General features: G+C 60.3%; 48 protein-coding genes (1 of these 48 running past the window's edge). 26 read left to right on the top strand and 22 right to left on the bottom strand.

Translation table 11 applies throughout. From position 1 onward, the window contains the following. Nucleotides 1-1331 (top strand): bifunctional 2-methylcitrate dehydratase/aconitate hydratase (locus ACMX25_RS15825; RefSeq protein ID WP_414950924.1); only part of this gene is annotated, 1331 nt, incomplete at its 5' end. An 82-nt stretch (nucleotides 1332-1413) separates the two neighbouring features. Here ACMX25_RS15825 and ACMX25_RS15820 read toward each other — a convergent pair. Continuing rightward, nucleotides 1414-2487, bottom strand: coding sequence for an AI-2E family transporter (locus tag ACMX25_RS15820; protein WP_414950923.1), 1074 nt, complete (start codon nucleotides 2485-2487; stop codon nucleotides 1414-1416). A gap of 262 nt (nucleotides 2488-2749) precedes the next feature. Here ACMX25_RS15820 and ACMX25_RS15815 point away from each other — a divergent pair, with 262 nt between their 5' ends. Beyond that, the gene (locus ACMX25_RS15815; protein ID WP_414950922.1) at nucleotides 2750-3265 is read left to right on the top strand and encodes an OmpA family protein; all 516 of its coding nucleotides are present in this window, start codon (nucleotides 2750-2752) and stop codon (nucleotides 3263-3265) included. 21 nt (nucleotides 3266-3286) lie between these two features. On the opposite strand, the gene ACMX25_RS15810 is transcribed toward ACMX25_RS15815, so the two are convergent. The 3 genes from ACMX25_RS15810 to ACMX25_RS15800 are packed head-to-tail and all read right to left on the bottom strand — an operon-like array spanning nucleotide 3287 to nucleotide 8136. After that, complete coding sequence (locus ACMX25_RS15810) at nucleotides 3287-5308, bottom strand: acetyl/propionyl/methylcrotonyl-CoA carboxylase subunit alpha (RefSeq protein ID WP_414950921.1); 2022 nt, start codon at nucleotides 5306-5308, stop codon at nucleotides 3287-3289. A 22-nt stretch (nucleotides 5309-5330) separates the two neighbouring features. Further along, the gene (locus ACMX25_RS15805) at nucleotides 5331-6938 is read right to left on the bottom strand and encodes a carboxyl transferase domain-containing protein (protein WP_414950919.1); all 1608 of its coding nucleotides are present in this window, start codon (nucleotides 6936-6938) and stop codon (nucleotides 5331-5333) included. A gap of 16 nt (nucleotides 6939-6954) precedes the next feature. After that, complete coding sequence (locus ACMX25_RS15800; RefSeq protein WP_414950918.1) at nucleotides 6955-8136, bottom strand: isovaleryl-CoA dehydrogenase; 1182 nt, start codon at nucleotides 8134-8136, stop codon at nucleotides 6955-6957. 184 nt (nucleotides 8137-8320) lie between these two features. On the opposite strand from ACMX25_RS15800, the gene ACMX25_RS15795 reads away from it, so the two are divergent. Then, nucleotides 8321-9046 carry a TetR/AcrR family transcriptional regulator gene (locus tag ACMX25_RS15795; RefSeq protein WP_414950917.1) on the top strand — a complete coding sequence of 242 codons (726 nt, stop codon included), beginning with the start codon at nucleotides 8321-8323 and terminating at the stop codon, nucleotides 9044-9046. Nucleotides 9047-9167: 121 nt separating this feature from the next. On the opposite strand, the gene ACMX25_RS15790 is transcribed toward ACMX25_RS15795, so the two are convergent. From ACMX25_RS15790 to ACMX25_RS15780, 3 genes are all read right to left on the bottom strand, one after another. Further along, entirely contained in the window at nucleotides 9168-10061 is an 894-nt protein-coding gene (locus tag ACMX25_RS15790) for a ferritin-like domain-containing protein (protein WP_414950916.1), read from the bottom strand. Nucleotides 10062-10180: 119 nt separating this feature from the next. After that, nucleotides 10181-11614, bottom strand: coding sequence for an MFS transporter (locus tag ACMX25_RS15785; RefSeq protein ID WP_414950915.1), 1434 nt, complete (start codon nucleotides 11612-11614; stop codon nucleotides 10181-10183). Between the two features lie 266 nt (nucleotides 11615-11880). Continuing rightward, nucleotides 11881-12579: a TetR/AcrR family transcriptional regulator gene (locus ACMX25_RS15780; RefSeq protein WP_414950914.1), complete on the bottom strand. Its 699-nt coding sequence runs from the start codon at nucleotides 12577-12579 to the stop codon at nucleotides 11881-11883. Nucleotides 12580-12652: 73 nt separating this feature from the next. On the opposite strand from ACMX25_RS15780, the gene ACMX25_RS15775 reads away from it, so the two are divergent. Continuing rightward, nucleotides 12653-14158 carry an MDR family MFS transporter gene (locus ACMX25_RS15775; protein ID WP_414950913.1) on the top strand — a complete coding sequence of 502 codons (1506 nt, stop codon included), beginning with the start codon at nucleotides 12653-12655 and terminating at the stop codon, nucleotides 14156-14158. Nucleotides 14159-14234: 76 nt separating this feature from the next. Beyond that, on the top strand, nucleotides 14235-14444 hold the full coding sequence (locus ACMX25_RS15770) for a hypothetical protein (protein WP_414950912.1): 210 nt from the start codon (nucleotides 14235-14237) through the stop codon (nucleotides 14442-14444). A gap of 56 nt (nucleotides 14445-14500) precedes the next feature. On the opposite strand, the gene ACMX25_RS15765 is transcribed toward ACMX25_RS15770, so the two are convergent. Beyond that, nucleotides 14501-15121 (bottom strand): LysE family translocator, encoded by a 621-nt coding sequence (locus tag ACMX25_RS15765; protein ID WP_414950911.1) that lies wholly within the window; start codon nucleotides 15119-15121, stop codon nucleotides 14501-14503. A 412-nt stretch (nucleotides 15122-15533) separates the two neighbouring features. On the opposite strand from ACMX25_RS15765, the gene ACMX25_RS15760 reads away from it, so the two are divergent. The 12 genes from ACMX25_RS15760 (at nucleotide 15534) to ACMX25_RS15705 (ending at nucleotide 26298) form a co-directional block, all read left to right on the top strand. Then, a complete protein-coding gene (locus ACMX25_RS15760) occupies nucleotides 15534-16538 on the top strand; it encodes a CobW family GTP-binding protein (protein WP_414950910.1) in 1005 nt (334 codons plus the stop codon). Nucleotides 16539-16562: 24 nt separating this feature from the next. Continuing rightward, nucleotides 16563-17066, top strand: a complete 504-nt coding sequence (locus ACMX25_RS15755) for a DUF1097 domain-containing protein (protein ID WP_414950909.1) — start codon at nucleotides 16563-16565, stop codon at nucleotides 17064-17066. A 31-nt stretch (nucleotides 17067-17097) separates the two neighbouring features. After that, complete coding sequence (gene nthB, locus ACMX25_RS15750; RefSeq protein WP_414950908.1) at nucleotides 17098-17841, top strand: nitrile hydratase subunit beta; 744 nt, start codon at nucleotides 17098-17100, stop codon at nucleotides 17839-17841. 21 nt (nucleotides 17842-17862) lie between these two features. Then, the gene (gene nthA / locus ACMX25_RS15745; RefSeq protein ID WP_414950906.1) at nucleotides 17863-18504 is read left to right on the top strand and encodes a nitrile hydratase subunit alpha; all 642 of its coding nucleotides are present in this window, start codon (nucleotides 17863-17865) and stop codon (nucleotides 18502-18504) included. Between the two features lie 2 nt (nucleotides 18505-18506). Then, nucleotides 18507-18851 (top strand): nitrile hydratase accessory protein, encoded by a 345-nt coding sequence (locus ACMX25_RS15740; protein ID WP_414950904.1) that lies wholly within the window; start codon nucleotides 18507-18509, stop codon nucleotides 18849-18851. A 51-nt stretch (nucleotides 18852-18902) separates the two neighbouring features. Then, nucleotides 18903-19112, top strand: a complete 210-nt coding sequence (locus ACMX25_RS15735) for a CbtB domain-containing protein (protein WP_414950903.1) — start codon at nucleotides 18903-18905, stop codon at nucleotides 19110-19112. Nucleotides 19113-19125: 13 nt separating this feature from the next. Further along, on the top strand, nucleotides 19126-19875 hold the full coding sequence (locus tag ACMX25_RS15730; RefSeq protein WP_414950901.1) for a CbtA family protein: 750 nt from the start codon (nucleotides 19126-19128) through the stop codon (nucleotides 19873-19875). A gap of 216 nt (nucleotides 19876-20091) precedes the next feature. Continuing rightward, nucleotides 20092-21111, top strand: a complete 1020-nt coding sequence (locus ACMX25_RS15725; protein WP_414950900.1) for a GlxA family transcriptional regulator — start codon at nucleotides 20092-20094, stop codon at nucleotides 21109-21111. Between the two features lie 125 nt (nucleotides 21112-21236). Then, nucleotides 21237-22166: a LysR family transcriptional regulator gene (locus ACMX25_RS15720; RefSeq protein WP_414950899.1), complete on the top strand. Its 930-nt coding sequence runs from the start codon at nucleotides 21237-21239 to the stop codon at nucleotides 22164-22166. Between the two features lie 436 nt (nucleotides 22167-22602). Further along, nucleotides 22603-23700 (top strand): TIGR03118 family protein, encoded by a 1098-nt coding sequence (locus ACMX25_RS15715; protein ID WP_414950898.1) that lies wholly within the window; start codon nucleotides 22603-22605, stop codon nucleotides 23698-23700. Nucleotides 23701-24058: 358 nt separating this feature from the next. After that, entirely contained in the window at nucleotides 24059-24850 is a 792-nt protein-coding gene (locus ACMX25_RS15710) for an ABC transporter substrate-binding protein (protein WP_414950897.1), read from the top strand. Between the two features lie 332 nt (nucleotides 24851-25182). Then, the gene (locus tag ACMX25_RS15705; RefSeq protein WP_414950896.1) at nucleotides 25183-26298 is read left to right on the top strand and encodes a succinylglutamate desuccinylase/aspartoacylase family protein; all 1116 of its coding nucleotides are present in this window, start codon (nucleotides 25183-25185) and stop codon (nucleotides 26296-26298) included. Between the two features lie 172 nt (nucleotides 26299-26470). Here the strand turns inward: ACMX25_RS15705 and flhC are convergent, their stop codons facing one another. The 3 genes from flhC to ACMX25_RS15690 all read right to left on the bottom strand — a co-directional run bounded on the left by flhC (nucleotide 26471) and on the right by ACMX25_RS15690 (nucleotide 29290). Beyond that, entirely contained in the window at nucleotides 26471-27130 is a 660-nt protein-coding gene (gene flhC, locus ACMX25_RS15700) for a flagellar transcriptional regulator FlhC (RefSeq protein ID WP_414950895.1), read from the bottom strand. A gap of 15 nt (nucleotides 27131-27145) precedes the next feature. After that, on the bottom strand, nucleotides 27146-27463 hold the full coding sequence (gene flhD / locus ACMX25_RS15695; protein WP_031357172.1) for a flagellar transcriptional regulator FlhD: 318 nt from the start codon (nucleotides 27461-27463) through the stop codon (nucleotides 27146-27148). A gap of 675 nt (nucleotides 27464-28138) precedes the next feature. Beyond that, nucleotides 28139-29290 carry a purine-nucleoside phosphorylase gene (locus ACMX25_RS15690; RefSeq protein WP_414950893.1) on the bottom strand — a complete coding sequence of 384 codons (1152 nt, stop codon included), beginning with the start codon at nucleotides 29288-29290 and terminating at the stop codon, nucleotides 28139-28141. A 262-nt stretch (nucleotides 29291-29552) separates the two neighbouring features. Between ACMX25_RS15690 and ACMX25_RS15685 the strand changes: the two genes are divergently transcribed. Next, entirely contained in the window at nucleotides 29553-29933 is a 381-nt protein-coding gene (locus tag ACMX25_RS15685; protein ID WP_414950891.1) for a hypothetical protein, read from the top strand. On the opposite strand, the gene ACMX25_RS15680 is transcribed toward ACMX25_RS15685, so the two are convergent. Beyond that, nucleotides 29858-32425 (bottom strand): mechanosensitive ion channel family protein, encoded by a 2568-nt coding sequence (locus tag ACMX25_RS15680; RefSeq protein WP_414950890.1) that lies wholly within the window; start codon nucleotides 32423-32425, stop codon nucleotides 29858-29860. The genes ACMX25_RS15685 and ACMX25_RS15680 overlap by 76 nt on opposite strands. A gap of 137 nt (nucleotides 32426-32562) precedes the next feature. Here ACMX25_RS15680 and ACMX25_RS15675 point away from each other — a divergent pair, with 137 nt between their 5' ends. Then, nucleotides 32563-32886 (top strand): hypothetical protein, encoded by a 324-nt coding sequence (locus tag ACMX25_RS15675; RefSeq protein ID WP_414950888.1) that lies wholly within the window; start codon nucleotides 32563-32565, stop codon nucleotides 32884-32886. Between the two features lie 75 nt (nucleotides 32887-32961). On the opposite strand, the gene ACMX25_RS15670 is transcribed toward ACMX25_RS15675, so the two are convergent. Beyond that, complete coding sequence (locus tag ACMX25_RS15670; RefSeq protein ID WP_414950887.1) at nucleotides 32962-33882, bottom strand: cation diffusion facilitator family transporter; 921 nt, start codon at nucleotides 33880-33882, stop codon at nucleotides 32962-32964. Between the two features lie 72 nt (nucleotides 33883-33954). Then, entirely contained in the window at nucleotides 33955-35019 is a 1065-nt protein-coding gene (gene selD, locus ACMX25_RS15665; protein WP_414950886.1) for a selenide, water dikinase SelD, read from the bottom strand. Nucleotides 35020-35235: 216 nt separating this feature from the next. Here selD and ACMX25_RS15660 point away from each other — a divergent pair, with 216 nt between their 5' ends. Together ACMX25_RS15660 and ACMX25_RS15655 are read left to right on the top strand one after the other, a co-directional pair. Further along, a complete protein-coding gene (locus ACMX25_RS15660; protein ID WP_414950885.1) occupies nucleotides 35236-35661 on the top strand; it encodes a BspC domain-containing protein in 426 nt (141 codons plus the stop codon). 315 nt (nucleotides 35662-35976) lie between these two features. After that, complete coding sequence (locus ACMX25_RS15655) at nucleotides 35977-36213, top strand: hypothetical protein (RefSeq protein WP_299706265.1); 237 nt, start codon at nucleotides 35977-35979, stop codon at nucleotides 36211-36213. A 106-nt stretch (nucleotides 36214-36319) separates the two neighbouring features. Here ACMX25_RS15655 and ACMX25_RS15650 read toward each other — a convergent pair whose 3' ends face one another. Together ACMX25_RS15650 and ACMX25_RS15645 are read right to left on the bottom strand one after the other, a co-directional pair. Next, on the bottom strand, nucleotides 36320-37315 hold the full coding sequence (locus ACMX25_RS15650; RefSeq protein ID WP_414950884.1) for an AraC family transcriptional regulator: 996 nt from the start codon (nucleotides 37313-37315) through the stop codon (nucleotides 36320-36322). 80 nt (nucleotides 37316-37395) lie between these two features. Further along, nucleotides 37396-37593 carry a hypothetical protein gene (locus ACMX25_RS15645; RefSeq protein WP_414950883.1) on the bottom strand — a complete coding sequence of 66 codons (198 nt, stop codon included), beginning with the start codon at nucleotides 37591-37593 and terminating at the stop codon, nucleotides 37396-37398. Nucleotides 37594-37699: 106 nt separating this feature from the next. Here ACMX25_RS15645 and ACMX25_RS15640 point away from each other — a divergent pair, with 106 nt between their 5' ends. Beyond that, on the top strand, nucleotides 37700-38746 hold the full coding sequence (locus ACMX25_RS15640; RefSeq protein WP_414950882.1) for an aldo/keto reductase: 1047 nt from the start codon (nucleotides 37700-37702) through the stop codon (nucleotides 38744-38746). Nucleotides 38747-38754: 8 nt separating this feature from the next. Here the strand turns inward: ACMX25_RS15640 and ACMX25_RS15635 are convergent, their stop codons facing one another. Continuing rightward, a complete protein-coding gene (locus ACMX25_RS15635) occupies nucleotides 38755-39285 on the bottom strand; it encodes a GNAT family N-acetyltransferase (RefSeq protein WP_414950881.1) in 531 nt (176 codons plus the stop codon). A gap of 102 nt (nucleotides 39286-39387) precedes the next feature. Continuing rightward, nucleotides 39388-40254, bottom strand: a complete 867-nt coding sequence (locus tag ACMX25_RS15630) for a glucose 1-dehydrogenase (protein ID WP_414950880.1) — start codon at nucleotides 40252-40254, stop codon at nucleotides 39388-39390. Between the two features lie 218 nt (nucleotides 40255-40472). Between ACMX25_RS15630 and ACMX25_RS15625 the strand changes: the two genes are divergently transcribed. Continuing rightward, nucleotides 40473-41657 carry a 4-hydroxybenzoate 3-monooxygenase gene (locus ACMX25_RS15625; RefSeq protein WP_414950879.1) on the top strand — a complete coding sequence of 395 codons (1185 nt, stop codon included), beginning with the start codon at nucleotides 40473-40475 and terminating at the stop codon, nucleotides 41655-41657. A 74-nt stretch (nucleotides 41658-41731) separates the two neighbouring features. Here ACMX25_RS15625 and ACMX25_RS15620 read toward each other — a convergent pair whose 3' ends face one another. Continuing rightward, nucleotides 41732-43981, bottom strand: coding sequence for an amylo-alpha-1,6-glucosidase (locus ACMX25_RS15620; RefSeq protein ID WP_414950935.1), 2250 nt, complete (start codon nucleotides 43979-43981; stop codon nucleotides 41732-41734). Between the two features lie 253 nt (nucleotides 43982-44234). Between ACMX25_RS15620 and ACMX25_RS15615 the strand changes: the two genes are divergently transcribed. After that, the gene (locus ACMX25_RS15615; RefSeq protein ID WP_414950878.1) at nucleotides 44235-45053 is read left to right on the top strand and encodes a sulfite exporter TauE/SafE family protein; all 819 of its coding nucleotides are present in this window, start codon (nucleotides 44235-44237) and stop codon (nucleotides 45051-45053) included. 419 nt (nucleotides 45054-45472) lie between these two features. Further along, nucleotides 45473-47161 carry an acid phosphatase gene (locus tag ACMX25_RS15610; RefSeq protein ID WP_414950877.1) on the top strand — a complete coding sequence of 563 codons (1689 nt, stop codon included), beginning with the start codon at nucleotides 45473-45475 and terminating at the stop codon, nucleotides 47159-47161. Nucleotides 47162-47357: 196 nt separating this feature from the next. Here the strand turns inward: ACMX25_RS15610 and ACMX25_RS15605 are convergent, their stop codons facing one another. From ACMX25_RS15605 to ACMX25_RS15595, 3 genes are all read right to left on the bottom strand, one after another. Next, nucleotides 47358-48812 (bottom strand): HdeD family acid-resistance protein, encoded by a 1455-nt coding sequence (locus tag ACMX25_RS15605; RefSeq protein WP_414950876.1) that lies wholly within the window; start codon nucleotides 48810-48812, stop codon nucleotides 47358-47360. Between the two features lie 120 nt (nucleotides 48813-48932). Beyond that, nucleotides 48933-49322, bottom strand: a complete 390-nt coding sequence (locus tag ACMX25_RS15600; protein ID WP_414950875.1) for a RidA family protein — start codon at nucleotides 49320-49322, stop codon at nucleotides 48933-48935. Nucleotides 49323-49373: 51 nt separating this feature from the next. Then, nucleotides 49374-50279, bottom strand: a complete 906-nt coding sequence (locus ACMX25_RS15595; protein WP_414950874.1) for a LysR family transcriptional regulator — start codon at nucleotides 50277-50279, stop codon at nucleotides 49374-49376. A gap of 120 nt (nucleotides 50280-50399) precedes the next feature. On the opposite strand from ACMX25_RS15595, the gene ACMX25_RS15590 reads away from it, so the two are divergent. Beyond that, nucleotides 50400-50589, top strand: partial view of an NAD-dependent epimerase/dehydratase family protein gene (locus tag ACMX25_RS15590; RefSeq protein WP_414950873.1) — the 5' end (the start) only. It continues 713 nt past the right edge of the window; only the first 190 of its 903 coding nucleotides appear in the window; its start codon is at nucleotides 50400-50402; its stop codon lies beyond the right edge, outside the window.

Here is a 50589-nt window from a genome sequence, read left to right as displayed (position 1 = left end):
TGATCGATACGCTCGGCTGCGGACTCGAAGCACTAACTTATCCCGCCTGCACCAAGCTGATGGGACCCATCGTGCCCGGCACGATAGTCCCCAACGGCGCCAAGGTGCCCGGCACCTCTTTCCAGCTCGACCCGGTTCAGGCTGCGTTCAACATTGGCGCGATGATCCGCTGGCTCGACTTCAACGACACGTGGCTGGCTGCCGAATGGGGCCATCCGTCGGACAATCTCGGTGGCATTCTCGCAACGGCCGACTGGCTTTCGCGTAACGCGGTGGCTACCGGCAAGAAGCCGCTATCGATGAAAGACGTCTTGATCGCGATGATCAAGGCGCACGAAATTCAAGGCTGTATCGCGCTGGAAAACTCGTTCAACAAGGTCGGGCTCGATCACGTTTTGCTCGTGAAGCTGGCTTCAACGGCAGTCGTCGGTCAGATGATCGGCCTCACGCGCGATGAGTTGATCAACGCTGTTTCGCTAGCCTTCGTCGATGGTCATTCGCTGCGCACGTATCGGCATGCGCCGAATACGGGCTCGCGCAAATCGTGGGCCGCAGGCGATGCAACTTCGCGCGCCGTGCGCCTTGCGCTGATCGCGAAGACCGGCGAGATGGGCTATCCATCGGTTCTGACCGCTAAAACATGGGGCTTCTACGACGTGCTCTTCAAGGGCAACGAGTTCAAGTTCCAGCGCCCGTACGGTTCGTACGTAATGGAAAACGTGCTGTTCAAGATTTCGTTCCCGGCCGAATTCCACTCGCAAACCGCCGTGGAAGCCGCGATGACCTTGCACGCGAAGCTCGCGGAAACGGGCAAGAAGGTTGAAGACATCAAGAAGATCACGATCCGCACGCACGAAGCAGCAATTCGGATCATCGATAAAAAAGGTCCGCTCGATAACCCCGCCGATCGCGATCACTGCATCCAGTACATGGTTGCCGTGCCGCTGATTCATGGCCGGCTGACCGCATCGGATTATGAAGATTCAGTGGCGAAGGATCAGCGTATCGATACGTTGCGCGCGAAGATGGAATGCGTGGAAGACCCGCAATTCACGAAGGATTATCACGATCCGGAGCAGCGTTCGATCGCCAATGCGCTGACCGTTGAGTTCAATGACGGCAGCAAGTTCGACGAGGTGGTCGTCGAATATCCGATTGGACACAAGCGTCGTCGCGAAGACGGCATCCCGCTTCTGGTTGAGAAGTTCAAGGTTAACCTCGCACGGCGTTTCCCAGCCAAGCAGCAAGAGGCGATCCTCGCGGTATCGCTGGATCAGGCAGCGCTCGAAGCCATGCCGGTCAATGAGTATGTTGACTTGTATGTGATTTGAGCAAGGCGAGACGCGTTAGCCCGTAATGTGAAAAGGCCGTTCCAACGCGAGTTGAAACGGCCCTCAATAAGCACAGCGTGGCTCAATGCACCCAGTCATTCCAAAGCACGACCAGAATCGTCATCAACGCCGGCCCAATGAACAGGCCCACCAGCCCGAACGTTTCCGCGCCGCCCAGAATCCCGAATAGCACCAGCAAAAACGGCAAGCGCGCCGCGCCGCCAATCAGCACCGGCCTGATAGCGTGCTCGGCCACGAACACAACCACAAATCCGAACACCGCGACGCACACCGCTGCCGCCATCGAGCCCTGAGCAAGCAGCCACAACGCCGCGCCTATGAACACAATCGGCGCGCAGAACGGCAGCATCGCGGCGATGGCGGTCAGCATGCCCAGCAACGTGGCATGCGGCACGCCGGTCACGGCATAAGCCACGCCAAGCAACGCGCCTTCACCCAGACCGACAACCACCAGCCCCGTCACCGTGCTGCGAACCGACTCGGCCATCCGTCGCGCAAGCGAGGCGCCATCCGAACCGAACCCGCGCCTCGACGCCTCAAGCAACTGTTCACCAAGCTTCGACCCCGCCTTGAACAGGAAAAACAGCGTAACGAGCATGAAGCCGAACACGACCAGACCGTGCGCGACCCGACCGCCGAAATGCCGGGTCATGGCGACAACCGTCGCGCTATGGAAATGCTTGGCCGCCGGCGAAGAACTCAGCGGTGTAGCAAGATTTTCCTGCCACCACGCCGATATCTGTGACGACCCGGTGGGCAGATGGTTGACAAGATCAGGCATGGGAATGCCCGAGCGCAGCGATTCTTGAAACCAGCGTATCAAGTCGCGGGCCTCGCTGCCCGCCTGCGCCACGACCAGGATAAACGGCACGACGAATACCAGCCCGATCACAACGGTCAAAACCACCGCGAGCCAGATGTGCCGATCCTTGAACACCGGCCGCTGCTCGAGCCAGGTCAGCAACGGCCACAACGCAATGGCGATGACCGCAGCCCACACGACAGCAGGAATGAAGTCGCGGATCATCCAGATCGCGACGGCGACGAGCACCGCGTACAGCAACCCCGACGCGGTTCGTTGCAGACGCCGCGTGCGGTCCTTTTCGTCCGCAGAGGTTTGATCGCGTGGATTCATATAAAACGCCCTTGTTATTTCTTCTTTAAGTGAAAGCCCCAAGCCTGCTTTAAATCAAGTCTTTCCGCGTCTTAGGTGAGAGTCTTAGTTCTGTGACGCACTGAGTACCAACCCTGCATTGTAAGTCGGGCCGCTATCGGCCAGAATCAAGGCGAAAGCACTTTCAACCGGCTTTCCGCATGTTGTTCTAATTTCACACTTCGCCAATTCCGTTTCCCTATAATCGAAACCCCCGCCCCGGCATCCGTTCAAGAGACATGCAGTGAAAGCTATCCAAACGATTGTCAACGCGTGCGCAACAACGGCCTTGCTCGCCGGCTGCGCGTCCGGCCTGAATCGGTCGAAGGAAGAAGCAATCAACCAGAAGGTCGGCATTGTCGTCCATCCGGTGCACGAGGGCGTGGAACTGCGGCTTCAGGAATCGGCGCTATTCGACTTCGACGAAGCCTCCATGCGTCCCGAAAGCATCGCCGTGCTCAATCGTGCAGCCGTCCTCCTCAAGCGCAGCACGCGCCCGATCATGGTCGAAGGGCACACGGACAACGTCGGTCCGTTCGACTACAACCAGGCACTGTCCACGGCGCGCGCGAATGCCGTGGGCGATGCGCTAGTCGCACGCGGCGTTCCTGCTGCGCGTATCAAGACAAAAGGGATCGCATTCTTGCAACCGATCGCGACCAACGACACGCCCGAAGGGCGTGCGTTGAACCGGCGCGTGGAGATTATTGTAAAGACGGAGACTGAAGAAACACTGCTGGGAAAATTGAAGACGAAATGATGCGCGGAACGATGTAAAGCGTCATTTCGCGTGCTGTACTTCCATCACCAATAGCTGGGCGCCATCGGTAACCTGGTCGCCGACGCTGAACAAGATTTCGGCCACCGTGCCGCCCGCCGGCGCAACAATGGTGTGCTCCATTTTCATGGCTTCCATCACCAGCAGCGGCGCGCCCTTCTCGACCACCGCGCCCACCTCCACCAGCACCGCGATCACCTTGCCCGGCATCGGCGCTGTCAGGCGGCCCTCGCCATGCTCGGCATCGGCGGCATGCGCCAGCAGGTTCTGCCATTCGAACGCCAGCGACGCGCCCGCGTAGAACACATGGAACACATCGCCGTCGATAAACACGCGCCCCTTGATCCGCTTATCGCCGATCAGCACGACGAATGCGTGTGGCTCGTCCCCGTGCGACCAGTCGAACGTGAGCGTTTCGCCAAGCAGTTCGAGCTGTTTGTTATCGGCGCGGCCTGATGTTGAATCCCGGGTAAAGACGGCCAGGATTTCGTCGTCCGAACCAACGAGGCGCCAGTTCAACGCCTGCGTGTAGCCGCCGCTCATGCGCCAATGAGACAACGCATCCCACGGCGATACACCGTGCGCCTCGCCGCCCTCACGCGTGAGCAATGCAGCGCAAGCCAACGCGAGCGCTTGCGTTTTTGGCACCGTCGATCGTGCAAACAACGTGTCGTGATGACGTTCAATCAGACCCGTATCAAGATCACCCGCAGAGAACGGAACGCTGACCACGATCCGATGCAGGAACTCGATATTCGTCGACGGCCCCACCACTTCGCATTGTTTCAACGCCAGCGCCATGCGCAACAATGCATGGTCACGATCATGACCATGCACGATCAGCTTGGCGATCATCGGATCGTAAAACGGGGTAATGGTGTCGCCTTCACGCACGCCGCTATCAATGCGTACATTTCCATTCAACTGAAATTCGACGGCTTCGGGCAGACTCAAATGCTTCAGCGTTCCCGTCGATGGCAAGAATCCGCGCGATGGATTCTCCGCGTAGATACGCGCTTCGATCGCGTGGCCGTTCACCTTCAACTGATCCTGCAACAACGGCAACGGTTCACCGCTCGCCACGCGCAGTTGCCACTCGACCAGGTCGAGGCCGGTCACCATTTCGGTCACCGGATGTTCAACCTGCAGCCGGGTGTTCATCTCCATGAAATAGAACTGGCCGTCGCCGGTCATGATGAACTCTACCGTGCCGGCGCCAACGTAGTTCACCGCGCGCGCGGCCGCGACCGCGGCTTCGCCCATGGCTTTACGCACCTCATCGGAGAGGCCGGGCGCGGGTGCTTCTTCCAATACTTTTTGATGGCGCCGCTGCACCGAGCAATCGCGATCGAAAAGATACACGGCGTTGCCATGCTGATCGGCGAATACCTGGACTTCCACATGCCTCGGACGCTGCAGATATTTTTCGATCAACACACGATCATTGCCGAAACTGCTCGCGGCTTCGCGTTTGCAAGACAACAACGCCGAGGCAAAGTCAGCGCTCTTCTCGACCACGCGCATGCCCTTGCCACCGCCGCCCGCGCTTGCTTTCAGCAGCACGGGGTAGCCAATGCCATCGGCTTCTTTTTGCAGCAACGCCGGGTCCTGGCTGTCGCCGTGATATCCCGGCACCAAGGGCACGGACGCCGACTGCATCAGCGCCTTGGCCGCGGCCTTCGATCCCATCGCGGAGATGGCCTCGACCGGTGGCCCGATGAACACCAGCCCGGCCTTCTCGCACGCCCGCGCAAAATCCTCGTTCTCCGACAAGAACCCGTAGCCCGGATGCACGGCTTGCGCGCCGGTTTCCGACGCGGCGTTAATGATCTTTTCGATCCGCAGATAACTCTCGGACGCAGCGGCGCCGCCGACGTGCACGGCTTCATCGCAGACGGCAACGTGCTTCGCCTGGGCATCGGCATCCGAATAGACCGCCACGCTGCCCACGCCTAATCGTTTGCAGGTCGCAGCCACACGGCACGCAATCTCGCCGCGATTCGCAATCAGTATTTTGTTGAACATGACGAAGCCTGGAAGAAGGAGATCACATGCGGAACACGCCGAAACGCGTGTCCTCGATAGGCGCATTCATGGAAGCGGCGAGACCAAGTCCCAGTACATCGCGGGTCTGCGCCGGATCGATCACGCCGTCGTCCCACAGGCGTGCGCTTGCATAATACGGATGCCCCTGTACTTCGTATTGCTCACGAATAGGTGACTTGAACGCTTCTTCTTCTTCCTTCGACCATGTACCGCCCTTGCCCTCAATGCCATCGCGGCGCACCGTCGCAAGGACGGATGCTGCCTGCTCGCCGCCCATCACGGAGATGCGCGCATTCGGCCACATCCAGAGGAAGCGCGGCGAATATGCCCGGCCACACATGCCGTAATTTCCCGCACCAAACGAGCCGCCGATAATCACCGTAAACTTCGGCACCTTCGCCGTAGCAACCGCCGTCACCATCTTCGCGCCATTACGCGCGATGCCTTCGTTTTCATACTTGCGGCCGACCATGAAACCCGTGATGTTCTGCAGGAACACGAGCGGAATCTTGCGCTGGCAGCATAGCTCAATGAAGTGCGCGCCCTTCAACGCAGACTCGGAAAACAAAATGCCGTTGTTCGCAATGATGCCGACCGGATGCCCCCAGATATGCGCAAAACCGCACACGAGCGTCGTGCCATAACGGGCTTTGAATTCATCGAAGGCGGAGTCGTCAACAATGCGTGCGATCACTTCGCGGATGTCGAACGGCTTGCGGGTGTCGGCCGGAATCACGCCATAGAGACTATGCGGATCGTGACGCGGCGGCAGCGGTTCTTTGAGCGCCACCGGCGAGACCTTCACTCGATTCAGGTTGCCAACAATGCTGCGCGCGATCCCTAACGCGTGGGCATCGTTTTGCGCGAGGTGATCGACCACGCCTGAGAGGCGTGTATGCACGTCACCGCCGCCCAGATCCTCCGCGCTGACCTCTTCACCCGTTGCCGCTTTTACCAGCGGCGGACCGCCCAGGAAGATCGTTCCCTGGTTCTTCACGATGATCGATTCATCGCTCATCGCCGGGACATAAGCGCCGCCCGCAGTGCACGAGCCCATCACCACGGCGATCTGCGAAATGCCCTTCGCCGACATGTTCGCCTGGTTATAAAAGATGCGGCCAAAGTGGTCGCGATCGGGGAATACATCGTCCTGATTCGGCAGGTTCGCGCCGCCGGAATCGACGAGATACACACACGGCAAGCGGTTCTCTTCCGCAATCTCCTGCGCCCGAAGATGCTTTTTAACCGTCACCGGATAGTACGTGCCGCCCTTGACGGTTGCGTCGTTGCAAACGATCACGCACTCCTGCCCCGCAATCCTGCCGATGCCCGTAATCACGCCGGCGCCCGGAGCGCCGTCGTTATACATGCCGTACGCGGCCAGTTGCGACAACTCCAGAAACGGCGTGCCCGGATCGAGCAATTGCGCGATGCGATCGCGTGGCAAGAGCTTGCCGCGTGACACGTGTTTATCGCGGGCCGCTTGTCCGCCGCCCAACGTGATCTTCGCGATCTTTTCCTTCAGATCCGCGACGAGCGCTTCGAGCGCCGCCGCGTTGGCGCGAAATTCATCGCTGCGTGGATTCAGTTTCGATTCGATGATCGGCATAAGTTTGTCCGCTCGCTCAAGCTGTTTCAGCGAAGAGTTCACGGCCGATCAGCATGCGGCGAATCTCGCTCGTGCCCGCGCCGATCTCATACAACTTTGCATCGCGCCACAAGCGGCCCACCGGGTACTCGTTGATATAACCATTGCCGCCAAGAATCTGGATCGCTTCACCGGCCATCCATGTCGCCTTTTCAGCCGTGTAGAGAATCACGCCCGCGCAATCCTTGCGGACCTGGCGGCCATGTCCTGCGCCGAGTGTATCGAGTTGACGTCCCACCGCGTAGAGATACGCGCGGCATGCCTGCAGGGTCGTATAAAGATCGGCTACCTTGCCTTGAATCAACTGGAACTCGCCGATCGCCTGACCGAACTGCTTGCGGTCGTGGATGTACGGCACAACCGCGTCCATGCACGCGACCATGATGCCCGTCGGGCCGCCCGCCAACACCGCACGTTCATAGTCGAGGCCGCTCATCAAAACCTTCACGCCGCCGTTCAATGTCCCAAGGATATTTTCCTTCGGCACTTCAACGTTCTCGAACACGAGTTCGCCGGTATGCGACCCGCGCATGCCGAGCTTGTCGAGTTTCTGCGCGACCGAAAACCCCTTCATGCCCTTCTCGACGATAAACGCCGTAATGCCCTTCGAGCCCGCTTCAATGTCGGTCTTCGCATACACCACGAGCGTGTCGCAATCCGGTCCGTTAGTGATCCACATCTTCGTGCCGTTGAGCACGTAGCGGTCGCTCTTTTCATCGGCGCGCAGCTTCATGCTGACCACGTCCGACCCTGCGTTCGGCTCGCTCATGGCCAGCGCGCCAATGTGCTCGCCCGAGACGAGCCCCGGCAGATATTTGCGCTTTTGCGCCTCAGTGCCGTTGCGATGAATCTGGTTCACGCACAGATTGGAATGCGCGCCATACGACAACCCCACCGACGCCGACGCCCGCGAAATCTCTTCCATCGCGACCATGTGCGCCGTATAGCCCATGTTCGCGCCGCCGTACTCTTCGGACACCGTCATGCCGAGCACGCCGAGATCGCCGAATTTCTTCCAGAGGTCCATGGGGAACTGGTCGGTTTTATCGATTTCAGCCGCGCGCGGCGCAATCTCCTTTGCAGCGAAATTGGCGAGCGAGTCGCGCAACATGTCGATGTCTTCGCCCAAGGCGAAATTCAGACCGGGTACGTCGTTCATGCGGATCTCCTTCTTCGGTGGTTCGGCTCGGGGTCGGCAGCGTGGTGGTTTTCTACTCAACTATGAGTCGCACTCACACGCAGTAATTTCCAATATGGACGGCAGTTTCACGCCGAATACTCCTTCCCGTCAATAGGGATTTGAGCTACGCTCACATCTGGTTCATCATCGTACATGCCTTCTTATGTCCTCTACCGCTGTCACCGGAAATCGCCGCACGCCCGCAGGCGTCAAGTCGCAACAGCGCGTGAAGGACATTCTTCAGGCCGGACGTGACGTCTTCGCCGAGAAAGGCTATGACGCCGCGACCAGCGCCGAAATCGCCCAGCGCGCCGGGATTTCGGAGGCCACCGTGTTCAGCTATTTCAGCGGCAAACGGGAGTTGTGCGCGCGGGTGATCGCGGATTGGTATGACGAGATCATCGATGCTTTCGAATCCGGCCTTCCACGCGACGGCAGCGTGCGCCAGCAGTTTGCGTTTATCGTGAGGACGCATTTGCGGCTGATGCTGGTGAACGGGACGGGCTTGTGCGCGCTGGTTTTATCGGAGGGACGGACGAAACATCATGATCTCAGCGACGCCCTCACCGACCTTCAACGCCGCTATACCGCGCCGCTGATGAACGTGCTCGCTCATGGCCAGACAGTCGGCCAGGTGCGGGCCGACTTGCCGCTGCGGCTGATGCGCTCGCTGGTCTTCGGGCCAATGGAACACGTGCTGTGGGACGCGACGCTCGCGAAACGGCATCTGAGTCAGGCTCAGATCGATACGACCGCCGATGAACTCATCGACGTCCTGTGGACCGCGCTGCAGCCCCCTGCTGCCAGCCTGAGCGCGCTTGCGCAGTTCAGACAGGACGTGGAAGAAGCGTCGAGGCGGTTTGACGAGGCGGCGAGCCGGGAGAAGTGAGTGTGTGGAAACTTGCGGACGCAAGTCGGTCCGACAGTTAGTTGCAAATCCTCGTCAACAAAGCAAAGCGTAATAACGCCCCGCCGCATTCGCGGCGCCCAAAACAAAGGACAGTTAGTTGCTATTTAATAAACCGCAGGGCAATCCGGGCGAGTCGCGGCACGGTCACCGGCCGCAATAGACGCGCGTCGTAACCGCCCATACGGCGCTCGTTTTCGGTCAGGCACAAATCCACCAGCGCCCTCGCCGATACCCCGCCGCCCACCGAATCGCCCACGTTCGCGGGGAAATTCATATCCTGCGCGGCGCCGCTGGTGTCGAAACCTCGTGCCAGCGATATTCGGTCGCATATCAGCGAGAACCACACGCTGGCGGTCTTCATGAGAAACCAGGGCCGCCGGTACCACGGCAAGCTGCGCCGGTACCACGCCACCCAGTTTGCAAAGAACAGAATATGGCGCGCCTCCTCCTGGATCACCGGCTCGAACGTTTCAACCAGTTCTTCAGGGAAATAACCCGATTGGCGCGCAGCTTCGAATAAGCCGAAGGCAAAGAAACTATCGATACATTCGCTGTAGCCCGTAAGCATCCATGCGCGCAGCGCGTCTTTTGGGGCGGGATAGGGCGGCTCGGGCGCAAGTTCGATGCCGTAGGCCTGGACGAGCCGCGACAGCACGACCTTGTGCCGCGCCTCTTCAGCGCCGTTCATGGTGACGGCTTCGCGCAGCACCGAATCCTCAATACTACGTGCATAGGTCGACACGCGAATCGACGCGCGGCCTTCGGTCTGCACCGCAATATCCCAGATAGGCAGCGACGTGACGCGCTTGAGCATGGCGGGCGCGAGCATGGGCCAGTCGATGACTGCGGGCTTATAGGGATTGTGAGTCGTCAGCAGCATCTCGCAGAACATGCGTTTATGTTGTGCGGAGCCAATCTTGATCTGGCCGGTGGATCGATACGTCCAGTGACGCATCGCGTAGTCGGCTTCGGCAGGCGTGAGCGTGTCGGACATAGCGTAACGGGAGAATTAATCGCGTTATGCAGATTTTGGCATAACGCGCGCGCTTCTGCCGCGATGGCTTGGTCAAGCGCACCAGGCCATATAGCGTCCTATTGCGACTATCGAAACGATCAATGCGAGATTTGCTCCAGCGCCAGATCGCGCGTCTTCGGTCCCATCAGCCCGATAGCCAGCATGACCACCACCATCGCGCCGGCGATAAACATGAACACCCCCGTCGTGCCGAACGCCTTCAACACGCCCGCGATGAAAAAAGACGTAAAGATGGCCGAAAAGCGGCTCCACGAGTACACGAAACCGACCGCACGCGCGCGGATGCTGGTGGGGAAAAGCTCGGTCTGATATGCGTGGAAGCTATACGACATGATGTTGCTGGCGAGCGTCAGGCCCACGCCCATGCAGACCAGCAGCGCTGCGCCCGAGACCTGGCTGAACACCAGTCCGCAGACCACGATCGCGCCCGCCATCACGACGATCACGCTCTTGCGCTCAAATTTATCGGCCATGAACAAGCCGATGATCGGCCCGACCGGGGCGGCCAGCGCGATGATCGTCGAGTACATCAGGCTGGTCGTGATCGTGATGCCCTGGTGGATCAGGAGCGTCGGCACCCAGTTGGCGAAGCCGTAGAAACCGACCGTCTGGAAGACGTTGAAGATGATCATCATGGTCGCGCGCTTGCCGTACGGCGCGACCCACATGTCGCGGAACGATCCGCGTGTGCTGACCGGCTCAGGCGCGGCAGGCGGCGGCAAGGGCCGGCCGTATTCTTTCTCGACCTTCGCTTCCAGCGCCGTCATCACCGCGTCCGCTTCGGCAAGCCGCCCTTTTTGCGCCAGCCAGCGCGGGCTCTCAGGCAACGCGCGCCGGATAAACCAGACGAACAACGCGCCGTGTGCGCCGATCAATACGACCCAGCGCCAGCCATCGAAACCGAAGGGTTTGTTCGGCACCAGCGCATAAGAAAGGAATGCGACGACCGGCACGGCCATGAAACCCACCGCTTGCTCGCAGGCGAAGGCGCGGCCTCGGATGTGTTTGGGGACCAGTTCGGAGATGTAGGTTCCGATCGTTACCAGCTCCACCCCAATGCCCAAACCCGCCATGAAGCGCCAGAAGTTGAGGCCGCCAGCGGTGTCCTGGAAAGCCATGATGACGTTCGCGGCCGTGTACCAAAGCAGCGAGTAAGTGAAGATGGCGCGTCGCCCGAAACGATCGGCGAGAAAACCGCATGCAATCGTGCCGATGAACAAGCCGAGGAACAACGACGCGATGAAACTCGCGACGCCCGTCATGCCGAACAAACCGACGGTGGTAGACGTGAGAATGCCGCTCTTGACCAGCCCCGGCGCAACGTACCCGGAGTAGAGCAGATCGTAGAGTTCGAAGAAAAATCCGAGGCTCAGCAAAACCACGAGGACCCACATCGAACGAGTCGCCGGCAGGCGATCGAGCCGTGCGGAGATCGTGCCTGCGCTTAGTGAATCCGAAGAACGAACGTGGTGATCAGTGCGGGATTCAGCGAGGTCCTGAGCGGTGGTCATCGATTTATGTCTCCTTGTCTTGGGCGCTTGTTGTGGCCGGGGCCTAGCTTGCGGCACGCCCTTTGATGCGCCCTTTTTGTCGCGCGCCGGCGCGCATTTTAACGGCGTATTTGCAGATTTGTTACAGGTTCCGGAACATTCTTGCCCGATCGTCATTGACGATGATTTTTTCGATCCAGCCCGCGCAACACCGCGTTACTTTCCACCCGGCGACCTGTCTCCGAGTGCGCGACGTAAAGCGGCCCGGCGCCCGCTGCCCGTGACGCTCAAACCGGTCCGACGCCGTGCATCAGCAGCGCCACCGCGTGTTTCGCGACCTGGTCGCGCCTGGGCGCACAACCGCCGCTCTCCTCAGCCCACTTATAAGTCACCGCCAGCGGCAGCACTGTCAATCCGAATACCGATACAAACAGCAGCGACGGCTCCAGGTGAGGGTTAAGCTTGCCTTCTTTCTGCCACTGCGAGATGCGTGCAATCGACGCTTTCTTGTTGGCATCGCCGAAACGCTCTGCAATACGCTGGCGCAGCAACCCGCCTTCGCTGATCACTTCGCGAACCCAGAGCGTCGCAAACCACGGATACCGCTCGCACACAGCAATGAGACCTTCGGCGAACCCGCGCAACGCTTCCGCCGGTTCCGCGTCCGAGTCGGCGAACGCGCGGCCGAGTTCGGCACGCAACGGCACGAATCGCTCATCGATCAATACGTCCAGCAGTTGATCGCGCGTCTTGAAGTAGTAATGGACCATGGCCGGCGTCACGCCCGCCTCGCGCGCAATCGCGCCGAGCGTGGTCTCCATGATTCCCTGGCGCGCGAATAAAACCAGGGCCACATCCAGCAACAGCGTCCGCGGCTCGCCGTGCTGCGCGCCACTAGGCCGCCCAGGTCGGCGACCGGCCTTTGGCTGCTCAATGGGGACAGAAGAAACAGCCTGCTGGGAAGGATCGGTTACATCTTTAGTCATGGTGGCAATTGACCCCGCGATTGGTGTGGCCTAATATTAACTCCAACATTAATTTAACTCATCGGGCAGCTGAATGGAAACCCTGCAACCCTCTGTCGCACTTCCCGCCATTGAAGAGCGGCCGCCAATCCGGCTGCTTTTCACGGCGCTGCTGCTCGTCATGCTGCTCGGCGCGCTCGACCAGACGATCGTCTCCACCGCGTTGCCCACCATTGTGGGCGAGCTGGGCGGCCTCGAAAGCCTCTCTTGGGTCGTGACGTCATACCTGTTGACGTCGACTATCGTAGTGCCGCTGTACGGCAAGTTCGGCGATCTGTTCGGTCGCAAAGTCGTCATCCAGGCGTCGATCCTCATTTTTCTTGCCGGTTCGATCCTGTGCGGCGTCGCGCAGGACATGACTCAGTTGATCGTGCTGCGCGCGTTGCAGGGGCTCGGCGGCGGCGGTCTGATGGTCGTGACCATGGCCGCCATTGCCGATGTCATTCCGCCCGCCGAATGCGGCCGCTACCAGGGCCTGTTCGGCGGCGTATTCGGACTCGCGACGGTCGTCGGACCGCTGCTGGGCGGGTTTATCGTCGAGCATCTTTCTTGGCGCTGGATCTTCTACATCAACGTGCCGCTGGGCGTGCTGGCGCTGATTGTGATCGGACTCGTGTTCAAACCGCACGTGGCGCACGTGAAGCATAAAATCGATTACATGGGCGCCGCGTTTCTGGCCACATCGCTTACTTGTATCATCCTTTTTACCAGTCAGGGCGGCACGCTGTTGCCGTGGAGTTCGCCGCAGCTTTGGTTCACGCTCGCACTTGGATTCATTACGCTGGGCGGTTTTATCTACGAAGAACGTTCCGCCGACGAACCGATCATGCCGCTCGAGCTTTTCAAGGAGCGCACGTTCGTGCTGAGCGGGCTGATTGGTTTCATCATCGGATTTTCGCTGTTCGGCGCGATCACGTTCCTGCCGCTGTATCTGCAAGTGGCGAAGGGTTCGACGCCTTCGCAAGCCGGCCTTCAAGTTTTGCCGATGATGGCGGGCATCTTGTCCACGTCCATCATAAGCGGCCGCGTGATTAGCCGGATTGGCAAATATCGATGGTTCCCGATCTGCGGGACCGCGATCGTGGCCTGCGGCATGTTCTTGCTGTCCACCCTGCAACTCGATACCCCGCTTCACACCATGTACCTGTTCATGCTGCTGCTGGGACTTGGACTCGGCATGGTGATGCAGGTGCTGGTGCTCGCCGTGCAGAATGCGGTGCCGTTCAAGAACATTGGCGTGGCAACGTCCGGCGCCACGCTGTTCCGGTCGATCGGCGGTTCGGTGGGAGTCGCCACGTTCGGCGCAATCTTTACGAACGGTCTGCATTCGCGACTGGCCGACGCCATGCCGCCGGGAACCGAGTTACCGCAATCGATGGGGCCAACCATGGTCCAGCATCTTCCCGCCGCTTTGCGCGAGACGTATCTCAACGCATTCTCGGGATCGATGCACGTGGTGTTTTTCGTGGCCGGTGCGGTCGTGTTACTCGCGTTCGCGTTGTCCTGGTTCATGCAGGACAAGCCGCTTCGCGGCAAGTAAGGCAAGGGATGGGACGGGATGCGTCAGCAACGCTTTGGTTTAAGCTGACGCACTTTAACCTCGGAGCGTCCGCTCAATGAAGCTTACAAAAATAGTCATCGCCTCGACCCTCAGCGCTTTTGCTTTTATCTCGACCGCCGCACTGGCGGAGACTTTTAATTTCGGCGAAGGCCAGTCGTCCATGTCCGGATCCGGCGGCGCTTCGCACCACACGCCGCCGTCCAAGCATAAGAAGACCAAGAAAACGCAACGTGCGGACGACAAGGGTGCGCATTCGCAGCCTTGAGCGAAGAGCGTTCGCAACGCCACTCGCCTCCGGTCTTCGTCACGGGCGTGTCAATTTCAGCGCGTCAATAACTGGCGAACGCCCAGCGCCACGATCAACCCGCCGCAGACGCGGTCGATCCATGCCCGATACCCACGGTAGCCCGACGCAATCCCCGCGTGCGACAGCACGAGTGCGACGAAGCCATACCACGTCGTGGCGACCAGAGCGACCATGGCAAGCATCGCCGCGAAGGTGACCGGCGACATATGCGCGGGCGTGGCGGAAGCGAAGATGGCGGCGAAAAACGCCACCGACTTCGGGTTCGTGATGTTCGTTGCGAATCCTTGCACGAAGGCCTTGCGCAATCCGCCGGACGCAGTCGCCGCGGCCATGCCCGCCCCGCCGGCTCGCGCCTTGAGGATAAGCCGCAAGCCGAACCACATCAGGTACGCCGCGCCGCAGATCTTCACGACCAACGCCATCCATGGGAATGCAGCGAACACAATCCCCACGCCGAGAATGGCGCAGGTCGCCCAGAACAAACTGACCAGGACGATTCCCGCTACCACCGCCAAGGCCTCGGAGCGTGTCGATGAAGCCGCCTTGTGCGCAACCGCCACGAAGTTCGGCCCCGGAATAACCACGCCTGCGATATAGACAGACAAAACCGTCAAGACTGCGGATGTATCGACCACGCCGTCGCTCCCTGGTAGATCGACGCGCGGGAAAGCAGCGTCGGTGAATGCATGATCGGCATTATTACCGATGACTGTTTATGTTGACGCTCACCCCTACGCGCGGAATGGTCGCCTCGTGCGAAGCGGTTGCAACGGAATGCCAGTCGATCTCCTCTCAACTCCACTCCGCTAACTAGCGCAAACCGCGCACTCGGCGTGGGCACGCTTGCCCGTCAATGCACCATTTCCTGCCCCGATCCTGAAGTGGGTCATCGCCGGATTTTGTCCGTTATCGCCTGTTCAACCCAATTCGGCCATCAGAGCGGGGCAATCGAGACAGAGCGCGCTCCACTCGGGCCGTCTGGCGAAATCAGGCCTGGTACTCGCTCTTTACAAGGCCAATTCCCCCAGGCCCTTGTTGAGATCTGCCATGCACCAACCTCAAGCCAATTCGCCGCGCAAGATTGCCGTCACCGTGATCTCAGGTTTTCTTGGCGCAGGCAAAACCACGCTGGTCAACCACCTGTTGCAGCACAACACGGCCGGGCGCATCGGCGTTGTCGTGAACGAATTCGGCGAGGTCGGCATCGACGGCCACTTGATCGTCGCCGAGGAAGAAGCGCTGATCGAAATCAACAACGGCTGCGTGTGCTGCACCGTGCGCGCCGACCTGGTGGCGAGCGTCAAGGAACTGCTGATGCGCACGCAAGGCGCCACGCACGCGAGACTTGATCGCCTGATCGTCGAGACATCAGGACTCGCCGATCCGGCGCCGGTCTTGCAAACCTTCCTTGCAGACCCGGATCTGCGCGAAGCGGTCGAACTCGAGGCGGTGGTCACCGTCGTCGATGCACATCATTTCGCTCAGCAGCTCCAGGATGAGATAGTGCGCGAGCAGGTAGCGTTCGCGGACATCATCGTTATCAACAAGGTGGATCTGATCGACGCTCACGCGCTGCATCTGCTCGAACAGCAGGTACGTGCACTGAACCCGACCGCGGTCATCACCACTGCAAACCATTCGCGAGTTCCAGCCGATTCACTGCTTGGCGTACGGCGTTTTTCCCTGCCCGCGCTACTTGAAATCGAGCCCGGTCTGCTCGATGAAAACGCCCATGACCACGAACACGATTCATCGATTCAATCGTGTTCGCTGATTGAGAGCGGCACCCTGGATCCGGATCGATTCAACCGCTGGATCAACCAGCTGGTTCAGCAATCCGGCGCGCAACTCATGCGGATGAAGGGCGTGCTGAACTTTCAGTCCGAGCCTCGGCAGTTCCATTTTCATAGCGTCCATATGCTGCTCGAAGGGCGTCCCGGACGCGTGTGGCGCGCCGATGAAACACGTGACAACAAGTTTGTATTCATCGGCCGCGGCCTCGACATGCCGCGCCTGAAAGACGCCTTTCTCGATTGCCTGCATCAGCCCTGAATCCCCACCCTCAAGGAGCCCGCAATGAAAAAGTCCGAAGCCTTTACGCTCAGCATTGGTGTGTTGGCCGTAGTCGATACCTACATCACCGCCACCGTGTTTCCGATCCCCGTCTGGGTGACATTCATCGCATGGGCCTCGTTCTTCGTGGTCGGCGGCGGGCCGGCCGGATTCGTGCAAAGCATCGCTTCGAACCTCACTGGCCTTGTCATTGCATCGCTGTCGTTGCTGGCCATTGCGAGCTCGACGCAGACCCCCGCCATCGCGGCGATTTGCGTGGGAGTCGGCAGCGCAGCCATGGTGCAGGCATCGAAGCTCAAGTTGCTGAGCGTGCTGCCCGCGGTCGTGTGGGGTTTTGCATCGACCGTAGGGACAACAGTCGCGACCGGCCGAGCCATTACCACGTCCGGCATTCATAACCCCGCCCTCGTTGCGGCGGCCGCGCTGATCACGGGCGCGATATTCGGGATCGTGTCCGAAGCCCTCGGCGACGCCCTGACCCGCAAACCCGAGCCGCAACTGAGCTAAACCTCCAACCACTTCCGTCCAGGAACATCGAATGAAACTACAGCACAACTTAGGCGGGCTGGAAAATCTGGGTCCGGTCAACGTGGACACGCAAGTGTTCGTCGAGCCGTGGGAAAAACGCATCTTCGGCATCCATACGGTGATGATGGCCGAGAGCACGCATCTCTCCGACGCATTGCCCCGTTATCCCATCGCCGACCTGCCCACGACTTTCAGGAATACCTGGACCTGGGCGTCGTTGCGCACGGGTGCCGAAGGCATGCAGCCGTTCGAGTATTTCAAGTTCCGCTATTACGAAAAATGGCTGATGGGCATCTCGCAGTTTTTTATCGATGAGGGATATGTGTCGGCTGACGAACTCGACGAAAAGACCCGCCATTACCGTGCCGATCCGCAAGCCGCGCTTCCCGCCAAGCCTAATCCCGCGATTGCAGCGCAGATCAATGCGTACCTGGTCAACGGCGATTCCGGTCTTCACGCCTTCGAACAAGCGCCACGCTTTTCGAAGGGCGCGCAGGTATGCGTGGCGGACCCCGATGCGGTCGACCACACGCGCTTGCCCGGCTATCTGCGTAACAAACGCGGCACGGTGGACTTTGTTTACCCGGGCGCATTTTCGTATTTCGTTTCGACCGGACCCGATGGCATCGGTCAGGCCATGCCGGTATATCGCGTGGCGTTCGATGCCGCCGACATCTGGGGCAAGGAGAAGAGCGAACCCAATACGACCATTTATGCCGATCTATTCGATGCCTATCTGCTCTCAGACAATTGATCCACATCAGGAACCAAGACCATGAGTGACCTATTCAAATACGACGATGAGCGCGAAGCAGCCAGCGCCGCGAAAGTGCGCGCGCTGGAAGCGCTGTTGATCGAAAAAGGCGTGCTGGGCAGCGACTCGGTGGACACCGTGCTCGGCCATTTCGAAACCGTGGCGGGGCCGTTCAACGGCGCGCGCATTGTCGCGCGTGCGTGGGTCGACCCTGCGTTCAAGCAGCTTTTGATCGAAAACACGCCCAAAGCCATCGCGTCGATGGACTTGCCGCAAGGCATGGACGGCGCGGAGGGTGAACACATGGCCGCGGTCGCGAACGGCGACGGCGTGCATAACCTGATCATCTGTACGCTGTGCTCGTGTTATCCCTGGCCGGTACTCGGCCTGCCGCCGTACTGGTACAAGGACCCTGTATTTCGCGCTCGCGGCGTGCGTGAACCGCGTGCGGTGCTGCGCGAATTCGGCGTGCCGGTTTCGGCCGACACCGAGGTCAAGGTGTGGGACAGCAGCGCGCAGATTCGCTGGTTCGTCGTTCCCGAACGTCCCGCGGGAACGGAGGGCATGAGCGAGGAAGCACTGGCCGCGCTCATCACGCCGGAAGCAATGATGGGCGTTGCGCTGGTGCCCTCGCCATCATCCCCGTCACTCGCTGCGGGCTGATCATGTTCACTCGCTTCGAGGAATACGCTGCATCAACCATGCTGGGTCACCCCGACTCGCCGCCGCGCAGCCAAGGCAAGTTTCTCTTCGACAAACCCTGGGAACGCGATGTGTTCGGCCTTGCGTTGTCGTTATCGAAGGCCGGCTACTTCGAGTGGGAAGCGTTCCGGCAGAACCTGATCGAATCGATCGCCCAATGGGAGGAAGGCTATTGCGCGGGCCAACCGCGCTGGGACTATTACGAACGTTTTTTCCTCGCACTCAAGAAAACCCTGGTGGAAGCGGGTGTGCTGTCGGCCGCGGAAATAGCCGCTATCGACGCTGCAGTCGTCACTGCTCACGCCTGAGCCGAGCCGAGCCGAGCCGAGCCGCATTTTTTAATGCTTTTGGAGATCCTTATGTCCGACGCTGTTATAGATTCAACTGTCATGCCATTACCGCTTCCCGCTCGCGAGCTGATGCCGTGGGCGATTTTCGGTGGCTTGCTGATGCTGCTCGCGATCTATTTCGTGGGCGCGGAAGAAGGTGCTACGTCGCTGATTCCGGGCATGTACGTGCATGAATTTGTACACGATAGCCGGCACCTGCTCGGCTTCCCTTGTCATTGAACTGGAGCATTCCATGGTCGGTAAATTATTGGTGCGCGGCATGCTCGCAGGCATTGCCGCCGGGCTGCTCACGTTTGGTTTCTCGAAAATAGCCGGCGAGCCTCAGGTTGATCAGGCCATCTCGTTCGAAGAGAAAACGGACGCGGCAAAAGGCGAAGCGCCTGAGCCGGAACTTGTCAGCCGACATACGCAAGCAGGCCTTGGCTTGCTCACGGGCGTCATGGCTTATAGCGCGGCTATCGGCGGCCTGTTCGCGCTGACCTTCACGGCCCTGGTCGGCCGGGCCGGTAAGCTCAACGCCAATGCTTTATCGGCGTGGCTGGCCATCGCGGGATTCATTACGCTGGTGGTCGTGCCAAATCTGAAGTACCCAGCCAATCCGCCTTCGGTCGGAGACCCGGCGACCATAGGCTATCGCACCGGCTTGTACTTTTTGCTGATTGTGATCTCGCTAGCCGCCATGGTGTTTTCGCTCAAGGTTCGCCGGGCAGCCATTGCTCGCCTGGGATCATGGAATGCGTCCATTGCCGGCGCGGCGGTGTTTGTCGTGATCATTGCCGCCGTGCAGATCGGCATGCCGGCGATCAACGAGGTACCCGCCGCCTTTCCCGCCGTGCTGCTCTGGAAATTCCGCGTTGCCGCCATCGGCATGCAAGCGATCATGTGGACGACGCTGGGTTTGCTCTTTGGCAACCTGGCACAGCGCAGCCTGCAGGCCAATTCCCGAAGCACGAATGTGCGTGCCTTTCATCAGACAGTCTGAGCACGCTGTTAAAACAGCACGGCGCATGCTGCATGCGCCGTCTCCGTGCCGATCAATTCGCATCACGTCCTGCTGGTCATCGAAATTTTGCCGCTTTAGACTATTTCCTCTTGGGCGTCGGCTGAAGCCAGCCGATGCGACGTGGTTTCATCGCATGAACGGCGCCGTCATGGCGCGAAGCTCGCCTGCCCTGCCCCGACTTCATCGGACTCGCATATGCGCAAGATCACCGTCGCCATGGTGCTGTTTCCAGGCTTCCAGTTGCTCGATATTGCCGGGCCGAAAGATGCGTTCGCCGAGGTCCGCATCCTGAGCCAGGGACAGTGTGAATACGAAATGCTGACCGTCGGCACGACACGCGGATCCGTGCTCTCGTCCAGTGGCTTGACGGTCGTGCCGGACCGGACGATCTTCGACCCCTGCCCGGAATTCGATACGGTGATCATCCCGGGTGGTCTCGGCATTTTTGAGGTCCTGGAGGACTCCACGCTCAGCGAATGGCTGCTGAAGCAACGTCGCATCAGCCGTCGCCTTGCCGCTATTTGCAACGGAGTATTCGCCTTCGGTTCAGCCGGCATGATCGATCACAAGACCGTGACGACGCACTGGATGGACGCGGCAAGACTCGCCGCCATGTTTCCAAAAGCGAAGGTCGAACCGAATCAGATCTATGTGAAAGACGGCGGTCTGTATACGACCGCCGGCGTGACGGCGGGCATCGACCTCGCACTTGTGATGATTGAGGAAGACTTCGGCAAGAAGATGGCGCTGGATGTAGCCAAGTACCTGATTGTGTATGTGCGGCGTTCGGGTGGGCAATCGCAATTCAGCCCGCTCCTGGAAACGCAGGCTGCCGCTGACTCACAGATCCAGCCGGTCCAGCAATACCTGCTCGATAATCTGCATCTGCCGCACACCATGGCGTCGCTTGCTGAGCGCCTGAACATGAGCGCACGCAACCTGTCCCGCGTCTTCAGCAAGGAGTGCGGCGTCAGCCTGATCGCCTTTCTCAACGATGCACGCATCGATGCCGCCCGGCGATATCTGGAAAGCACCGATCACCCCGTTTCAAACATCGCGCGCCGATGTGGATTTGAAAGCACCGACTCACTCAGGCGAACCTTCAGCAAGCGTCTTCATATCAGCCCAATGGAATACCGCCAGCGTTTCCGATCAAGCGATATGTCCAGCCCGGGAACCGCGCTTAAGCACACCAAGGTCACTGAAAGAGTGTGAATGCGGGCAAGCATGTAATGGGCATGACTACGCTGTACTCAGCGTTTGATCGCCTGTTTTTCCACTAATCCACTCATTTCACGCTAGCATGATCTCCGGCTGATTAATGACAGGAGAGCATGCTCATGAGCTTCGATGAACGGATGTTGAATGGCATGGGCGTATTAAGTGCAATCGTCGACACCGGCAGTTTTGCCGCGGCGAGCGAGGCGCTGGATATGTCGCAATCGGGCGTGAGCCGCTCGGTGGCACGACTCGAAGCCCGGTTGGGTATTCGCCTGTTCGACCGCACTACGCGCTCAGTCAAGCTGACCGACGAAGGGCGACGTTTCTACGAGCAGATCGTGCCGCTGCTAAGCGGACTTGAAGAAGCCGCCGCCTCCGCTTCACAAGGAGCTAGTGCAGTGCGCGGACGCTTGCGCGTGAATATCGATCCGTTCTTTTCGCGCCTGTTCCTTGGACCGCGACTAGGCGCGTTTGTCGAGAAGTACCCCGACTTGCAACTCGACCTGATCACACGCGATCAGCTTGGCGACATGGTCGCCGACGGTTTCGATCTTGCCGTTCGCTTTGGCCAGCCGCGTGAATCCACGCTGATTGCGCGCAAGCTTCTGGAGACACGCGTCATTACCGTGGCATCGCCTGCCTACATCAAGAAACACGGCCGCCCGTTCGCGCCCGCCGATCTCGAACGTGAACCGCACACATGTATCCAGTTCCGGGACCCCGAAACCGGGCGGCCCTTCCAGTGGGAATTTCATCGCGGCAAGAAGAAGATCCTTGTTGCCGCCCGGGGACGCCTGACTGCGAACGACGTGGGCACGATGCACGGCGTATGTCTCGCAGGACATGGGATCGCGCAGGTCCTCGCGCTCGGCACCGAGCAATTGCTAGCCAGTGGCCGCTTGATAGACCTCTTTCCCGATTGGCCCGACGAGACCTTTCCACTCTACGCGGCTTATCCGTCGCGCCATCATGTGCCGGCCAAAGTGCGGGCGTTCTTCGACTTCATCGTTTCATTGACGGGTACGCCGATAGAAAACCTGACTGCGTAGGATAGCTACCAGACCAGCCGGTTCTGAACACGGGCGCCTAAACGTTTTCAATGCCGTCCTTATTCCATACGGACGCAAAATTTCGCGCTAAGAACCGCAAAAAAATAGTTCGCAGAACTGGAATATCTTCAGCATGCCGGCTGTTCTGCGGTTCGCGCCCAGCTTGGGAGCTGATGAACCCTTTTATTCGTTGTCACATATTAATTAGGAATAGAAATCAAAATTAGATAAAAGCCTAATCCTTACCTGCATGGAATAAATGTTTTGTTGCACACGTTCAGACTGGGACGATCGAACGCTGCAAGGAGACGGGCAAGCCGCCGCGACAACCGGCATGTGCGCTCATCCAGCGAATCCATCTCGTCTATTGGCCGGGTGTCGCATACGGAGAGTCGACCTCGACGAACACCAATCGAACCGCAAGAGGAGAACACCCATGAAACTTCAGCAGAGGCTCACTTTGTCAGTGCTACTGGGCGCGGCAGTTGCAACGCTGGCGGCATGCGGCGGCAGTGATTCCAACTCGAACAATGCACCGAATGTCGGCGCGTTCAGATCTACCGTACTGGTCTCCGACGGCAGCACCGCGGCCCCTCACAGCGACGCCAACCTGCAAAACGGCTGGGGTATCGCGTTCAATCCAACCGGCGTAGTGTGGGTCTCCGATAACACCACGAGCAAATCGACGCTGTACGACGGCAACGGTGTCGTACAGTCGCTGGTGGTGACAATCCCGCCGGCGGCGGGCGGCCAGACCGGTGGCCCGACGGGCATCGTCTTCAACACCAGCACCGACTTCCAGGTCACCGCAAACGGCAGCACCAGCAACGCGCTGTTTATCTGGGCGACGGAAGCCGGGACGATTGCAGGCTGGTCGCCCAAGGTGCTGCCGACCTCGGCGGTCAAGGCTTACGACGACGGCGCAGGCGGCGCGGTGTACAAGGGCCTTGCCATTGGCAAGAACGGGACGGCCAACCTGTTGTATGCAACCGACTTCCATAACGGCAAGATCGATGTCTTCGACAAGTCCTTCAACAAGGTGCAACTCGATGGCCCGTTCCAGGACCCCACGCTTCCCGCAGGTTTCGCGCCTTTCGGCATCAGCGCGACGGGCAACACCGTCTTCGTCACCTACGCCAAAGTCGGTCAGGACGGGCGCACGCAGGTGAATGGCGCGGGCAATGGCGTGATCGACACCTTCGATACCGACGGTCACTTCGTCAAGCGCATCGCCACGAACGGGTCCCTGAATTCGCCTTGGGGCATCGCCATGGCGCCGGCGAATTTCGGCGGTGCGAGCAATGACCTGCTGATCGGCAATTTCGGCGACGGCACCATCGATGCGTTCAACCCGGCGACCGGCGCGTTCATCGGCGCGCTGACGCAAGCCGATGGCACGATGATCCAGCAAAAGGGCATCTGGGGTATCTCGTTCGGCAACAACGTCGATAACCAGCCGCTGAATACTCTCTTCTTCGCAGCGGGTCCGAGCCCGACAACCGGTATTTACGGCCGGATCGACGTCGCGCAATAACCCCGGTACGTGTTCCGCCTCGCCGCCGGATCGTAACGGCGGCGAGCGCACAGGTCCTCAGGACAAGACTCGCCCATCGGACTTATGAATCGGGCTTACGAATCCGACTTACAATCGCGGTGCGCAAAAATTGATTCATTTATCCGCACAGGCCGAAATGCCGCGCCGCACAACGGTTGCAAGATTAGCTATCGGGACTTTCACCAACTCTCTTATTTTTTTGGCTTGGTAACCTGCTGCGGTTCTATGCGGACACAATCTGCTGAATGTAAGTTGCCCGGCGCCGAGGGGCCTCGCGCCGGACGAACCCGGGTACTGACCTATCCGGGATGTACTGACCACCTTTGGAGTAAAAACAGTGAAAAAACTGCTCGCGGCTTTGACGATTTCCCTGCTCGCCGTCACATCGATCACCTCCGTCACCGCCAATGCGAAGGATTACTCGACCATCCGTTTCGGCGTTGACGCCTCTTATGCCCCGTTCGAATCGAAAGGTCCGGATGGCAAGCTGGTTGGCTTCGACATCGACCTCGGCAATGAAATCTGCGCACGCCTGCATGCGAAGTGCGTATGGGTGGAAAACGATTTCGACGGCATGATCCCGGCCTTGAAGGCGAAGAAATTCGACGGCGTGCTGTCGTCGATGTCCATGACGCCGCAACGCGCAGAACAAATTGCTTTCTCGAGCAAGCTGTTCAACACGCCGACGCGCCTGATCGCCAAGAAGGGCAGCGGCATCCTGCCGACCGCCGATGGCCTGAAGGGCAAGACGGTGGGCGTGGAACAAGGCACGATCCAGGAAACCTACGCCAAGACGTATTGGGCGCCGAAGGGTGTGACTGTTACGCCGTACCAGAACCAGGACGGCGTCTACGCCGACTTGCAAGCTGGACGCCTGGACGCAGCGCTGCAAGATGCAGTGCAAGCTGAAGTGGGCTTCCTGAAGACGCCGCGCGGTACGGGTTATGAGTTCGTGGGCAAGGATCTGGTCGATCCGGCGATCCTCGGCAACGGCGCGGGTATCGGCCTGCGCAAGGAAGACACCGACCTGAAGGCTCAGATCGACAAGGCAATTGCCTCGATCATCAAGGACGGTACGTACAAGAAGCTTGAAAAGAAGTACTTCGACTTCGACGTGTACGGCAGCTAAGCAGTCCCTAAGCCTTAAGTCCGGAACGCGTTCCGGGCACAGCTTGAGCGCTTGAAAAAACGGGCTCCGCGATAAAACGCGGAGCCCGTTTTGTTTTTGGGTTCTTATGGCGCCTCTGGACGTCTTTTATGCCCGGCGCGGCAAAACCGCCGTTTTCGGCTAAGATCGAACGTCTGGGATCGGAGGCAACAGAGGTAATTGCCAAGTGCTACCTGATGCGGCAGGTGCGCAGCAAGCCGGCGCCCCGTCGCGAACGCTCCGCCCAACTCTCCTGAACACGCCGACACTTTTCCCAAGCGCGACGCGTATCCGAGCGCCGTGCATCGACAATCATGCAAACCAAAACGCACACCCTGATTTCGCCGTCGATTGGCACCACCCGCAATATCCTGAGTTTTCACTACGGCCCGGGCGGCGGCGAAAAGATCTATATCCAGTCCTCGCTGCATGCTGACGAACTCCCCGGCATGCTGGTCGCCTGGCGTCTGCGGCGTCAGCTGGCCGAATTCGAAGCAGCAGGCAAGCTGCGCGGCGAAGTGGTGATCGTGCCGGTATCGAATCCTATTGGGTTGAACCAGAACATGCATGGCACGCTACTAGGGCGTTTCGAGCTGAATAGCGGCCACAACTTCAACCGCAATTTCCACGATCTCGCCGCGCTGATCGCGCCACGCATTGAAGGCCGGCTGTCCGGGGATATCGAATCGAACAAGCTTGCCGTGCGCCGCGCAATGCGTGAGGCGCTGGACGAGCAAAGACCGCACACCGAGCTTGAGTCGCAACGCCTGGCGTTACAGAAGCTCTCTTATGACGCCGATGTCGTGCTCGACCTGCATTGCGACCTCGACGCGGCGCTGCACATCTACACCAACCCGGATATCTGGGACGAAGTCGAGCCGCTGGCGCGATACCTGGATTCGAAGGCGTCGCTGCTGGCGTTGAATTCGGTGGGCAACCCGTTCGACGAGATTCACAGCTTCTGCTGGTCGGATCTGCGCGCCAAGTTCGGCGCGCGTTTCCCAGTGCCGAACGGCGGCATTTCGGTGACGGTGGAGCTGCGCAGCCAGCACGACGTATCGTATGAATTCGCCGATGCCGACGCGCAGGGCATCATCAATTACCTGATCCATCGCGGCGTGATCGATGCAACCGCGCCCGCCATGCCTGAGCTTGTCTATCCGGCAACGCCGCTGGCCGGCGCCGAGCCTATTGTTGCTCCCGTGAGCGGCGTGCTGGTGTTTCGCGCGAAGGTCGGGACGGTGGTCAAAGCCGGCGATGCCATCGCCGATGTCGTCGATCCGCTGACGGATACGGTTACGCCGTTGAATTGCACGACCACCGGCATGTTGTACGCCCGGCAGATTGCACGGTTTGCGACTGCGGGAATGGAGGTGGCCCGGGTCGCGAGCGCTACTGCGTACAGGACGGGGTCGTTGTTATCGGCGTAGAAAGTTGAAGGGGCAAAACTAAAAATCCAAAACCAAAAGTCTAAAAGCAAAAGGGCTACCAAAAGCGGTAGCCCCAAAATTCCAACACCCCTTTAAAACTTAAAATAACAGCTACGGGTCCTGCGGCCACCCCATCGAGCGATGGTCCTCGGGGCCGCCGGTCCGTTTCCGCCTATGCAGCCTGTGCAATCAGGCTTTCTGTTCGCGGCTGTAACATCGCCACGTGTTCGAGCACCGTCGGTTCCGGCACTTCGTTAGTCGATACAACACTCAACTCCAACAGCGCGGTCTCGAGGCTCGCCTGACGGGCAGCCGCCGCTTTCTTGGTCTTCCCCGCGCGTGACGGCGGCTGACAAGCCCCGCACACCACGTTTTCTTGCAAATCATGTTTGTGCGCAATGAACTTTCCAGTGCAGCGGCAGCATTTGGTGAGCTGCAGCATGCCTGCATCGAAGAAGCGCACAAGGGTCCAGGCCCGCGTCAAATCAAGTACTGCCTCGACATCGCTATTCCTGCAATGTTCGAGATACAACCGATATCCCTTCGTCAGGGCATCGAGGTGCGAACAGCCTGCTTCTTTCTTCAGGAACATGTACGTGTTGTAGAAGAGCGAAGCGTGAATATTCGCCAGCCACGTCATATACCAGTCAGCCGAGAAAGGCAGCATGCCCTTCGGCGGCGATACGCCCTTCACCTCGCGATACAACCGGATCATCCGGTCACGCGACAGCGTCAGTTCACTTTCGAGCACCTGCATCCGCGCCCCGAGTTCGATCAATGCGATCGCGCGGAAAACTTCTTGTGCATCTTCTGTGAGGCTCTTCTTAAGCATGGCGCGCTCTCGTGCTTAGAGGAACTGTTCTGCTGGCTGGCCGGCCAGCAAGATGGCTGCGTGCGTCGGCGCGATATCCGCATGCTTCGCGGGCGACGTCAGAGCGGCCAGCATGGTGTGATCGTTGAAGCGGAAAAAACACAGCAACTGGTCGGAAGCCGCCAGCTTGACAACCTGCGCGAGCGTCAGCCCGGACAGAAGGTCGGCGAGTTCCTTAGACAAACCCAGTCGAAACATCCCGATGGCACGGTCATCTCTCAGCATGCGCTGCGCGAGCATGATGTACGACAAGTTGATTTCTCGAATCGAGTCCAGCGTTTCGCGACCGTTCATGATTTTCCCGCGTTCGATATAAACCCCGAGTACCCTGCCAGCATTTTTTGCCAGCTATCTTTTTGCCTAGCCAAACGTTTGTTTTGTTCGGCTACGTTTAAACTTTGTTTCAGTGAGTTACATCTTGTAACAACACTGTGAAACGGATTGTAAGTACGACGCAGCGGGAAATCAAGAACATCTCAATAATAAATTTCCATAAAACAACAAACAAAATTGGTAACTTTTTCTTGAAACTGTAACAAGCAAGTGTGACCGATTTTTGGCCGCTATTTTGAGGCGAAACGGACCGGCTCAATTGACAGAGGGTTCGCTTGTCGATTGATTTCGTGGGGAAAAAACGGATGGGGCGGAGAGACGGTTGACAAGCTCGACGAATTAATCGGATTGTGAAGAACCGTCAAGTTGTTACAACTATCCAGTCAGCCTTGGGGAATGGCGGCTAAGGAAAACCCGGGCATATAAACTGTCATCTCGCTTTCATTTTTGACGCGGAAATTTAACCATTGGGACGTCGAGCGAACACCGGAAGGAATATGTTGCCCCGAGTTGTAACAGGGTCTGCGGAAACTATGAAGCCGGCGGGTCGATAGATAACCCGTCTTCCGCGCGGCGCCACTTCCGCATGTAGAGCGCTTAAAGAAAGACGTGCGCGACGCCGCCGGTTTTGCACCGCTAGTGCTGTGGCACGCCTTCACGCCATTCAGCCCAATGCGTTGCAATCTCCTGTACCAGCGGATTGCCCGCCCGATACAAATTGTCGATAGCCGGCGTGAAACCGCCCTGAGATGCGTAATTGAGGAGATTGTCGGAGGCGGATTGCCCGTCGTAAGGCCGGTCGAAATCCGAACCCGCACGCACGGCCGCCACCCGGTTCAAATCCACGCGATGCACACTCGCCGCCCGCGACAACGCCTCGTACGTTGCGTTGTCCTCCTGCTGCGTCGTGCAATACACGCCGTGACCGTCGGTCACGAGCTTCGTCCAGTCGCGCGCCCTCTCGCCGATGTACTTCCCCGACCACCATGTATCGCCTGCCAGCGTGTCGCACTGGATCACCTTGGGCGGCTGGTTCGCCGGCGCGTAGCTGAACTTGGCGCGCGCGGTCTGCGCTTCGGGGCTATCGGCGAGCGTTACATTCTTCGATAAAGCATAGGCTGCATCGGCCAGAGCCGGATTTAGCTGGAACACCTCGGTCTTGTAATCGAACGGAGGTTTCTCGGTCGGGCCTTTCGTATTGATACCGATAAAACCGCTCGGCCAGCTATCCGGCTTTTCACGCGCATCGAGCTCCCACTGGATACCGAAATCGACAAGATATTTTGCCCACGCAGCGGACCCGATCGTGCCTTGCGCCGGGTCGATACCCGCGATCCCCGCGATCATGAAATAGGTTCGGCGCAGATCGAATTTATTGGAGAACGTGAGCGCCATCAGCGAAGCCGCCGCGTTTGCGTGGCCCATGCCGGTGGTCGTCACGCAGACCTCGTGCCGATTGCAATTCACGACCGGATAATCCGGAGATAGTCCGGCCACGTGAATGGCCTTCCAGGGGCCGAGCTTGGCGAGCCAGACCTGGCCCTCAGGGCCGAACATGGAAATGATCATGACCTTGACGGGCTGGCCGTGATGGCCGCCAAAACCATTGTCGCTGCCGAAGTTATCCGAATCCTGCGCAAACGTTGACGCGCACGCGCTGAACAAAAACGCAGCCGTCGCGGTTGCCAGGCTCAATGCAGGAATCCGGGTGACGGCACGGGAGACTGCACGGCGGCGGCTGCGATTGGAAACGAGAGAGTCGAGCGACGAACGGAGGATCGATTTCATCTTGGCGGCACCGTAAGTGGAAGGAGAACGCGAGGTGAAACACACGACAGGAAGCCGGACTGGACCGTGCGGCAATCTGGCCGGTAAGCTTGGACCCTTCAGTACCGCTTGCCGGACGCTCCTGCGTTGAGCGCATTATAGAGGGACGATGTATGCCGTTGTAAGAGACATAGAATGTTCCGGTAACAGCTCTCAAGCACTAGTCTTGCTGATTCGTTTGCCCGCTTGTTTGTTGTCGAATCCACTTGTCCGCAAGGCATCCATGTCCAACACTGCCGCTTCACGAATGATCGATGCGTTTCACGCCAGCCGTGTCGAGGACCGTCAGCACGTCGAGTTGTGGCTCGAGGCGACCGGCGACAGCGCCGTCGCACTCGAGGCGTTGTGGTCCGAGGGTGAACATCATCGGGGACATGCGCGCGCGGCCATGGACCGGCTGGTCGCGCTGGCGGACACGCACGGAGTCATGCTCTCGCTCGTGCCGCGTCCGCTCACGCAAAAAGGAGAAGACCCCGCCACGCCATCCGTCGATCACACCGCGCCTGGCAGCGCCGCGCTCGAAGCGTTTTATGGCCGGCTGGGATTCGAACGTTCCGGGGGCAAGTTCGAAGGCTCGCCAGTGATGGTGCGCTCGCCGCGTTGATCGGCGTGCGTGTCAGTTGAGGGATCGCCTGAGGCATCGCCGCGTTGATCGCCCTTCAAGGCTGTATCCAGCTCTTCCGTATCGCCGCCTTTCACGATCACGAAATTGCGCTGCGGATTCGCTATCTCGATGCCGCGCTCCTTGAAGCGATCCACAATGCGCCGGTTGAATTCACGCTGCACGCCCCAGCGCGCAGTATCGCGACACTGGATCTGGCCGGCCAGCGTGACGCTGGAACCATCGACCGCGTCCACGCCCCACAAGCTGAAGTCGGAGATGATGCCGTCCTTGAACGCATCGTCTTCACGCAGCGACGCCCCGATCTCCTTGAGGGTATCCGATGCCAGGTCCACGTCTTCCCCGAGCGCGATACTCACGCGCACCGCGGCATTGCCAATGCCGCGATTCGTGTTGTTCACCGTCGATACCGAACTGAACGGCACGGTAAACAGCGACCCGTCACCGCCCCGCAAACGCACGGTGCGGATCGACAGATATTCGACCGTCCCCGACACGCCCGCGAGCGTGACCGAGTCGCCCACTTGCATCGCGTTCTCCATCAACAGGAAGATGCCGGTGATCAGGTCCTGCACGAGCTTTTGAGAACCGAAACCCAGCGCTACGCCGAAGATGCTCGCGCTCGCGAGCAACGGCGCCGTGTTCACGCCGATCTCGCTTAACCCGGTCAACACAACGACCATCGCGATCACGATAAACAGCGCGCTACGCATCATGGGCAGCAGCGTGGTAAGACGCGCGGCCCGCAAGCGGTCGCCGCTGTTGGTCCACGTTTCAAGCCGTTGCTCGACCATCACGTTCGCGCCTTCCCACACGATCACGGCGAACGCTGCTGCGACCCCGATCGTGATGAGCGCCGATGCAAGCCGATGACCCACGCCGCCCGATGAGAACAGTGACAGGACGTGAAGCCCCCAGACCTGCAGCAACGTCAGCAAGGTTACGACGACGATCGCCGTCCTCACGACACGCCGCATCAGCGGGTAATAGCGATACGCGTGCTGGTGCACGATCGACTTGCTCGCCAGGTCGTCATCGCCACCCGCGGTATGAAAGAGCCGGCCTAGCGCACCGAACGCCACAATGGCGACCACGCGGGCCGCAACCAGCACGAGCACCGAGACGCCGAACAGATGAAACAGCGTGCGATAGCCGTTGTGTACATCGAGCGCCCAGACGAACCACAGCGCGAGCACGAAGAACACGGCGAGCCCGGCCCAGACATCGGCGATCCAGTTACCCAGCAGTACGAATGAACGACGCCCCTTGACGCTCTCGCGAATCCACGCAGCCACCGGTACGCGGCACTTGAGGATCACGATAGCGATCAGCACATGCGCGACCAGCGCGACTGCCTTGAGGATGGCATCGTGCGCGGTATCGGTCATGCCCAGCGGCTCCGCAGCCTCAGCGAGCGCCGAGCCCGCTCCCGCCACCCACACGATGCGCACCAGCCAGTCGTGCGCGAAGCGCGCTGCGTCGTCGCTGATCTGGATCAGGCGCAGACCCGGCGCGCGCGGTGCGATGAAAAAATCGGTGGCGATCACAATGCCCCGGCACACCAGGTACACATCGATCAGCGCGGCGACGGAACGGCCTTGCGGCGTCGTGTCGTCGATGAAAATGGACATCAGCACCGCCGCCACGGCCGTGAACACGATCAGCGGCGCCAACGCGAGCGAGCCGTGAAGGACAGCGCTCGGCAACCGCTGCAAGAGCGTCCAGTGACGCGCTGCATGGCGCACGCCACGGGCGGTATCGGTCTTGCGCTCGGCGACCTCGATAGCCGCCTCGTTGCCCGAACGGTCCGCGACGGCCTCGGCGCGAACGGCAGCGCGCTCCTCCTGCGCAAGCTCGGGCTTGGCTGCATCCACGTCCACGATCCCGCGAGCCGCGATCCGCGCGCGCAGCCGGCGCAGCCATCGTGAACTCAGGTATTCCAGCAGCAGTGCGGGTAACAAAGAGATGGAGATCGACCAGATCACCTGGCCGACGAGATCCCGGCCGCTGGCGGTCGCGGTGCGCTGGTGCCACCATCGCATCACCGAGCCGTAGTCGAGCAGCGCAGTAACGGAGCGGCGCAAGCCGCCGCTCAGCTCGACGAGCCAGCCACCCGCCTCATGTGAAATCTGCGACGCCAGACCGTTGCTCGTGAGGGATTTCGCCAGCACGCTCGCGGCGCCCGATGCGCCGCTCGCAGCCGACGCGGTCGCCGTCGCCGGGCTCGCTGAGGCGGCCTGTACGGGCGTTGCAAGCGCTCCAGCAGCCGCGACGGCGCGCAGTGTGTCTTCGATCTGGCTGCGGCGTGCAGGGTCGTTGAGGACCGCCAGCGCGGCGCGCGCCTGTTCGGGGGTCAGCGTGACCGTTGAAGAACCAGGGACTGGATGGGCAGCGGTGGCTGCATTCGCGGCAGGGGCGAGCGTGCTGCTCAGGACGCCAAGAAAAACCAGGACAACGAGAACAATTTTGCGCATGGGCGAGGATGAGGAACTCGGTTAGGAAAACCGCCACGGATGCGCCCGGCCGGCAGCGCGATTGAACCTGCGGTGATCACTCTCAAGCTGGAATGGTTCGTGCATCAAACATCTGATCAAAACTACCGGAATCGCGTATGCATGTCCAAATTACGCGCACTAAACGATCCACGCGACCCATTCGAATGGGCCTTTCCGCTGCAGCGCTGGCGCTGTCGGCGACCGGACTGCTGTTAGCACTTCTCGCGCCCGGGCGAGCCTCGGCCGCGGAGCGCGCCAATCTTGAGCGGGCCGCGAAGCCCATCCCGCCATCGGCTGCAGCAGTGAACAAGCACGTTGACAGCGTTGCACCGCCGGATGAAGGCACCACGTTGCTCCCTGCCAGCGGCGACACCCAGCTTCCCGCGACACCCGATACCCCACGACCGCACTATGGCCGGCCGCCTGCGCATTTGCCGTGATTGTGGATCTTGCACGGCATCGTGAAGTTTAGGGGAATTGTGGTTGGGTGCTTATGTACAACACCAGGTACGTCATCAAGCGCGCGCCTCAGCCACGCGCGGAATATCCGGTTCGAAGAAGACCCAACGCGCTTCGGGAAACGCGCGTTGCAGATCTGCTTCGATCACATTGATAGCATCGACCATCGCGCGGCCGCTGTCGTAATCCACCATCTCCGCTTGCACGGCGACCACGATCTGCTTGCCCCACTGCAGCGTAATCAGGTTGATCACGCGAACAATTTCCGGGCGCGCGCGCAAGTGAGCATCGATAGCCCGGCGCACTTCCGGACTCGCCGATTCCCCGACGATCATCGACTTCACCTCGCGGGCGACCAGATACGCGATCACCATGAGCAGCACGCCGACGCCAATCGAACCCGCAGCGTCGTACACAGGATTGCCGGTGATCATGGTCATGAGCACGGCGCAGAACGCGATTGCCAAACCCGCCAGCGCAGCAACGTCTTCGCCTGTGACCACGATCAATTCGGACTCGCGTGTCTCGCGAAACCATCGCCAGAGGGACTTGTTTCCAGACGTCTTGCGAATCTCGCGCAACACGCCGGCCAGCGAAAACGATTCGAGCACAACCGATACCCCTAGCACGACGAGCGCGACAATCGGGTTACTGACCACTTCATGCCCGGCGATCCGATGCACGCCTTCATACACCGAAAACGCGCCGCCGACGAAGAACAGCAGCAGCGCGACGAGCATGGAATAGAAGTAGATTTCGCGGCCCGAACCGAGCGGATGCAGCACGTCGGCAGGCGCCTGGGAACGCTTGAGTCCGAACAGCAGCAAGAGCTGGTTGCCGCAGTCAGCGGTGGAGTGAATGGCCTCGGCAAACATGGAGCCGGAACCGGTGAACGCGGCCGCGCCAAACTTGCAGACGGCGATGCCAAAGTTGGCTGCGAGCGCGTAAAAAATGGCTTTCGGCGATTCTTCTTTCATCGTGCTCCTGGCGGACGGGGGTCAGGGACGCTCTCGGGAATTCAACCTCGCGGGGTTCCGGCTACAGGCGCGCTATACGACTTCCACGCGGCCCGCTCCATCGATCATTTCTCCAATCACGGCCGCCTGATCAAAGCCGTCCGCGCGGAAGATGGCGAGCACTTCGTCGACTGCCTCGGGCGCGCACGACACCAGCAAGCCGCCTGAAGTCTGCGGGTCGGTGAGCAGATTTCGGGCCACATCGTGCAATGACGACGACAGCGTGATGTCGTGCCCGTAAGCAGTCCAGTTGCGCCCGGATGCGCCGGTGACCACGCCCGCTTTCGCAAACGCCTCGACGCCGGGAAGCCACGGCAAGTCGGCGTATCGCAGGCGTGCAGTGAGCCCGGCGCCGCGGCTGAGTTCCAGCGTGTGACCGAGCAGGCCGAAGCCGGTTACGTCGGTGAGCGCGTGCACGGGGTCGAGTAGAGCCAGATCCGCGCCCGGGCGATTGAGCTTGGTCGTGGCGGCGATCATCGCGGCGTAGCCGGCGGCATCGAGTTGATCCTTCTTTAGCGCCGCCGACAACACGCCCACGCCGAGCGGCTTGCCAAGGATCAGCACGTCGCCGGGGCGAGCCGACGCGTTACGCTTCACGCGCTTCGGATGCACGATCCCAATTGCCGCGAGGCCATAAATGGGCTCGACGGAATCGATTGAATGACCGCCCGCGAGCGGGATGCCTGCTTCGGCGCAGACCGACTCGCCGCCCTTCAGCACGGCCGCGATCACCTCGTGCGGCAGCACGTTGATCGGCATGCCGACGAGCGCGAGCGCGAGGATCGGTTTGCCGCCCATGGCGTAGACATCGGAGAGCGCGTTGGTCGCGGCAATACGGCCGAAGTCGAACGGGTCATCGACAATCGGCATGAAGAAGTCGGTGGTGGCAACAATCGCCTGCTCATCGTTCAAACGATAAACCGCCGCGTCGTCGGCGGTGTCGTTGCCGACCAGCAAGTCGGGGAAAAACGGCAATGGAACGCTGCGTTTCAACAAGTCGGCAAGGACGCCCGGCGCGATCTTGCAACCGCAGCCGCCACCGTGGGACAGGCTGGTCAGTCGGGGCGACGGGGTTGAATTCAGCTTGAGATCAGTCATTCGCGGTTATCCGGCAAAGTGGCGTGTGGCCGATATTATCGTGCTTGTCGCCTGAGAACGTGGTGACCCGCGAGTCGCGCTTGCCGATTCAGGCGTAACTCGCATAAAGCATGAAGGCGCCGTTCACGCGGTACACTTCACGTCACGGTCTGATGCCGTGTTTCAATATCCGTCAACCGCTCTGTGCCATCTACTGCTATCCGCATGAAATCCTGCATGAAATCTGGACCTCTCGTATTCGGCTTGATCCTCTGCGCATCGATCGTTCAATTCAGTCACGCGCAGACAACGAAAACGCCCGATCCCTTGAAAGAAGACTACGCGTACCTGACCCGCATGCACGTCCCTGACCCGGTGATCCGCTGCGTGGCCGCGTTTGATCGATGGGTCGCCATGACGCCCAAGTACGACACGTTCATCGTCCCGGACCGGCGCGTGCTGCGCGCCAAGGTCGACAACGACACCACCATCTTTAGTGCGGTCAACCCCATACCCGTAGACGAGGTCATCGCCATGCGCGCGTTCGCCAAAGTCCGCGGAAAGTCGCAATGGACGCGTGTAGACAGCCGCTGCGGCGTGCGCGAAGGCCGTGTGGTCGGCGTGTCGCTGACCCCAAATGTAAGGCCGCAGATCGTTCGGTAACAGCGCCGGAGGCGAAAGGCTTCAGCGCCTTTCGCGAATATTTCCAATCATACTTTTCCTTACAAACGCAAACGGCTTGTCATTTATCTAATTGCTAAATTGATTTCACGGATTTCACTTGGAGAAACCGATGAAACGATTAGCAATTCTTGCCACGCTCGCAGTACTCCTCGGCAGCACTCTTGGCGGTTGTATCGTCGTACCGGATGGCGGTGGATACCATCATCACGACTACGGCCGTTATTAAGCATGCTGCCAAGCGTGGCTTAGCTGGATAAAGCTTCAAACCAAACAACAAGCGCGAAGGAAACCAACATGTTGACACTCAAAAAAAGCTTGGCAGTCGCATCGCTCGCGGTGGCGGCAGCAACGAGTCTCGGCTTCACCACTACTGCGTCCGCCGACGAGCACTTCCGTCCCGGCTATGTTCATGTAGACAGTCGTGGCTGGCATGGCGACCGGTATTACGATGGGCATCGCTACTGGGAACGGCGCGAGTGGGAACGCCATCACGCGCCGCGTAATTACGGCCCTCCGCATCGTTACTATTGATCGTTGAGCGGCTGCGTTTGCAGGCCTTAACAGGCCTTAAAAGCGAAAAAGCCAGGGACGTCCCTGGCTTTTTCGTTTTCGGCCGGCTTAAAGCAGCGCGCCTTGATCACGCGCTGGCAGTCTCACGCCATTTGCGGGTATCGCGTAACGGCGGCGCACCGAACAGGCGGCTGTACTCGCGGCTGAATTGCGATGCGCTCTCATACCCCACGCGATGCGCCGCTGTTGCTGCATCGGTCATGTCGATCATCATCAGGCGGCGCGCTTCCTGAAGCCGCAACTGCTTCTGGTATTGAAGCGGGCTCATCGCCGTGACGGCCTTGAAATGATGATGCAGCGACGACACGCTCATATGCACGTCGCGAGCAATCGACTCCACGCGCAACGGCTGATCGAAATGCTGACGCAGCAGCATGATCGCCTTTGCAATGCGCTGCGTCTGGCTGTCCTGCAGCGCAATCTGGCGCAAGCGCGCGCCGGGACCGTTCATCAGCAGCCGATACAAAATCTCGCGCTTGACCAGCGGCGCGAGAATCGGAATGTCCTCGGGCGTGTCGAGCAGGCGCAGCAAGCGCAACACGGCATCCATCAGCGACGTGCCGAGGCGGTTCACATAAAGACCGCGCGAAGCGTCCGCGGGCGTCGACGGCGGCAGGCTTTCGTCGCGGATCAGCTTGGTGATTTCCTCGACATCGAGGTCAAGCCGCATGCCTAAGTACGGCTTGTCCTCGGTCGCGCCGGTCACCTGCCCCATCACCGGCAGATCCACCGATGAAACCAGATAATGCATGGGGTCGTACACATACAGTTCGTCGCCCACCATGATCCGCTTCGATCCTTGCGCGATCACGCCAAGCGCCGGCGTCTGGATGCCGTGACTCGGGCCGCCGCAATGCACGATCCGATGCAGGAACAAACCGTGCACCGCCGTCTGGCATGTACCGGTGGTATCCGCCGTGAAGCGATCCAGCAACGCGACAAGATCGAGCCGGGCGTGATCGAGGCCTGGATCAAGCGGCGCGGAGGCAGCATCACCATTGACAGCGTGATCAGTGTGGTTCGTAGAGTCGATGGCGGAATCCGCCGTCTCATTCAGGGCCATGATTCGCAGATAGTGAGTTTGCTCGGCTGTTGCCCGGAAACGGCCACAGTCATGCAAGGATGGAGAAGAGTTGCCGTCTGTCAGGTGCCGACCGGATGCCATTCAGCTTCGATTGAAATGCTAATGGCGATCAATCGCGCATTGCCGGCGAATGGCATCCAGCTTACTCGCGCCCGCGTGTTTTCGCCCAGCGCTACACACGGCGTTTGCAGGATCGGGCAATGATCCGACAGGATCAGGCTAGCCACGCTTCGCGGCACAGGCAGATACTGCTTCATCGCGGCGTTGCTGAAACACCGAACGGGCGTTCGGTTGTTCGGTCGCGAAGCGGCCAGCGTAAAGCTTACAGGCCGCTAGTTCAGGATGAATTCTAAGGGACCCAGCATGCGTAACAGAAAATTCGGCAATACCGGCTTGTTCGTTTCGGAATTGTGCCTCGGTACGATGACATTCGGCGAAGGCGGCATGTGGACCAATATTGGCGGCCTGAAACAGGCGGACGCGGACAAACTCGTGGGCCGCGCGCTGGACGCGGGCATCAACTTCATCGATACCGCCGACGTCTACGCCGACGGTACATCGGAGATCATGACCGGCCAGGCGCTTAAAAACCTGAAAGTGCCGCGAGAAAACGTGGTGGTTGCCACCAAGATCCACGGCGAAACCGGCACGAAGGGCATCAACTCGCGTGGTGCGTCGCGGTATCACATTATCGACGGCGTGAAGGCGAGCCTGAAACGGCTGCAACTTGATCACATCGATTTGTATCAGCTGCATGGCTTCGATACCGCCACGCCTATCGAAGAAGCGCTGCGTGCACTCGATAACCTCGTGCAGCACGGTCATGTTCGGTACATCGGCGTATCGAACTGGGCAGCGTGGCAGATCGCCAAGGCGCTTGGCATTTCGGAGCGGCTCGGCCTGGCGCGCTTCGAGTCGCTGCAGGCGTATTACACGATTGCCGGACGCGACCTCGAACGTGAAATCATCCCGATGCTGAAGAGCGAGAACGTCGGCTTGATGGTCTGGAGTCCGCTTGCCGGCGGTCTGCTGAGCGGCAAATACAAGCGCGACGGCAGTTCAGCGGAACCGGGCCGGCGCACGAACTTCTCGTTTCCGCCGGTGAACATGGATCGTGCATTTGATTGCATCGATGCCATGACCAAAATGGCCGAAGCCAAGGGCGTGACCGTGGCGCAAATCGCGCTCGCGTGGCTGCTGCATCAGAAGGCGGTGACGAGCGTGATTGTCGGGGCGAAGCGGATCGAGCAACTCGACGACAATATCGCGGCGACGCAAGTGAAGCTGAACGACGACGAACTCGCCGCACTCGACGAAGTCAGCCAACTTGCCAGCGAATATCCGGGCTGGATGTTTGCACGTCAGGGCGAATATCGCTTGAAGCAGTTGAAGGAATCGAGCGGGGAATAGCCGGTTGTTTAGTTAGCCACGTGTTGAAACGGCAAGGTCATGAGCACCGACTCGTGATACTTGCCGTCTATTTTTAGCGAACGCGGTTCACGCGCGTACTCGACGAACCCGACCGAGCGATACAGCCGTTGCGCCGCTTCGTTGTGCGGCGCAACCGTCAGCTGGACTTCCTCCACCACCGTGCGTGCGTGGCTCAGGACGGCTTGCACGAGAGCAAGTGCCAATCCGGTCCCGCGCGCTGCCGGGCGCACGTACATGCCCACCAGCGAGCCCTTGTGCCGCTGTTTGGCGCCTTGCTGTACCACCAGTCCGGCGACGCCGGCCAGTTCGCTGCCGTTTTCGCTTCCGTTGTTCAAAAAACCGCCGAACACGGCAGAATTCACGATCCGCTGCTCGAACCACGCAAGTGGTTGCTCGGCTTCGTCTTCCCATGCCGATCCGAAACCATCGGGGTGCCGGGCGAGACCTTCGAGCCTGATATCGCGATATGCGCTGGCATCGGAGGCAGTGAGACGGCGGATGGTGAATGGCATGGACATGAGAACCTTGAGCGGTGACTGGGCGCGCGGGAACGCTGGTAAAAGCGCCAGTTTCGCACGCGCGGCGCGCCCGCTCCAAGCCGGATTGCCCAAGCCATCGGCCTAGATGATCGGCTTGCCGCCCGTCACCGCGATCGTCGCGCCGGAGATGTAACTCCCTTCATCCGATGCCAGCAGCACATATGCTGCCGCCAGTTCGGCCGGCTGCCCGGGGCGTTTCATCGGCACTTGCGAGCCGAAATTCCTGACCTGCTCGGGTTTCATCGTCGATGGAATCAGCGGTGTCCAGATCGGCCCCGGCGCCACGCCGTTCGCGCGGATGCCCTTCTCCGCCAGCAACTGCGCGAGGCCACCCGTAAAGTTCTGGATAGCGCCCTTCGTGGTGGCATACGCGATCAATCCGGGATTCGGACTATCCGCGTTCACCGACGTCGTGTTGACAATCGCGCTGCCCGGTTGCATGTGCGGCACGGCGGCTTTCGTGATGCGGAACATCGCGCCGATATTCGTCGAAAAGGTCTTGTCCCATTCTTCGTCGCTGATGTCCTCGAGGCTGTCGTAGACCATCTGGTAAGCGGCATTGTTGACGAGCACATCGATGCGCCCGAACGACTCCACGGTCTTCGCGACCAGTTCGCGGCAAAACGCGTGGTCAGTGATATCGCCGGGCAGCAGCAGCGATTTCCGGCCCGCTTCCTCGACCCAGCGAGCGGTTTCTTTCGCGTCCTCGTGCTCGTTCAGATAGGCGATGGCGACGTCCGCGCCTTCCCGGGCGAACGCGATCGCCACCGCGCGGCCGATGCCGCTGTCCGCGCCGGTGATCAACACAATCTTGCCGTCAAGCTTGCCCGAACCCTTGTAGGTTTTCTCGCCGTGATCGGGCGCGGGATTCATCGGCGCGCTATGGCCGGGTTGCGCGTCCTGCTGCTGGTCCGGGAAGGGTGGTTTGGGATAGGAAATCTGGGCCATGGCGGTCTCACAGAAAACGATTGATGGAAGACCAGGATTCAGCAAGCAGCGGACCCAAGGAAAGATGAACATTTCGCGGGTTTCGCTAATGGCGCGCGTTCGTAGCCAAAACCTTTATCCGCATTCCAGATATAGCCTATCCACGTTATCGCGTTGCGCGATACCCGACAGTGCGCAAGACTGTGTCCACAAAATCAACGCGCATTCAGGAGACATTCATGCGTACACAAGTCGGCATTATTGGCGCGGGTCCTGCGGGCCTCCTGCTCTCCCATCTTCTCCATCTTCGCGGCATTGAATCGGTCGTGCTCGAGGCACGCAGCCGCGGCGATATTGAATCCACCATCCGTGCAGGCGTTCTCGAACAAGGCACGATGGACCTGCTGAACGAGGCGGGACTCGGCGCACGGATGCTGGCCGAAGGCGCGGTGCATCACGGCTTCGAACTCGCGTTCGAAGGGCAACGAAAGCGCATTGCACTGACCGAGCTCACTGGCCATTCGATCACCGTCTACGCTCAGCACGAAGTCATCAAGGATCTGGTCGCCGCGCGGGTGGCAGCCGACGGCGCGTTGAAATTCGGCGTCACCGACGTGTCGTTACACGACTTAGACGATGGCGCCGGCACTACCCGTCCCAGCATCCGCTACAGACACGAAGGGTTCGAGCACGAACTGGAGTGCGACTTCATTATTGGCTGCGACGGCTCGCAAGGTGTTGCACGCGGGTCGATGCCCCAGGCAGGGAGGCACGACTATCAGCGCATTTATCCGTTCGGCTGGTTCGGGATCCTGGTCGAAGCGCCGCCTTCGGCGCACGAGTTGATTTACGCTCGCCACGATCGCGGTTTTGCGCTTATCAGCACCCGCTCGCCGAATGTGCAGCGCATGTACTTCCAATGCGACCCGAAAGAATCAGTCGATGCCTGGTCCGACGACCGCATCTGGTCAGAACTCCATGCACGCGTCGACACGCTCGATGGCTGGCAGATCACTGAGGGGCGGATTTTCCAGAAGAATATTGTCGGCATGCGCAGCTTTGTCTCCACGCCGATGCAATCCGGCAAGCTGTTCCTCGCCGGCGACGCCGCGCACATTGTCCCGCCCACCGGCGCAAAGGGTATGAATTTAGCGGTATCCGACGTTCGTATCCTCACCGTCGCCTTGCAGGCGTTCTACGAAGAAGGGACGAGCGACAAGCTGGATCGCTACACCGAAACTGCGCTAAAGCGCGTCTGGCGCGCGGAGCATTTTTCGTGGTGGATGACCCGGATGCTGCACAAGCTCGACGACAGCTCGCCATTCGAACAACGCCTGCAAGTGGCCGAGCTCGAACACGTGACTACGTCACGCGCCGCCGCCACGGCGCTGGCTGAAAATTACGTCGGCAGCGTCGCGGTTTAGTTGGCGAGTAGCGGCGCGCTAAGCGGCTTAGTGGTAACGCCACTTAGCCACGGTGGCAGCGTTTTTCGCGCTGGTTAAAGCACCGCCACAACCCGGATATCGCCCTCGATAGACGGCACGACCTGCCCGCCCACGCGCCGAAAGGTTATCGACACGGTCTTGTCGCCGACCCGCAACTCACCAATCTCCAGCCAGTCGATACCATCGGGCAACTGCGGCCGGTCGATACGCACTTCCTGCCGCTCGGCATCGATCGTGACCCCGAGACAAGCCTCGAGGATCATGAACGGCGACCCGGCTGCCCAGGCTTGCGGCAGACACGCGACCGGATAGCCGATCGGCCGCTCGCCACGTTGCCGGGTGAAGCCGCAGAACAGCTCGGGCAAACGCATGTCGAACGTGACCGCCGCTTCGAACAATGCCTGCAACAAGCGCACCGCGCCGCTGCGGTCACCGTAGCGCGCGAGTCCGCGAGCGCACATGGCGCTGTCGTGCGGCCAAACGGAGCCGTTGTGATACGACATCGGATTAAACCGCGGCTGGCCTGCCGCCAGCGTACGGACGCCCCAGCCGGTGTTGAACAAGGTCGACTCAAGCTGGCGCGCGACTGCTTCACCGCGGCTGCGCTCGACGAGATCGAAGGCCAGCAAGTGTCCCGCATTCGATGCCAACACCTTGCACAACTCGCCCTTGCCATCGAGCGCAATCCCGTAGAACTCCGACTCGGGCATCCAGAACATGGTTTCCACGCGCTCGCGGATGTTTTGCGCGCGTTGCTCGAAGTCCGTCGCCTGATCCGGTGCGTTGCGCTGCCTTGCAAAGCGCGCCATGGTGGCGAACGCGGTGGATGCATAGGCCTGAACCTCAACGAGTGAGATTGGCCCGATGGGGAAACTGCCGTCGGCGTGAAACACGGAGTCGCCGCTGTCTTTCCAGCCTTGGTTGGCAAGCCCCGCTTCGGTTGCGCGCTGATAGCTCAGCAGGCCGAATTCGTTCTTGTCGCAATGACGCGCGATCCATTGCGCCGCGAGTTGCAGCGCGGGCCACAATTCATCGATCAGCGCCGTATCACCCGTGCGCTCGGCGTACGCGCCGGCCAGCGCGACGAACAGCGGCGTGCTGTCGACCCCGCCGTAGTACATCGCAAACGGCACTTCGCCCGTCGCAGCCATTTCGCTATTGCGGGTCTCGTGCATGATCTTGCCGACTTCCGCATCACGAAATGCGGAGTCCTCGCGCGCCTGATGCGCCGCGAGAAAGCGCAGCACGCCACGAGCAAGAGACGGATCGATCCACAACATTTGCAGCGACGTAATGATGGCGTCGCGGCCGAAAGCCGTGGAAAACCAAGGAATACCCGCGTACGGATACGGTCCCGTTTCAAGATCAGTCGTCAGCAAACCAAGATCCGCGAGCGAACGATCGATCCATTCGCTGAACAGCGGATTGCTCGAGCGCACGCGTGCCACTGAACGCCGCCGCTCGCGCATGCGCCGGTGGGCATCGACAAGCGCCTCGCGAATCGCCGGCCGCCCCGATTCCGGCGCACATTCGGCGCCTTCCTCCGCGATCTTCTTGCTTTCCGCGCTGGCATCGCTCAACGCGTGGGTAACGGCCGTGATCGACAAATAGATCGACATGGCGGTTTCCGACTGGATTCGCAGTACGTAATCCGCGCGATTGACCGAGAGCGAATGCGGCGCAGGCGAAAACTGGATGCGCGCGGTCCGCTCGACTTCGTCCAGACCCGTATAGCGCAATACGACCTCGCCGTTTTCGATGCACGGTTCGCGCATGGTTCCGCGTTTCGGGCGCGTGGAGCCGCGCACCTCGAACATGTCGTGGAAGTCGGCGGCGAAGTTGATGGAAAGCGGCACGGTGGCTGGTTCCGTGCCGTAGTTGGTCAACACAATGGCTTCGTGCAGCACGTGCCGCGACAACACACGGCGGCGCTCGACGTGGATCACACCCTCAGGCGTGCTCGCCCCGCCGATGAGCGGTAGCGGCCGGTTGGTCAAATGCGCGGTAAACACGGCGTTGTCGCTCGACACGCTGCCCGACAGAAGCGACGGCGAACGCCCGCCGAAGGTCAGGCGCAACTGCGACAACACGCGGGTGTCATTCACGAAAAGACCGTCGTCATTACCGCGAATGTCGCCATTCGCGTCGTTGACCACGAAGGTATTGCCGGCCTTGAGCACAAACTGACGCTCGTTCGCGTAATTCGTATGTTCAGTTGCGATAAACGCGCCGTCAGTGTTTGTTTCGGGCGTCGACGGAGGAACCTCAAGAACGCCGGCCGTGCTGCGGATCGGGTCGGGCATGTCGTCATGAGCGGGGCCACGGGCAGATTCGCGAGCGATGTCACTGGGCTGCTGGTCGCTGAGTGCCTGCTTTGCTTGCTGTTGTTCCTTCGTTTCCATTACACCTTCCTGAAAGAGTTGCCTGGACACCCGGCCGATTGTACGGCCAGAGCCTGCGGATCAAATTTTTGCGGACCCGAGGCAAGCGCAACGCGGAGCCGCTATCATCGACCGTTTTTCGACCGACGTTCACCCAACCGGTTCTCCCCGCCGCATGTCTTTTCCTCACATCGACTTACTGTATTCAGCATCCGGCCTGGCCGTCGGCTTCCTCGTGGGCCTGACCGGAGTAGGCGGCGGCTCGCTGATGACGCCGCTGCTCGTGCTCCTGTTCGGCATCCACCCGGCCACCGCGGTCGGCACGGACTTGCTCTACGCGGCCGCGACCAAGACCGCCGGCACGCTGGTCCACGGCATCAAGGGTTCCGTGGACTGGCGCATCACCGGCCGGCTCGCGGCGGGAAGCATCCCCGCGGCAGCCATCACCCTGCTCCTGCTTAACCGGTACGGTTTGAACACACCCGCCGCCGCCCGGGTGATCCAGCTCGTCCTTGGCTACGCGCTGCTGGTGACCGCCGTCTCGCTCGTGTTCCGTCCGCAGCTTGCGCGCCTGGCCTACAAGACCGGCATGGCCCGCGAAGCCGGCGGCAAGCCGGGGACTGCGAGCCGTGAGACCCGCACCGTGGCCTGGACCGTACTCACCGGCGCGATCCTGGGCGTACTCGTTTCAATCACCTCGGTCGGCGCGGGCGCCATTGGCGTGACCGTTCTGTTGCTGCTCTACCCGCGTTTGCCGACTGCGCGGATAGTCGGATCGGACATTGCGCATGCGGTTCCGCTTACGCTCATTGCAGGGACCGGCCACTGGCTGCTCGGTTCCGTCAACTGGGACCTGCTGCTGTCCCTGCTCGTGGGTTCGCTGCCAGGGATCGTGCTGGGCAGCATGCTTTCCTCCCGGGCGCCAGAGGTACTGCTGCGAAACGTGCTGGCGGCCACCCTGGTGATTGTTGGCGTAAAACTGGTTCTCAGTTGATTCTCGGGCAGTTCGAACGATAGTAGTCGCCCAGCGTGACGCTTTCCAGTCGACCGAACGGCATAGGGGTCCTGGACGAGCCGTTTTTGGGCGCATAGGCCGTTTGGTCAGCTATCGGAAAGCGCTAGGTTTCGGGCAAGATTCAGGTGGACGGAAGGGGCTCAAGCAATCCGCAAAGGGCGATGCGCAGACGCTCCACCATGGCGGCCCGTTACCATCGCGTGCTCGTGCATTGCTTTGATTCGCGGGTTTGATTCAATGCTTTGATTCGCGGGTTTGATTCAAAATAGTCCGCGGCAATTGAGCCGCATTTGTTGAGACCTATTATTTAGTCACCTCAATAAGCATATTGTTTAGCCACATCATTGTTTCGCTACTTCATTAAGCGTTGTTTAGCCGCCAGACATCCAGGAGCTGCGATGAGCCACACTGAGGATCCCCACGACGAATCACCCGCGTCCGACCTGCCTCAAGATCCCGCCCGTCGGCGCCTGCTTGTGGCCGGTGTCGGCTTGGCAGGCCTGACCGGATTGTCGCTAAGCGGCTGCAATCTCTTTGACTCGCGCCCGGCTACTCCTAAGACCGCTGCTGACATTGCACTCGACCGAACGCTGCAGGCACGTGTCCGTCATATCGTGGTGATCTACGCGGAGAATCGCAGCTTCAGCAATCTTTGGGGTAACTATCCCGGCGTGCAATATCCGCTGGAGGCCGTGCCTGCGTCGCGCTACGTGCAGCTTGACCGCGACGGCCGTACGCCCATGCCTGTCCTGCCGAAAATCTGGGGCGGCCTCGTGCCGCAAGCGCAAGAAGTGGACGGCAGGCGCTACATGATTTCGGAGAAACAGATTGATGGCGTGCCGAACGGACCGTTTCATCTCGTCGACGCTGAGGGACGGCCGCTGCCCAACGGCGTGATTACGCGCGATCTCGTGCATCGTTTTTATCAGAACCAGATGCAGATCAACGCGGGCCGCAATAACCAGTTCGCCGCATGGGGCGATTCCGGCGGCCTGGTCATGGGGCATTACCGCAATTCCGCTGAATCGCTGAAGCTCTGGAACATCGCCCAGAATAACGTGCTGTGCGACAATTTCTTCATGGCCGCGTTCGGCGGGTCCTGGCTCAATCATATTTATCTGATTTCAGCGCAAGCCCCGTTTTATCCGGACGCACAGAACGGCCCCGCGAAAAAGCTCCTGTCCGTTGTAGATGGCGGCGATCCGCTGGGCACGCGGCTGAAGCTCGCGGCTGATTCGCCGGCATCGGCGCTGGACGGCCCCCCGTCCTACGTCAACGACGGCGCGCTCACAGCCGACGGCTATGCCGTCAACACCATGGCGCCGCCGTATCAGCCGAGCAATGTTCGCCCTGCGGAAGGCGGCGATCCGGCGCTGGCGGACCCATCGAACTATCGCGTGCTGCCGGCGCAGACTTGCGCGACCATCGGCGACCGCTTGTCGGACAAAGGCGTGGACTGGGCGTGGTACAGCGGCGGCTGGGACTATGCGCTCACGCATCGCGACACCGGCATGGTTCCCGATTTCCAGTATCACCATCAACCGTTCAATTATTTCCGCAGCTTCGCGCCCGGCACGCAGGCTCGCACGCAACATCTGCGCGACGCGGGTCTGGGTGACGATCCGTCGACGAACAAACTCATCGCGGATATTGACGCGGGGCGCCTGCCGGCTGTGACCTTCTATAAACCGCAGGGCAATTTGAACATGCATGCGGGTTACGCCGATGTCGAATCGGGTGACCGGCATCTCGCCAACCTGGTCGAGCGAATCCAGCGCGGGCCGCAATGGGAAGACACGGTCGTGATCATCACGCACGACGAGAACGGCGGCTGGTGGGATCACGTGCCGCCGCCGAAAGGGGATCGATGGGGACCGGGGTCGCGCATTCCGGCCCTGGTGATTGCGCCGTTCGCGAAGAAAGGGGTGGTTGACCATACGGTGTATGACACGAACTCGATCCTGCGCTTTATCACGCGCGTCCACGACCTGGCGCCACTTGACGGTGTTGTCGCGCGCGACCGTGCATTTGCGGCAAATGGCGAAGCGCCGCTAGGGGACATGATAGCGACGCTCGATCTCGCTTGAGCCGCGCATACGTCAAGGTGGCGGACGGTTGAATCGCATACGCCTCGGCAGCAAATGCCTCGGCCGCGAGCGCCGCGACCGTGAAGGCCTTGGCCGTGAAATGCCCCGGCGACGAGCAGCTCACTACCACGCGCCGCTGCAAGGAACGTAGGCAGTGCAACTGGAAAGGGATCGCCAAGCGAACGCCGCACACCCGCTAAGACACCCGCGAGCCGTCGATCCGGCCCGCACGGGCGTCGGCGGCATCTGACGCTTCCTCGCGCCATTCGCGCCGCGAGCGCAGCATCTTGCGCACCGCGAGCCGCGCCATCTTGAGATAGCCGAATGGCCGCGGATCGGCCAGCATGCTCAGCGCCCTCGCATAGTCCAATGTCAGGCCGGGCGTCCAGGCCATGGTGGCCGCGCGCTTGCGGATCTGCGCCGCGACCCATAACTCCGGCGTGACGATCAGGCGCAGGAACGCGCGCCAACCGGTATCGCGGCCATCGAATGTCCCCACCGCCCCTTCGAGCGCCGCTTCCAGCGCCTTGGAAACCGTGCTCGAACAATTCCGGTACGTGAGGTTGTACGTCGGATCCTGCCGATATTTGTCCCAGAACGCCTGCAGCCGGTCCGGCCGGTAATTGCGAATGCGCACACGGGTCGTGGATTCGCACCAAGCCTTCGATTCCGTCGCGTAATCCGGCTGGAATGTGCCCGGCACGTTGTTCTCGCGAGTCGCGCGCAAGAGGCGCCCGAACTCATCCGGCGAACGGTCGATTTCCACGCCCGGATACAGGCTGATGTAAATGCCCTCGGGCGACTCAAGCGCCGCGTGGCCCGTCGAGATGACGCCGTTGGCATCGACGGCCGCAATGTAGCGGTCCACGATCAGGCGCCGGTTGGCCTGCGCCCGCGCGGACCCGACCGGCGTCCACACATGCACGGTCAGCGCTTTTTCATCGGCGGCGGGAGGGCCGTCCCATTCGAACGGGCTGTCCGCTTCAGTCGCCACTGCGCCGGCGGCAGCCTTTGCGGTGGCGGATTTTTCGGCGAGGGTGGGATCGGCGATGACGTCATCGGAGAGCGACAGCGCCTTCTCGTTTTCAGGCGGCAGGGTTTCCATGCGGCGCACGCGAAACGCGATCCACAGCATGTTCCAGCCGCCGAACGCGAGTCCAAGCCCAATTGCGTAAGGCGCGGTGCCAACGTAATGCGTGGGATACGGTTCGAAGAAAAATACAGCGAGCAGGATCTCGACAATGGCCAATGCCAGCACGATCCTCCATCGGCTATAACGCACCACGATGGCCGACACGCTCTGCAGCAGGCCATCGGCGAGAAAAAGCGTGCCGAAGATCATCGACAGAACGAAGTTGCCGTGATGATTGCCCGCCATGATCAGCAGCGCGGCGAGCGTGAACGCGCCGCCTTTCACGTAACGCAGCGTGCGCTGGCCGCCCACGCCAATATGGGCAACGGCGAGCGTCGCGAGACCTTCGATGAGCAGCAGCCAGGCGAAGACGTGAATAGGAAAATACAGTACGCCGTCGAGGGCATCGATAAACACCGATACCCCGATCACCAGCCAGATGCCTCCGGCCACGGCAAGCGTGACCCATCGGCGGCGCAAATAGTCCACGCCCAGCAGAAACAGCACGAGTTGGATCATGACGTCACCTGTAAGAACGCGACCTCGCCATGATAAAAGCGCTGCCGCGTTACGCCAACGGGATTCGAACGACTGTGCGCTCGCCTTGGTTCGAACTGACCGCTAACTCGAGACCACCACTCAAGCCGGTTCCACCCAGGCCCGCGCAGCGATTTCCAGCAGATAACCGTAATGCAGTGCGCCGACAGGAACGACAGCCCGAGCAGGTTTCCAGTCACCGAAATGACGCGCGTAGATTTCGTTGAAGGTCTTCCAGTGATCCACGCCGACGAGATAAACCGTCACTTCGATCACGTCCTTCAACCCCGCGCCGGCCGCCGCCAGCACCGTGCTGACGTTATCGAGCGCCTGTTGGGCCTGTTGTTCGAACGGCAAGTCGCCGGTGTGGGTGCCGTCGGGACGCATAGGCAATTGTCCGGATACACAAACAAGATTGCCCGCGCGGGTCGCGTGGCTGTAATGGCCGGCGGGAATGGGCAGGCCTGGCGCGTTGATGAGCTCAATAGGCATATAAGCGTTCAAGAAATGGAAGAAAACAAACGGCAGCATACGTCGTGCGCATCAAAGCACCAACCGTCCGGCGATGAAATCGAGGAAGGCTTTCGCGCGCCCCGCCATGGAGGCGCTCTGGTAAAACACCGCGCTGATTGGCTGCCGGACATCGAGCAGAACGGGGTCCATCACGGTCTGCAGGCGTCCGCTGGTTACATCGGCGTTGGTCATGTACGCAGCCAGCGACACAATGCCGCCGCCGGCCAGCGCAAGTTGCCGCATGGTCTCGCCACTCGATGCCGCAATGTCCGGCACGATCCGGAAGCGCCCGCCCGCGTCACGGTTTTCGGTGTCGTCATCGATTAAAGGCCAGTCGTTCAGGCTATCGGGCGCTGTAAAACCAATCAGCCGATGCCGCCGCAACTCAGCCACCGTGCGTGGCTCCCCGTGTTCAGCCAGATACCCCGGGCTCGCCAGGATGCGCACCCGGCTGCTCCCAAGCGAACGTGCGTGCAACGTGGAATCCTGCAAAGCACCAATCCGGATCGCGATATCCACGCGTTGCTCCATCAAGTCGACAATCCGCTCATTGCTGCTCAGCTCCAGCACAATCTCCGGATACGCGGCGGCGAACGCCTGAACATGCGGCACGATGCAATGGAGCACGAAAGGTGACGCTGCATCGACCCGCAGCCGCCCCGCCGGACGCTCGCGTTGCCGGGCGATCGACTCCTCGGCATCTTCCATCGCGGTGAGGATGGCGCGGGCGCGCACAAGAAAGAGTTCGCCTTCGTCGGTGAGTTGCAAACGGCGCGTCGTGCGCCGCACCAGCGTAGCGTCCAGTTTGTGCTCCAGCCGCGTCAGTGCCCGGCTAACGCCCGACACGGTTTGCTGCAATGCCTCGGCGGCCGCTGTGATCGAACCGCTGTCGATCACGGTGACAAACGCCAGCAATTCTTCGGTCGTCGTTTTCATCTATTCATTGTTGATTCTGAATCAAGATTGATTTGAGACTAACACTGTTTCTGCGAAAGTCGAAGACGCGGATACTGCATGCATCGACTCAAATCCATATGACTTACCTGGAGAACGGACATGAAGATTTTCGTAACTGGCGCAGGCGGTTTTATCGGCGGCTCGATTGCAGCGCGCCTGGTTCGCGACGGCCATCAGGTCAGCGGCCTCATTCGTCGCCCGGAACAGGCGGACGAACTCAAGACGCTGGGCATTGAACCCGTCATCGGCGGCCTGGACGACCGGAAATTGCTGATTGCGCAGGCGAAAG

This window comes from Caballeronia eucalypticola, assembly GCF_047608185.1.
Taxonomy (GTDB): domain Bacteria; phylum Pseudomonadota; class Gammaproteobacteria; order Burkholderiales; family Burkholderiaceae; genus Caballeronia.
This window is presented reverse-complemented; position numbering and strand designations above follow the sequence as displayed.

Coding starts and splice junctions, on each gene's coding strand:
- ACMX25_RS15820 (WP_414950923.1), bottom strand. CDS start 2,487: ATGAATCCACGCGATCAAACCTCTGCGGACGAAAAGGACCGCACGCGG.
- ACMX25_RS15810 (WP_414950921.1), bottom strand. CDS start 5,308: ATGTTCAACAAAATACTGATTGCGAATCGCGGCGAGATTGCGTGCCGT.
- ACMX25_RS15805 (WP_414950919.1), bottom strand. CDS start 6,938: ATGCCGATCATCGAATCGAAACTGAATCCACGCAGCGATGAATTTCGC.
- ACMX25_RS15800 (WP_414950918.1), bottom strand. CDS start 8,136: ATGAACGACGTACCCGGTCTGAATTTCGCCTTGGGCGAAGACATCGAC.
- ACMX25_RS15795 (WP_414950917.1), top strand. CDS start 8,321: ATGTCCTCTACCGCTGTCACCGGAAATCGCCGCACGCCCGCAGGCGTC.
- ACMX25_RS15790 (WP_414950916.1), bottom strand. CDS start 10,061: ATGTCCGACACGCTCACGCCTGCCGAAGCCGACTACGCGATGCGTCAC.
- ACMX25_RS15785 (WP_414950915.1), bottom strand. CDS start 11,614: ATGACCACCGCTCAGGACCTCGCTGAATCCCGCACTGATCACCACGTT.
- ACMX25_RS15780 (WP_414950914.1), bottom strand. CDS start 12,579: ATGACTAAAGATGTAACCGATCCTTCCCAGCAGGCTGTTTCTTCTGTC.
- ACMX25_RS15775 (WP_414950913.1), top strand. CDS start 12,653: ATGGAAACCCTGCAACCCTCTGTCGCACTTCCCGCCATTGAAGAGCGG.
- ACMX25_RS15770 (WP_414950912.1), top strand. CDS start 14,235: ATGAAGCTTACAAAAATAGTCATCGCCTCGACCCTCAGCGCTTTTGCT.
- ACMX25_RS15760 (WP_414950910.1), top strand. CDS start 15,534: ATGCACCAACCTCAAGCCAATTCGCCGCGCAAGATTGCCGTCACCGTG.
- ACMX25_RS15755 (WP_414950909.1), top strand. CDS start 16,563: ATGAAAAAGTCCGAAGCCTTTACGCTCAGCATTGGTGTGTTGGCCGTA.
- nthB (WP_414950908.1), top strand. CDS start 17,098: ATGAAACTACAGCACAACTTAGGCGGGCTGGAAAATCTGGGTCCGGTC.
- nthA (WP_414950906.1), top strand. CDS start 17,863: ATGAGTGACCTATTCAAATACGACGATGAGCGCGAAGCAGCCAGCGCC.
- ACMX25_RS15740 (WP_414950904.1), top strand. CDS start 18,507: ATGTTCACTCGCTTCGAGGAATACGCTGCATCAACCATGCTGGGTCAC.
- ACMX25_RS15735 (WP_414950903.1), top strand. CDS start 18,903: ATGTCCGACGCTGTTATAGATTCAACTGTCATGCCATTACCGCTTCCC.
- ACMX25_RS15730 (WP_414950901.1), top strand. CDS start 19,126: ATGGTCGGTAAATTATTGGTGCGCGGCATGCTCGCAGGCATTGCCGCC.
- ACMX25_RS15725 (WP_414950900.1), top strand. CDS start 20,092: ATGCGCAAGATCACCGTCGCCATGGTGCTGTTTCCAGGCTTCCAGTTG.
- ACMX25_RS15720 (WP_414950899.1), top strand. CDS start 21,237: ATGAGCTTCGATGAACGGATGTTGAATGGCATGGGCGTATTAAGTGCA.
- ACMX25_RS15715 (WP_414950898.1), top strand. CDS start 22,603: ATGAAACTTCAGCAGAGGCTCACTTTGTCAGTGCTACTGGGCGCGGCA.
- ACMX25_RS15705 (WP_414950896.1), top strand. CDS start 25,183: ATGCAAACCAAAACGCACACCCTGATTTCGCCGTCGATTGGCACCACC.
- flhC (WP_414950895.1), bottom strand. CDS start 27,130: ATGCTTAAGAAGAGCCTCACAGAAGATGCACAAGAAGTTTTCCGCGCG.
- flhD (WP_031357172.1), bottom strand. CDS start 27,463: ATGAACGGTCGCGAAACGCTGGACTCGATTCGAGAAATCAACTTGTCG.
- ACMX25_RS15690 (WP_414950893.1), bottom strand. CDS start 29,290: ATGAAATCGATCCTCCGTTCGTCGCTCGACTCTCTCGTTTCCAATCGC.
- ACMX25_RS15685 (WP_414950891.1), top strand. CDS start 29,553: ATGTCCAACACTGCCGCTTCACGAATGATCGATGCGTTTCACGCCAGC.
- ACMX25_RS15680 (WP_414950890.1), bottom strand. CDS start 32,425: ATGCGCAAAATTGTTCTCGTTGTCCTGGTTTTTCTTGGCGTCCTGAGC.
- ACMX25_RS15675 (WP_414950888.1), top strand. CDS start 32,563: ATGCATGTCCAAATTACGCGCACTAAACGATCCACGCGACCCATTCGA.
- ACMX25_RS15670 (WP_414950887.1), bottom strand. CDS start 33,882: ATGAAAGAAGAATCGCCGAAAGCCATTTTTTACGCGCTCGCAGCCAAC.
- selD (WP_414950886.1), bottom strand. CDS start 35,019: ATGACTGATCTCAAGCTGAATTCAACCCCGTCGCCCCGACTGACCAGC.
- ACMX25_RS15660 (WP_414950885.1), top strand. CDS start 35,236: ATGAAATCTGGACCTCTCGTATTCGGCTTGATCCTCTGCGCATCGATC.
- ACMX25_RS15655 (WP_299706265.1), top strand. CDS start 35,977: ATGTTGACACTCAAAAAAAGCTTGGCAGTCGCATCGCTCGCGGTGGCG.
- ACMX25_RS15650 (WP_414950884.1), bottom strand. CDS start 37,315: ATGGCCCTGAATGAGACGGCGGATTCCGCCATCGACTCTACGAACCAC.
- ACMX25_RS15645 (WP_414950883.1), bottom strand. CDS start 37,593: ATGAAGCAGTATCTGCCTGTGCCGCGAAGCGTGGCTAGCCTGATCCTG.
- ACMX25_RS15640 (WP_414950882.1), top strand. CDS start 37,700: ATGCGTAACAGAAAATTCGGCAATACCGGCTTGTTCGTTTCGGAATTG.
- ACMX25_RS15635 (WP_414950881.1), bottom strand. CDS start 39,285: ATGTCCATGCCATTCACCATCCGCCGTCTCACTGCCTCCGATGCCAGC.
- ACMX25_RS15630 (WP_414950880.1), bottom strand. CDS start 40,254: ATGGCCCAGATTTCCTATCCCAAACCACCCTTCCCGGACCAGCAGCAG.
- ACMX25_RS15625 (WP_414950879.1), top strand. CDS start 40,473: ATGCGTACACAAGTCGGCATTATTGGCGCGGGTCCTGCGGGCCTCCTG.
- ACMX25_RS15620 (WP_414950935.1), bottom strand. CDS start 43,981: ATGCCCGACCCGATCCGCAGCACGGCCGGCGTTCTTGAGGTTCCTCCG.
- ACMX25_RS15615 (WP_414950878.1), top strand. CDS start 44,235: ATGTCTTTTCCTCACATCGACTTACTGTATTCAGCATCCGGCCTGGCC.
- ACMX25_RS15610 (WP_414950877.1), top strand. CDS start 45,473: ATGAGCCACACTGAGGATCCCCACGACGAATCACCCGCGTCCGACCTG.
- ACMX25_RS15605 (WP_414950876.1), bottom strand. CDS start 48,812: ATGATCCAACTCGTGCTGTTTCTGCTGGGCGTGGACTATTTGCGCCGC.
- ACMX25_RS15600 (WP_414950875.1), bottom strand. CDS start 49,322: ATGCCTATTGAGCTCATCAACGCGCCAGGCCTGCCCATTCCCGCCGGC.
- ACMX25_RS15595 (WP_414950874.1), bottom strand. CDS start 50,279: ATGAAAACGACGACCGAAGAATTGCTGGCGTTTGTCACCGTGATCGAC.